Below are 52660 nucleotides of genomic sequence, written 5' to 3'. Positions count from 1 at the left end.
ACCGACGCCACGCCATCAGCCGCAAGGGCCTCCGGCGCCAGCAGGGAGAGCTGCACCTGCAGGCTGGCCAACCGCAACCCCCGCCGGGCCAGCCGCCCATGCACCTGACGCAACCGGCGTGGGCCCAGGTTGGACACCCCCAGGCTGCCCACCCGGCCCTGTTCGAGCAGATCCGCCAGGCCCTCCAGCAGGGCCCCCTCTTGCCAGGGGGCGTAGCGGGCCGTGCTCCAGTGCAGCTGAACCCGGTCGAGATGGCCCCCCAACCGGCGCCGGGAGGCTTCGAAGGCCCCCGCGAATCCACGGCGGCCCAGGCGCCAGGGGAAGGGCGCCAGTTTGGTGGCCACGGTGAGTCCCTGGCGCCGGGCCGGCGGCAGGTCGGCAACGAAGCCGCCCAGGAGCGACTCGCTGCGGCCGCCGAAGCGACCGGTGCCGTAGGAATCCGCCGTGTCGAACAGGCTCAGCCCCAGGTCCACCGCCCGGCGGAAACAGGCGGCCAGCTCCTCGTCCTGGGCCGGGTCGTAGCCCCAGAGGAACTGGTTGCCCCAGGCCCAGGTGCCCACCCCGATCCCGGGGGCACCTGACGGCCCGGGCGAGAACAGGGGGGTGGCAGGGTCGGCCAAGGCGATCGCGACACTCTCACGCTGTTGCCATGATCGAATCAAACCGTCCCCAGGGGGCCTGTGATGACCACCCATCCCGGCAGCCGGCCGCCCCTGCCCACCGCCGCAGCCAACGCCCCCATCCCGTTAGCCGCCGGCAGCGCGCCAACCGCGCCCGCCCCCGAGCCAGTGCTGTGCGGCCATTGCGGCCGCACAGCCAGCAACGGCATCAGCTGCCAGGGGATCTGCGTTGCCGACTCGGGCTATTGAAGCGGTGGCTTGACCGGAGATGGCCCTCGGGCCTGCTGCTGCTGGCCCTCACTGGTCCGTGGGCGCCCCTGGTGGGCCAGGAGCTGCGGGGTGAGGATTTCGGCCGCTGGGAAGGGGACCTGCGGCGCTGCCGCATCGCCAGCACGTCCCGCCAGGCCTCGCAGCAGCAGACGAGCAGCTGCAGGGTGCTGCGCCTGGATCAGCAGATGGAGGGACTGCTCACGGTCCGGTTTCTGCAACCAGCCGGCAGCGGCACCTTCCTTGATCGGCAGCTGGTCTTTGCCGGGGTGCTGGAGGAAGGCACCAGGGGCATGCCATGCCAGGCCAGCCGCTGCGAGCCGCGCTGGCCCCTGCGGCTGCGGGTGAGTGCCGTGGGCCAGGCGGGTTTCGGCGAGGCAACGGCAGCCCTGGGGCTGACCAGGGCCCAGCTCGCCAGCGGCCACTGCCAGTTGGACGGCCGTGCCTTCCGCTGCGCGGCCGTCGGCTCGCAAGGGGAGCAGTGGCACGCAGAAGCCGCTCTCTAAAAGGACCTGCCGGCTGGCGGGGGAGAAATGACGATCGGCAACGAACGCCACAGACAACCCTGACCTTCTTCAGGTTCTCTTTATTATTCGTTCGTTCGGGTGACGGTCATGCCCCAGTCCACATCGCTGCTGGCCCTGGTGGGCGTCGTCGGGTTCGCCCTGATCTCCTTGCTCCTGGGCGTCCTTCCCTGAGCCGTCGCGAGTGGCCGAAGGGACGGCGCCGCTAGGGTGCCGCCACCCACCATCCTGCATGTCGACCAAGGACGCCTTCACACGGATCTATCAGCGCGACACATGGGGGGGAGGCTCAGGTCAGGGGTCCAGACCTGAGTTCAACGGCGAGTACATCGCCACCCTGCAGCGCTTTATGCGGCTCAATGACATCCACAGCGTCGTCGATTTCGGCTGTGGCGACTGGCAGTTCTCCCGGCTGATCCATTGGGGCGACATCACCTACACCGGGATTGACATCGTCGACTCCGTGGTGGCAGCCAACAGTGACCTCCACGCCAGCGACTCGATTCACTTCCAGCTCTTCGAGGATCTGGCCAGCCTGCCGCCCGCCGATCTGATTCTGGTGAAGGATGTGCTGCAACACCTTCCCAACCACTTGGTGCGGGAGTACCTCGACCATTTCAAGGCCCACTACCGCTGGCTGATCATCACCAACGACGATTTGCCCCACTCGGAGCTCAACCGGGATATCGACGCAGGAGCTTGGCGGCCGCTGCGGCTGGACCTGCCTCCCTTTGAGGAGCATTGCTCCACCCTGGCGCAATGGGTGGTGCTCACCGAAGCATCGATGAACCTGCACAGGAAACGGGCGGAATTGATCCTGGGAGCAGGAGCACGCCAGCCGCAGCGAAGGCCTGGAACTCAGCAGGAATGAATCCTGACCAAGCTGTCATCCTGCCGAGAGATCTGCCGAGAAGTCTGCTGGGATCTTGTCACCAGTTGCCGACCCTTTTAAGGGCGGTGTAGTACTCGATGATGGCATCTTCGAGAATCGCCGTGGGCGTGGAAGGAAGTTGGATTCTTTCGCGATAGGCCTGGATCTTTTCAATCATCGCCAGGCAATCTTTGCTGAGCAGCGCCACGAACGGATCCGGCTCTTCCGTGGAATTGGCTCCCACCTCAGTCCTCCTTGGCAAGTCCGTCGCAGTCTGCCACCGTTGGCCTGCCGTTGGGCCGTGACTCCTGCGCAGGGGGGCGAGCAGGAGAACGTCGGTTGTTGCAGAGGCGGCACCCAGATTCGAACTGGGGATAAAGGATTTGCAATCCTCTGCCTTACCACTTGGCCATGCCGCCTGCCGGGGAGCAAACTCCCCGCAGCGGATCGTATCAGCCATGGCATGTCCACCCCCCGTCTGCTGGTTCTGAGCAACGGCCACGGGGAGGATCTGATCGCCCTGCGGCTGATCGAGGCCCTGCGGCACCAGGCCCCCGACCTGGAGGTGCAGGTGTTGCCCCTGGTGGGGATGGGCCAGGCCTATGCCGGTGCCGAAGCGGCCGGTGAGCTGCAGCGGGTCGGTCCGCGGCAGCCGCTGCCCAGCGGCGGCTTCAGCAACCAGAGCCTGCGGGGACTGCTGAATGATCTGGCCGCAGGGCTGCCGCTGCTGAGCTGGCGTCAGTGGCGGATCGTGCGGCGCTGGGGAAGGCAGGGTCTGCCGATCCTGGCGGTGGGCGACCTGCTGCCCCTGCTGCTGGCCTGGGCGGGCGGTGGTCCGTACGGCTTCCTGGGCACCCCGAAGAGCGACCACACCTGGGCCTCGCCCGCCCCGGCCGGGTGGGGCCACTCCCCCCTGGCCGATGGTTACCACCGGGCCAAGGGCAGCGAATGGGATCCCTGGGAGTGGGCCCTGATGGGCCACCGCCGCTGCCGGCTGGTGGCGGTGCGCGATCGCCTCACCGCCCGGGGACTGCGGCGCCATGGGGTGAAGGCCGTCGCCCCGGGCAACCCGATGATGGATGGCTTCGCCGCCCCTGGGCCCTTGCCGGCCTGGCTGCAGGGGCGGCGCCGTCTGCTGCTGCTGCCGGGCAGCCGCCTGCCCGAGGCCCTGGGCAACCTGCGCGGCCTGCTCGCCGCCCTGCCGCCCGCGTCCGGGACCGGGACCGGGCCGATCAGCGTGCTGCTGGCCACCGGCTCCCGCCCCAGCGATGCCGAGCTGGCCGCCCCCCTGGCTGCGGCTGGATTCACCCCGGCGGCGGCGCCGCCGGGGTCCGGTGCCTCGACCCTCTGGCGGCGAGGCGGGCTGGAGCTGCTGGTGGGTCCGGGCCGGTTCGCGGCCTGGGCGCCGCTGGCGGAGCTGGGGCTGGCCACCGCCGGCACCGCCACCGAGCAGCTGGTCGGTCTGGGGGTGCCGGCCCTGTCGCTGCCGGGACCCGGCCCCCAGTTCAAGGCCGGCTTCGCTCGCCGCCAGAGCCGGCTGCTGGGGGGAGCCGTGCAGCCGTGCCAGGACAGCGGGGAGCTGCGGCGGCGGCTGATCGCCTTGCTGAACGACGACGGCGAGCGGGCCCGACTGGGCCAGATCGGTCGGCGGCGCATGGGACCAGCCGGTGGCAGCGCGCGGCTAGCGACCCTGATCCTTGAGCGGCTGCTGCCGGGGTAGGGGGATGATGGGCTCGACCGACCCCTCGTCCCCCGCACCGATGCCCGGCATCCCCGACCGCAGCTTCAACGCCGCCTGCGGTCATCTGGCCACCCAGCTGGGCATCAGCCTGGCGGCGGCCCGCCGGCGGGTGGAGATCCTGGCGGCCAAAGAGGGCCTGCGGGACACGGCCGCCAAGCTGGCCCTAGCGGAACGCCTGCTGGAGGAAACCAGGGCCAGCAGCCTCGACCGGGGCCAGCTGTTCGACGGCCAGCTGCGCTCGGTGGGCGAGGACGACCTGTTCATGATCGAGGACTGAGCGGCCCGGCTTGCCGCACCAGCGCTGCCGGACTCAGTGCTCGAAGACCTGGTTGAACCGCTGCCGGTCGAGGGCGGCGAACACCGGCACGCAGGCGAAACAGCGGCGGGCCAGCTCCCAGCGCTCCTCCCGGCGCAGCATCACCTCCAGCCGGTCGCGGGCGGCCAGCAGCCAGCGCACGTCGCCGGCGGCGTAGGCCAGCTGGGTGTCGCTGAGCTCCTCCACCCGGCCCCAGTCGGAACTCTGGGCCTGCTTGTCGAGCTCCACCCCCACCAGTTCGTTGACCACATCCTTGAGGCCGTGGCGCGGGGCGTAGGTGCGGGCCAGGCGGCTGCCGACCTTGGTGCAGAAGATGGGGTCCACGGCAATGCCGAGGTTCTCCGCCAACGCCGCCACATCGAAGCGGGCGAAGTGGAACACCTTCTCGATCGCCGGGTTCTCGCAGAGGGCCTTCAGCCGCGGTGCCTCCGTCTGCCCCCGTGCCAGGCGGATGCAGCAGACGTTGTCGTGGTCATCGCAGATCTGCACCAGGCAGAGGCGGTCGCGCCCATGGATCAGACCCATGGCCTCGGTGTCGATGGCCAGGGCCCGGGCCGATCCGTAGAGCTCCTGCCAGGTGGCGTCGAGGTCATGGTCGAAGACGGCGAAACGGGCCGCCGGTCCGGGGCTGGCGCTGACGCTGGAAGGGGTCTGGGCCATTGTCGGGCATGGACTTTGGCGCCATCGTGGCCCAGCACGGACGCCGGCCAGCCAGTCGGGCCAGAATGGACGCCGCCAAGGCTCCGCCCCCATGCCCACCCTGGGTTCCACCCTCCTGCTCACCCTGCTGATGGCCGTCGGCCTGGTCTTCTTCCTGAGGGCCGCCAGCAAGGACCGCACCACGGTGGTGGACGTCCACTCCCCCCAGCCGCCGGTGCAGGTGCTCGAGGGCCTCTCCAACTGGCTCACCGCCAGGGGCTGGCAGACCGAAACCGGCGACCCCGAGCGCCAGCTGCTGCGCTTCCGCGGCCAGGTCCGCTCCAGCCTGCCCCTCGCCCTGCTGCTCTCGCTGCTGGGCAGCGTGGGGGCCGCCTGCCTGGGCCTGGTGCTGCGCCAGGTGCTCCCCGCCCTCGGCTGGTGGCCCCTGCTGCTGGCCCTTGCCGGTCCGATGGCGGGTGTCGTCTACAGCCGGAGGGCGGCCCGGCCCGAGAGCCTGGAGCTGCGCCTGATGGACGGGGACAGCAGCGGCGGCAGCAGCCTGCGCCTGCGCGCCCACCGTGACGAACTGATCGCCATCGAGCGGGAGCTGGGGGCCGCCCTCCAGCTGGCCAGCGACGGCTCCCTGCTCTCCTCCCCGATCTGAGCCGATGGGTTCCCGTTCTCTCGCCTGGTTGGTGGGTCCAGCCCTTCTGGTCCTCGGCCTTGCCCCCCTGGCGACACCCGCCCGTGGCTCCGAGGCCACGGCGTTGGGCGGCCAGCTCGGGACATCAGCCCCGGCACTGACCGGCAGCGATCCGATGACCGGCCCCCGCAGCCGGCTGCCCCGCGACTGGATCGGCCTCCGCCCCGTCGAATCGGACACCCCCATCCTGGTACTGGCCGGCCATGCCGATTCCCAGGGGATCGCGGGGTCCGGCACCAGCGGCGAGGCGGTGGCCGCCGGGGCACCACCGATGTATCCCGGCATCAGCGACGAGCTCTACTGGAACATGGTCATCGCCGAGGCGGTGGTGGCCCTGGGCCAGCAGCGGGGGCTGCGCATCAGCTCCTACCGCCCCCCCTTCCGCACGATCAGTGACGGCGACCACCCCAGCACCAACTGGAGCGTCGGGCGGCAGCACGCCGCCAGCGGCGGCTACGCCCTGGAGATCCACTTCGATGCCTGGGGACCCGACGGTGTCGGATCAGGGTTGATCCCGCCGCTGCACCGGCCCTTCGGCCGCCTCGACGAAAGCCTGGCCGAGGCCTTCGGTGGCTATCCGATGGCGTTCCGTGGCGGCCTGGGCGGACCCAGGCGTGGCATCGCCCTGCTTGAGGTGGGCAAGCTGGAGGGCCGGCTGGAGCGCTCCCTGCGCAACCCCGCCACCCGCCCCGACACGGTGATGGCCATCGCCAGCCGGATCGTCACAGCCCTCGAAGTCGGCCTGGGCCGCAGCCCCACCACCACCGCCCAGCCGCTCACCCCACAGCCTGGTGGGGTCGGCAGCGCTCCTCCAGGGAAGGGTCTTCAAGCCAGTTCTGGGGACAAGTGAACAGGTCGGTCAGCAGGGCCTCCCGGCTGCCTTCAGCGGCCGTGTAGCCGTACTCCCAGCGCACCAGGGGCGGCAGCGACATCAGGATCGATTCGGTGCGGCCGTTGGTCTGCAGGCCGAAGATCGTGCCCCGGTCGAACACCAGGTTGAACTCCACGTAGCGGCCGCGGCGGTAGAGCTGGAACTGACGCTCCACCTCGCCCCAGGGCAGCCCATGGCGGCGCTCCACGATCGGCACGTAGCTCGGCAGGAAGGCGTTGCCGCAGGCCGAGGCCAGGGCGAACAACTGCTCCCAGTCCTGGTGCAGGGGGCCGACGGCGGTGCTCGCCGCCGCCGCCGGCCCCTCGGGGTCGCCCCCCTTGTAGAGCACTCCGGCGGGGTCCTGGTAGTCGTAGAAGATGCCGCCCACGCCGCGGGTCTCGCCGCGGTGCTTCAGGAAGAAGTATTCATCGCACCAGGGCTTGAACACCTTGTAGTAGGCGGGATCCACCCCATCACAGGCTCCCTTGAGGGTGCGATGGAAGTGGCGGGCATCCTCCAGAAAGGGGTAGTAGGGGGTGAGGTCGGCGCCGCCGCCGAACCACCACACCGGCCCGGCCTCGAAGTAGCGGTAGTTGAGGTGCACCGTGGGCACGTAGGGGTTGCGGGGGTGCAGCACCATCGAGGTGCCGGTGGCGAACCAGCGGTGGCCCTCCGCCTCGGGGCGCTGGGACAGGATCGAGGGGGGCAGGCGCTCGCCCTCCACCTCGGAGAAGTTGACGCCGCCCTGCTCGAACACCCGGCCGTCCTTCATCACCCGGGAGCGGCCACCGCCGCCCTCCGGCCGCTCCCAGCTCTGTTCCTCGAAGCCACCCTCGCCGTCGAGGCTCGCCAGGCCGGCGCAGATCGAATCCTGCAGGCCCATCAGCAGGGCCTTGGCACGGCTGCGGGAATCGGCAGGTGGCATCTCCATGGAACGGCAGCGCGGCGGACGCGGAACATCCGCACACCTTTTCAGCCCGTCGGGGGGTCCCACAAGGGTTCGAGAGCCTCTGTCACGGGCTGAGGAAGTTCCTGGAGGCCGCCACCGGGGTGCCTCCGCCGGCCCAACCGCCCCGGGGCACGGCCCCTAGGATCCCGTCTCATCACTCCCGAGACGTCGACGAATGGCCAGCGCCGACACCCTCCTTCAGGCCCTGCAGCCGCTCCGCGATGCCGGCAGCGGCCGCAGCCTGGTGGAACTGGGCTGGATCAGCGACCTGCGTCACCAGGGCAGCCGGGCGGTGTTTCGCCTCGCCCTGCCCGGCTTCGCCGCCAGCCAGCGGGAACGCATCGCCGCCGAGGCCCGCAGCGCCCTGCTGGCCGTGGAGGGGATCAACGACGTCCAGATCGAACTGGCCCAGCCCGCCGCCGCTCCCTCGTCGGGGCCGATCGGTGCCGCCGGCCACGGCCCCGGAGGGGGCCAGCTGCCGGAACGGCAGGGCATCCCCGGCGTGCGCCAGGTGATCGCCGTCAGCAGCGGCAAAGGCGGCGTCGGCAAGAGCACCGTGGCGGTGAACCTGGCCTGTGCCCTGGCCGCCTCGGGGCTGCGGGTGGGCCTGCTCGACGCCGACATCTACGGCCCCAATGCCCCCACCATGCTCGGCGTGGCCGACCGCAGCCCCCAGGTGTCGGGCAGCGGCAACGACCAGGTGCTGGAACCGATCGAGAGCTGCGGCATCGTCATGGTGTCCATGGGCCTGCTCATCCAGGAGAACCAGCCGGTGGTCTGGCGCGGCCCGATGCTCAACGGAATCATTCGCCAGTTCCTTTATCAGGTGAACTGGGGCCAGCGCGACGTGCTCATCGTGGACCTGCCCCCCGGCACCGGCGACGCCCAGCTCACCCTGGCCCAGGCCGTGCCCATGGCCGGCGTGGTGATCGTCACCACGCCCCAGCAGGTGTCGCTGCAGGATGCCCGCCGCGGCCTGGCGATGTTCCTGCAGATGGGAGTGCCGGTGCTGGGGGTGGTGGAAAACATGACCGCCTTCATCCCCCCCGATCTGCCGGATCGCCGCTATGCCCTGTTCGGCAGTGGCGGCGGCCGGCTGCTGGCCGACGAGGCGGATGTCCCCCTGCTGGCCCAGCTGCCGATGGAGATGCCCGTGCTCGAGGGCGGAGAGCGGGGCCTGCCGGTGGTGCTGTCGGCACCCACCTCCGCCAGCGGCCGCGCCTTCACCGAGCTGGCCGAGCGGCTGAGCGCCAGCTGCGCCCTCAGCCCGGCCCTCGCCTGAAGCGATGGCGGTTCTCAGCCCCCGGCGCGGTGGGTTCGCCGCCAAGGGGGCGAAACGACGTGGCCTCGGCTTCGATCCGATCCTGTGGGGCATCCCGATCGCCCTGATCGTGCTGGCGGGGATCCTGATCGCCAGCACCCAGCGCCAGCAGGCCACCACCGACTGGTACCAGCACTGGATCATTGCCGGGGTGGGCATAGTGGTGGCCGTGTTGCTGTCCCGCGTGCCCCTGGAGCGGATCGCCCGGTTCCAGTGGCCGATCTACATCCTGATGGTGGCGAGTCTGATCGCGGTGCGGATCATCGGGGTCAGTGCCCTCGGGGCCCAGAGCTGGATCAACATCGGCGGCTTCTACGTGCAACCGTCGGAGTTCGCCAAGGTGGCGGCGATCCTGCTGCTGGCGGGCGTGCTCTCGAAACACCCGGTGGAACGGCCGATCGATCTGCTGCGGCCCGTGGGGATGATCAGCGTGCCCTGGCTGCTGGTGTTCGTGCAGCCCGATCTGGGCTCATCGCTGGTCTTCGGTGCGGTGCTGCTGGTGATGCTGTTCTGGTCGGGCATGCCCGCCACCTGGCTGCTGCTGCTGCTCTCACCACTGTTCACGGCGATCATGGCCGGCACCGTGCCCTGGCTGCTGCTGGGCTGGATCCCCCTGATGGGGTGGGTGGCTTGGCGCTCCCTGCCCTGGAAAAGGATCGGGCTCGCCCTGGTGCTGGCCGTCCAGGGACTGTTCGCCGTGGGGACGCCCTGGCTGTGGGAGCACGGACTGCGGCCCCACCAGCGGGCGCGGCTCACCCTGTTCCTCGATCCGGCCCAGGATCCCCTCGGCGGCGGTTACCACCTGCTGCAGAGCAAGGTCGGGATCGGCTCCGGCCAGCTGTGGGGCACCGGCCTGATGAACGGGTCGCTCACCAAGCTGCGCTTCATCCCTGAGCAGCACACCGATTTCATCTTCAGTGCCCTGGGGGAGGAAACCGGGTTCATCGGCTCGATGCTGGTGGTGGTGGGCTTCGTGGTGCTGATCTGGCGCCTGCTGCAGATCGCCGGCCGGGCTGGCAGCGACTACGAATCGCTCGTGGTGGTGGGGATCGGCGCCATGCTGATGTTCCAGGTGGTGGTGAACGTCAACATGACCATCGGTCTCGGACCCATCACCGGCATTCCCCTGCCCTTCCTGAGCTACGGCCGTTCGGCTATGCTAGTCAACTGCATCAGTCTCGGGCTCTGCGCCTCCGTGGCCAGGCACAGCCGCAGCCTGCGGCGATGGTGGTGAGCCTGGGGGAACTGCGTTCACTGCTGGCAGACGGCGTGCCGGCGGGGCGGGGGGACGAGGACAGCGTCAGGCGTCAGTGGTGGGCCGCCCTGGCCACCGTGCAGGAGGATCTGCTCGGGGTCGCCCCTCCCCAGCCCGGCGTCTGGCTGGCGGCGCCCCTGCCGGCCCTCTATGAACCCGCCCTGCTGGAGTGGCTCGACGGCTGGGTCTGGACACCGGCGGAGGTGGGCAACCTGATGCCATCGGGGCTGCCGCTGCTGCCCGGCCTGCCGCCCCCCCCGGGAACCGCCCCCCGGGGCACAGCCGGCCGCCCGGGGGGCTTCCAGCGCCTCAGCCTGCGCGAAGCGGACGGCACCGATCCTCTGCTGGTGCTGATCACGCCGGTGCTGCAGGTGGCCCTGGCCCTCGATGGCCCCCCGCAGGCGCGCCGGCTGGTGGTGCGCTTTGAAGCCTCGATCCTGTCGGCCGCCCTGGAACTGCTCGATCGCCGCCTGGCCGAGGACGATCCGGCCGCCGGCCTGGGGCTGCGCCGCCGGCTGCAGCTGCTGGGTCCGCTCCGCAACGCCCCCGATCTGGGCACCCGCTTCTGGCCCCTGCTGGCCCAGCGGCTGGCGGCGATGGCGCCCAGCGTCACCCTGCAGCCGCTGGTGCACGGGGAGAAACGCAGCGAGGGCAACGGCAACGATGCCGTGAGCAGTGAACTGGCCCTGCTCGAAGCCCTCACCCATGAGGTGCGCACCCCCCTGGCCACGATCCGCACCCTGATCCGCTCCCTGCTGCGCCGCACCGACCTGCCCGCGGTGGTGCGCCAGCGGCTGGAGCAGATCGATGGCGAGTGCAGCGAACAGATCGACCGCTTCGGACTGATCTTCCTGGCGGCGGAACTGCAGCGCCAGCCCGGCAGCGGCCAGCCCCTGAGCGACAGCGAACTGGCCCGGACGGACCTGAGCCGGCTGCTGCTTCAGCTGGAGGGGCTGTGGCAGCGCCAGCTGGGCCGGCGCGATCTCAAGCTGGTGCTCGAGATCGCCGCCGACCTGCCACCGGTGATGAGCGATCCCAGCCGGCTCGAAACCATGCTCGGTGGGCTGATGGACCGGTTCAGCCGCAGCCTGCCCAGTGGCAGCGAGGTGCGGCTGCGGCTGCTGCCGGCGGGGTCGCGGTTGAAACTGCAGCTCAGCAGCGACGACCCCGAGAGCCGGGAAGACGATGGGCTGGCGGCCGCCGTGCCGATGCCGGTGGGGCCGGTGCTGAGCTGGAACCCCGAGACCGGCAGCCTGCAGCTCAGCCGCCAGGCCACCCAGCGGCTCTTCCACCGCCTAGGGGGCCGGCTCACCGAGCGGGGCGGCAGCAACCTGACCGTGTTCTTCCCGGCCGCCGAGCGCAGCGGCTGAGGGGATGGGGGCCGGGTTTGTTGACGGGTGTGAAGAGTCCGCCGGGAGCGCCGGGAAGGCGAAAAACACGGTGCTAGTTTCCGCCTGAAACGGTCTGCAAGTCATGCCTGATACGGCCCTCCACGGTCAACTTCCGAAGTCCATCGGCAGCACCGGTGGCTTGCTGAACTCGGCCGAAACCGAGGAGAAGTACGCCATCACCTGGAGCAGCTCCAAGGCCCAGGCGTTCGAACTCCCCACCGGCGGTGCCGCGGAGATGAACGAGGGCGACAACCTCATGTACTTCGCCCGCAAGGAGCAGTGCCTGGCCCTCGGCACCCAACTGCGCACCAAGTTCAAGCCCCGGATCGAGGACTACAAGATCTACCGGATCTACCCCGGCGGCGACACCGAATTCCTGCATCCCAAGGACGGCGTCTTCCCCGAGAAGTGCAACGAAGGCCGCGCCATGGTGGGCCACACCCCCCGCAGCATCGGCGCCAACCCCAACCCCGCCAGCCTCAAGTTCAGCGGCAAGGAAACATACGAAGCCTGAGCCCCACCGGCCAGCACCTATAACGGCGGGGCCGAGAGCCCCGTTTTTTTTGCCTGCCTGTCGCCGTGATGCCCGGTTCTGATCGCAGCGCCTTCCTCGCCCGGATCGCCGGTGGGGAAGCAGGTGCTGACTTGGCCGTCAATTTTCATCCCCTCTGGAAGCGCTGGCCCGCCGACCTGGAAACGCCCCTGACCACCTGGCTGAAGGTGGGGGCGGGCGGGAGCCATGGCGTGCTGCTGGAATCGGTGGAGGGAGGTGAACAGCTGGGCCGCTGGAGCTTCGTCGTCAGCGACCCGCTCTGGACCCTCACTTGCCGTGGCGACCGTGGCGAGCGGTGCTGGCGGGATGGCCGCAGCGAACAGCTCCAGGGCAATCCCTTCACCCTGCTGCGGGACGCCCTGGCACCGCTGCGCCCCGGCCCGGTGGAGGGCCTGCCCAAGGTGGCCCAGCTGTTCGGCTTCTGGGGCTACGAGCTGATCCAGTGGATCGAACCCAGCGTGCCGGTGCACGGCGCCGCCGAGGGGGCCCCACCCGATGGCTGCTGGATGCTGGCCGACAGCCTGCTGGTGTTCGACCAGGTGAAGCGCCAGATCACGGCCGTGGCCTACGTGGATCTCTCCGCAGGGGCCGATCCCGGCGAGGCCTACGACCGGGCGGCGGCGCGCATCGAGGCCCTTGAGGCCCGCATGCACGCCCCGTTGCCGGCGCACGTGAAACCGCTGGCCTGGCACGAGGCGAGTGGCGCCGAGCTGGCCACCAGCAGCAACCGCAGCCAGGCCGACTTCCAAGCCGCCGTTGCCACGGCGGCCGAACACATCGCCGCCGGCGACGTGTTCCAGCTGGTGCTGAGCCAGCGGCTGGAAACCCGGGTGAGCCACGACCCCTTCGAGCTTTACCGCAGCCTGCGGATGGTGAATCCCTCGCCCTACATGGCGTTCTTCAATTTCGGCGACTGGCATCTGATCGGCTCCAGCCCCGAAGTGATGGTGAAGGCGGAGCCCTGCGCCGAAGGGGTGAAGGCCTCCTTGCGGCCCATTGCCGGCACCCGCCCCCGCGGCGAGGATGCCCGCCGGGATGCGGCCCTGGCCGATGAACTGCTGACCGATCCCAAGGAGCGGGCGGAGCACGTGATGCTGGTCGACCTGGGCCGCAACGACCTGGGCCGGGTCTGCCGCGCCGGAACGGTGCAGGTCACCGAGCTGATGGTGATCGAGAAGTACTCCCACGTGATGCACATCGTCAGCGAGGTGGAAGGGCTGCTGACCGAGGATCACGACATCTGGGATCTGCTGATGGCGTCCTTCCCGGCGGGCACCGTGAGCGGGGCCCCCAAGATCCGCGCCATGCAGTTGATCCATGCCCTCGAGCCGGATGCCCGCGGGCCCTACTCGGGGGTCTACGGGGCCGTGGATCTGGCCGGGGCGCTGAACACGGCGATCACGATCCGCACCATGGTGGTGCGGCCCCACCCCGACGGCGGCTGGCGGGTGCAGGTCCAGGCCGGGGCCGGCATCGTGGCCGATTCCCGGCCGGAGGCGGAGTACCAGGAAACCCGCAACAAGGCGCGCGGGATGCTCAAGGCCCTCGCCTGCCTGGAACCGGCCGTGGCCGCTGCGGCGGACGCCACGCCATGAGCACGCCCCTGCTGCTCAAGGGCTTCGAAGTGGAGATGTACACCGGCCGGGCCGATGGCACGGTGGTGGGCTGCTCAGCCGAAGCGGCCGCCGCGCTGGCGGGCTTCATGACCGAACCGGACCAGCGCAACCTGGAGTACGTCACCCCGCCCGAGGCCTCCTACACCGCCCAGCTGGAGCTGCTGCTGGAACCGCGGCGTCGCCTACGCCGCTGGCTCCAGCCCCGCCAGCTCACCCTGCTGCCCGGCAGCACCCTGAGCCTGGGGGACAGCCGCCGCTTCGAGCGCTCCGACCCCGACAACCCTTACCACGCCTATATCGAGGCCACCTACGGCACCCGGGTCGTGACCGCCAGCGTCCACATCAACCTGGGGCTGACGGACATGGACGCCCTGTTCGCCGGCCTGCGTCTGTTGCGCTGTGAGGCCTCCCTGCTGCTCGCCCTCAGCGCCAGCTCCCCCTTCCTCGACGGGGAGGTCACCGGAGCCCATTCCCAGCGCTGGCTGCAGTTCCCGATCACGCCGCCTCTGGTGCCCCTGTTCCGGGACCACCGCCACTACATCCACTGGATGGAGCAGCAGCTGGCCGCCGGGGCGATGCGCAACGTGCGTCACCTGTGGACGTCGGTGCGCCCCAACGGCGACGACCGGCCCCATGGCCTCAACCGCCTGGAGATCCGCATCTGCGACCTGATCGACGACCCGCTGCTGCTGCTGGCCGTCACCGCCTTCACCGAACTGCGCCTGCAGCAACTGCTGCGGGATCCCCAGGGGCAGGATCCCCTGGCCGCCAGCCGGTTCGGGGCCGCTGAACTGGAGGCCTTGGCCGATGCCAACGACCGGGCGGCGGCCCGCACCAGCCTCGAGGCCCGGCTGGTGCACTGGCGCACCGGACAGACCCTGGAGGCCCGCGCCTGGATCGCCGCCGAACTGGAGACCATGGCCCCCCTGGCGGCGGAGCTGGGGCTGGAGCGCTGGCTGGCCCCGCTCCACGGGCTGCTCGCCACGGGCAACCAGGCGATGCGTTGGCTCGCCCGTGAGCGGCGCGGCGAAAGCATCGGTGCCATCATCGGCAACGATGCCGTGGCTCTCGAGGCACGGGAGAAGGCGCTGGACGCATGGCTGGCGACAGAAGCCGCCCAGGTTCCTGGAGGATCATGAACAGCACCCCCGCGCCCACCGCCCCCATGCGGCTCCACCTGACCGAACCCTCGGTCGTTCCCGCCGAGGCCTCCCCCGGGGTGATCCGGCTGCTCACCGAGCGGCTGGAACTCGTGGAGGATCTCTGGCAGACGGTGCTGCGCAGCGAATGCCCCCCCGAGCAGGTGGAACGCCTGCTCCGGCTCAAGGAACTGAGCGGTCCGATGGCGCCGGGTCTCGATCCGGAGGCCTCCTCCGCCGTCGACACCGACGGCATCGTGGCGCTGATCAAGGCGATGGATCTGGCCGAGGGCATCGCCGCCGCCCGGGCCTTTTCCCTGTACTTCCAGCTCGTCAACATCCTCGAGCAGCACATCGAGGAAGACAGCTACCTCGAGAGCATCAAACGGGCCCCCACCCCCGCCAGCAACGACCCCTTCCTGCCGGCCCTGGCCAGCCAGAGCGACCCCGCCACCTTCCGCCAGCTGTTCGAGCGCCTGCGGGCCCTGAACGTGCCGCCGGGCCAGCTCGAGAACCTGCTGCGGGAGCTCGACATCCGGCTGGTGTTCACCGCCCACCCCACCGAGATCGTGCGCCACACCGTGCGGCACAAGCAGCGGCGGGTGGCGGCCCTGATCCAGAAGCTGCAGGTGAATGGCCAGGGCAATCCGGACGACAACGACCGGCTGCGCCAGCAGCTGGAGGAGGAGATCCGGCTGTGGTGGCGCACCGATGAACTGCACCAGTTCAAGCCCTCGGTGATCGATGAGGTCGACTACGCCCTGCACTACTTCCAGCAGGTGCTCTTCGATGCCCTGCCCCAGCTGCGCCAGCGCATCCGCGCCGCCCTGGCGGCCAGCTACCCCGACGTGCAGCCGCCCCGGGATGCCTTCTGCACCTTCGGCTCCTGGGTGGGCTCCGACCGGGACGGCAACCCCTCGGTGACCCCTGATGTCACCTGGCGAACAGCCTGCTTCCAGCGCCAGATGATGCTCGCCCGTTACATCCAGGCGGTGTCCATCCTGCGCGACCAGCTCAGCATTTCGATGCAGTGGAGCCAGGTGAGCACCGCCCTGCTGGAATCCCTGGAGATGGACCGGCTGCGCTTCCCCGAGATCTACGAGGAACGGGCCGCCCGCTACCGGCTGGAGCCCTACCGGCTCAAGCTGAGCTACACCCTCGAGCGGCTGCGGCTCACCCAGCAGCGCAACCAGCAACTGGCTGAGGCGGGCTGGGAATCACCCTGCGACGGCTCCTCCGGCCACGAAGCCGGCCTCACCAGCCTGATGGAGCCGGCCCCGCCCCAGGAGCTGCATTACGCCTCGGTGGAGGAGTTCCGCACCGACCTGGAGCTGGTCAAGGAGAGCCTCGATGCCACCGGCCTGAGCTGCGAAGCCCTGCAGGACCTGATCAGCCAGGTGCACATCTTCGCCTTTGCCCTGGCCAGCCTCGATATCCGCCAGGAGAGCACCCGCCACAGCGACGCCATCGACGAACTCAGCCGCTATCTGCTGCTGCCGGTGCCCTACGGGGAGATGGACGAGGAGCAGCGGGTGGAGTGGCTGCTGACCGAGCTCAAGACCCGCCGCCCGCTGCTGCCACCGGCGGCCCGCTGGAGCGCCCCCACGGCCGAGACCTTCGCCGTGTTCCGGATGCTGCAGCGGCTGCAGCAGGAATTCGGACGGCGCATCTGCCGCACCTACGTGATCTCCATGAGTCACACGGTGTCCGACCTGCTGGAGGTGGTGCTGCTGGCCAAGGAGGCGGGGCTGGTGGATCCGATGGCCCAGAAGTCGTCCCTGCTGGTGATCCCCCTGTTCGAGACGGTCGAAGACCTGCAGGGGGCCCCGGCGGTGATGGGACGCCTGTTCGCCGACCCCTTCTACCGCCAGCTGCTGATCAGCAACAGCGACGGCGAGCAGCCCCTGCAGGAGGTGATGCTGGGCTACTCCGACAGCAACAAGGATTCCGGCTTCCTTTCCAGCAACTGGGAAATCCACCGGGCCCAGATCGCGCTGCAGTCACTGGCCGATGCCCACGATGTGGCCCTGCGCATCTTCCACGGCCGCGGCGGCTCGGTGGGACGGGGTGGCGGCCCCGCCTACCAGGCGATCCTGGCCCAGCCCAGCGGCACCCTCAAGGGGCGCATCAAGATCACCGAGCAGGGGGAAGTGCTGGCCTCCAAGTACTCCCTGCCCGAACTGGCCCTCTACAACCTGGAAACGGTCACCACCGCCGTGCTGCAGAACAGCATGGTGAGCACCCCGGTGGACGACACCCCCACCTGGAACGTGCTGATGGAGCGGCTCGCCGCCCGCTCCCGCGACCATTACCGGGCCCTGGTGCACGACAACCCCGACCTGGTGGCCTTCTTCCAGCAGGTGACGCCGATCGAGGAGATCAGCAAGCTGCAGATCTCCAGCCGGCCGGCGCGGCGCAAGAGCGGCGCCAAGGATCTCTCCAGCCTGCGGGCCATCCCGTGGGTGTTCGGCTGGACCCAGAGCCGCTTCCTGCTGCCCAGCTGGTACGGCGTGGGCACGGCCCTGCAGGCCGAGCTCGACGCCGACGGTGAGCAGATGGAGCTGCTGCAGCTGCTTTACCAGCGCTGGCCGTTCTTCCGCATGCTGATCTCCAAGGTGGAGATGACCCTCTCCAAGGTCGACCTCGAGCTGGCCGGCCATTACGTCACCTCCCTGGGACGTCCCCAGAACAAGCAGGTGTTCGAGCAGATCTTTGCGTCGATCGCCAGCGAATTCGCCCTCACCCATTCCCTGGTGCTGCGGATCAGCAACCACAGCCGGCTCCTCGACGGGGACCCGGCCCTGCAGCTGTCGGTCGACCTGCGCAACCGCACGATCATTCCCCTGGGCTACCTGCAGGTGGCGCTGCTGCGGCGGCTGCGGGAGCAGAAGCGCCAACCGCCGATGAGCGAGGGGCCGGGCGACGGCCCCGGTGGCGGCGACGGCCGCACCTACAGCCGCAGTGAACTGCTGCGCGGTGCCCTGCTTACCATCAACGGCATCGCCGCAGGCATGCGCAACACGGGCTGATTCCCTGAACTCTCTGTTGATCCCCTTCCGCAGCCAGCCTTCGACCCCACGCCTGCGGGAGGGTTACGCCCTGCTCCATCAGCACGCCCCCGAACCGGCCGGCCTGAACCGTCTGCTCGAGGCCTGCGGCGATTCCCCCCGCAGCCCGGACCGCTGGCAGCGGGTGCTGGCCCGCAGCGCCTGGCATCTGGTGGTGCTTGACCCGGGCGGGCAGCTGGTGGGTTTCGTGCGCGCCACCAGCGATCTGGCCCTCAATGCCAACCTCTGGGACCTGGTGGCCGATCCGGCCGACCCCTGCCGGGACGAGGTGATCGGGGCCCTGGTTCAGGCCGCCCTGGCCCGCCTGCGGCGGGAACTGAGCGGCTGCAGCATCTCCCTGTCGGCCCCACCCGAGGCCCTCAAAGCCCTCTCCCGGGCGGGGTTCGTGGTGGATCCCGGCGGCATCCGGGCCATGGGCCTCGACCTGAGGAACCACGCCGAAGGGTGAACGGGACGGGGCTGACGAGCATGGAGGGACTCGAACCCCCGACATTCAGAACCGGAATCTGACGCTCTATCCAACTGAGCTACATGCCCTGCCACGGCGGTGGGGATCCACAGGACCCTTTCCCTCCGATGGCGGTACCTTAGCGGCTGACCGCCCCAGAACCATCCGGCTGCACCGCCTGGACCTCCGGCATTTCCGCAACATCGACGGCCTGCAGCTGACGTTGGAGGCGCCTCGGCTGCTCGTGATCGGCAGCAATGGCCAGGGCAAGTCGAACCTGCTGGAAGGCGTGGAACTGCTCACCAGCCTGCGTTCGCACCGCTGCAGCCTCGACCGGGACCTGATCGGCCACGGCCACGCCTCCTGTCGCCTGGCGGCCCTCACCGACGAGACCGACAGCCTGCAGCTGGAGCTGCGCCGCAGTGGCGGCCGCCAGGCGTTCCGCAACGGCAAACGGCTGGAGCGGCAGCACGACCTGATCGGCCCCCTGCGCTGCGTCGGCTTCAGCGCCCTCGATCTCGATCTGGTGCGAGGGGAGCCCGCCCTGCGGCGCCAGTGGCTCGACCGGGTGGTGCTGCAGCTCGAACCCGTCTATGGCGCCCTGCTGAGCCGCTACGGCCGGCTGCTGCGGCAGCGCAGCCAGCTGCTGCGCCGGGGCCTGGCGGCCGGTCAGCGGCAGGAGCTGCTGGACGCCTTCGATGAGCAGATGGCCCTGGTCGGCGCCCGCCTGCACCGCCGGCGCCAGCGGGCCCTGCGGCGCCTGGAGCCGCTGGCGGTGGCCTGGCAGCAGCGCATCGGCGGGGCCGCCGAACCGCTCCAACTCGACTACATCAGCGGCACCCTGGTGGACGGCGCCAGCGACGAGGAGGGACCCTGGCGCCAGGCCCTGGCGGAACAGCTGCGCCAGCAGCGGCCCGAGGAGGAACGGCTGGGCCAGTGCCAGGTGGGTCCGCACCGGGACGAGGTGGCGCTGCTGATCGGCGGCCAGGCCGCACGGCGCTATGGCTCCGCCGGCCAGCAGCGCACCCTGGTGCTGGCCCTGAAGCTGGGGGAGCTGGACCTGGTGGGCCAGGTGGTGGGTCAGCCGCCGCTGCTGCTGCTCGACGATGTGCTGGCCGAGCTTGACCCGGGGCGCCAGCAGCTGCTGCTGGAGGCGGTGGGTGACGGCCACCAGTGCCTGGTGAGCGCCACCCATCTGGAGGCCTTCAGCAGCGGCTGGCGGGCCCGGAGCCAGGTGGTGGAACTGCGCAGCGGCGCCCTGGTGGCCTGAGGCCCGATCTCCCTGTCGCCGCAGGCGACCTGACGAATCACTGCAAAGCGCTTCTGGCACGTATGGTGAGACCTGTTTGATCGGATTCGATGAACCAAACCCTTTCCAGCCTGCATCCCAACCCGGGATGGAAGCCCGCCGCCTCCCCCATCCACGCCATTGCACGCCCCGTCTCCCCCCCAGGCGACACCACCGACGCGGTAGGGAAACACTGCATCCTCGAGCTCTACGACTGCGATTGCGCAAGGCTCGACGACGAAGCTTTCCTCAGGGACACCATCACGACAGCAGCCAAACGCGCTGGTGCCACCCTGCTCAACCTGATCACCCACCGCTTCGAACCCCAGGGCGTCACGGGCCTGGCGTTGCTGGCGGAGTCCCACATCTCCATCCACACCTGGCCCGAATCGGGCTATGCGGCCGTGGATGTGTTCACCTGCGGTGACCACACCATGCCCGAGAAGGCCTGTCAGGTCCTGTGGGAGGAGCTGGGCTCCGGCCGGCACAAGCTCACCAGCTTCCGCCGCGAGACGCCCGAGGCCCTGATCGACAGCCAGAGGGAACCCCTCCTGGCCAGCGCCTGAGCGCGGGGCAGGGCACAACCGGGGGAGTGTCGGTCAGTCCCGGCGCCCCCCCAGGGAGCGATTCAGCTTGCCGCTCACCAGCCCCTCCAGATCCAGGGCCACGGCGGTGAAACCAAGGGCCCTGAAGGCCTCCACCAGCTGGGGGCGCAGCTCACCCTGCGCCAGACACTCCAGCGCCGCCGGTAAACCGGCGGCGGGGATTTCAATGCGCGCCGTCTCCCCCTGGCTGCGGACCCGCAGTTCGGGGAATCCACGCTGACGCAACCAGTCCTCGGCCGCGGCCACCCGGGCCAGCCGGGGAGCGTCAATCGGCTCGCCGTAGGGGAAACGGGAAGCCAGGCAGGGCTGGGCCGGCTTGTCCCACCAGGGCAGGCCCAGGGCCCGGGACAGTTGGCGCACCCCCGCCTTGTCGATGCCGACCTCGGCCAGGGGCGAGCGCACACCGAATTCGCGGGCGGCACGGATGCCGGGCCGGTGATCGCCCAGGTCGTCGAGGTTGACCCCGTCCAGCACCTGGGCCCCCTCGGCGGCGGCGGCGATCGGGGCCAGCAGACGATGCAACTCCCGCTTGCAGGCATAGCAGCGGTCCTCCGGGTTGCTGGTGTAGCTGGGGTCCGCCAGCTCTGCGGTGGGCAGCTCACGGTGGCGCAGGCCCAGCCAGCGGGCCTGGTCGCTGGCCTCCCGGCGCAGGTGGGGCGCCAGGGCCGGTGAAACACCGGTGATCGCCAGGGCCCTCTCCCCCAGCCGGTCGCCGGCCAGGGCAGCCACCAGGGCGCTGTCGACGCCGCCGGAGTAGGCCACCACCACCTGCGGGAAGGCGTCGAGCTGCCGGCAGAGCGCCTCCAGTCCCCGCTCCAGGGGGGCGGGCAGGGCTTCGAGCAGGTGGAGGCGACCGGGGTTGGGCATGGCGTAGATCCTGGCAAGGCTGGGTAGCATCCGGATCAGCACCCCCCACCCATGCCCCCCGCCGCCCGCAGCACCCAGACCCCCCAGCGCGGCACCGGGCGGGGCATCGGCATCCGTACGGCCGCCGGCAGCGACGAGCGCGCCCATGGCCAGCTGCACGTCTACGACGGGGAAGGCAAGGGCAAGAGCCAGGCGGCCCTGGGGGTGGTGCTGCGCACCATCGGGCTGGGCATCTGCGAGCAGAAGCGCACCCGGGTGCTGCTGCTGCGGTTCCTCAAGGGTCCCGGCCGCGCCTACGACGAAGACAGCGCCATCGAAGCCCTGCAGCAGGGCTTTCCCCACCTGATCGACCAGGTGCGCACCGGCCGGGGTGATTACTTCAGCGCCGCGGAAGCCACCCGCTTCGACCACCAGGAAGCCCAGCGGGGCTGGGACATCGCTAAAGGGGCGATTGCCAGCAACCTCTATTCGGTGGTGGTGCTCGACGAACTCAACCCCGTGCTCAACCTGGGCCTGCTCGACACCGAGGAGGTGGTGCGGACCCTGGCCACCAAGCCGGCGGGCATGGAAATGATCTGCACCGGCCGGGGCGCCCCGCGGCAGCTGGTGCAGCTCGCCGACCTGCACTCGGAGATGCGGGCCCACAGCGGGCCCCAGCAGGGGCTTGAAGGCCTGGAGATCTATACCGGAGAGGGCAAGGGAAAATCCACCAGCGCCCTGGGCAAGGGCCTGCAGGCCATCGGCCGGGGCATCAGCCAGGACAAGAGCCACCGGGTGCTGATCCTGCAGTGGCTCAAGGGCGGGGCGGGCTACACCGAGGACGCGGCCATCGCCGCCCTGCGGGAGAGCTACCCCCATCTGGTGGATCACCTGCGCTCGGGCCGCGACGCCATCGTCTGGCGCGGCCAGCAGCAGCCGATCGATTACGTGGAGGCGGAACGGGCCTGGGAGATCGCCCGGGCCGCGATCGCCAGCGGCCTCTACAAGACCGTGATCCTCGACGAACTCAACCCCACCGTGGATCTGGAACTGCTGCCGGTGGAGCCGATCGTCCAGACCCTGCTGCGCAAGCCCACCGAGACCGAAGTGATCATCACGGGGCGCTGCAAGAGCCGGCCGGCCTACTTCGATCTGGCCAGCGTCCACTCCGAGATGGTGTGCCACAAGCACTACGCCGAGCGGGGCGTGGATCTCAAACGCGGCGTCGACTACTGAACCTGCCGCTCAGGGGGCTGCCGATCAGGGCTGCCCGGATCCATCCACCTGATCGAGGCCGAGGGCGTCGTCCTCAAGCATCTCCACCTCCTCCGAGGCGATGAAGCGCCCCAGCAGCAGGCCCACCAGCAGGGCCACGTAGAGGGTGCTGGCGACACTGAGGAGGATCACGAAGCGCTCCCCCACGGCATTGGCCGGCAGCACATCGCCATAGCCGACGCCGGCGATGGTCACGAAGCTGAAGTAAGTGAGCCGGTCGAGCAGCAACTGGTTGCTGGCGGCCGCCCCGAGGCTGAAGCTGCCGGGCACGAGCACCTGGGTGGCCGTGGCGAGCACCCCGCCGGTGAGGCCCAGATGCAGGTAGCCCGCGGCGGCGCCGGCCATCACCTGCACATTGACCCGGGGCACCCTGGCCAGCAGGCGCACCAGCCGCATGGAGGTGGCCAGGAAGAACAGGCTCAGCAGCACCATCTCCACGGCGCGGAACACACCGCCGGGCCAGGTGCCCATGAGCACCGGCACCCAGAGCCCAAGGCCGCCCACCATCCCGACCCAGCGGAAGATCTCCTGGCGCAGCCGGGCGTAGGACACCCCGGCGATCACCGGCAGGGTGAGGATCGACTGCAGGATCAGCAGATTGAAAACCAGGGCCAGGAGAAGGTTGGCCGGCCAGCCCCGCGTCGCCGTGATGGGCATCACCAGGATCGGCAGCAGGGCCGAGAGCAGCAGCGGCACGAAGCGCTTCTCGAGGGCGATCAGGCGCCGGGCTTCCTGACGCCGCCGCTCCAGCCAGCGCCTTCTGGCCGGGGTGAGGGGCTCAGTAGCGAGGGACGTCAGGATCCACCTCCTGGCTCCAGGCGTCGATGCCACCCTGCACGTTCACCCCCTCGATGCCGTGGCGGCCGAGGGCGATCAGGGCCTTGGCGGAACGGCCGCCGAGCTTGCAGTGGACATAGAGCCGCTTGCCGTTGGCCAGGCGGCGCACCTCCTCGATCGCCTCGCCGCTCTCGATGCGATCAAGGGGCACCAGCACGGCGCCGGGGATCACCGCGATCTCGGCTTCCGGTGGATTGCGCACGTCGAGCAGGAGCAGATCGTCGTGCGGGCCGTCGAGCAGGGTCTTGAGTTCGGACACAGTGATGGTGGCCACGCTGCCCGCCTCCTCCTGGCCGGGGGCCGAACCGCCCACGCCGCAGAACTCCTGGTAATCGATCAGCGCCTCGATCACGGGGCGCTCCGGATTGGGGCGCAGCTTCAGCTCCCGGAAGCTCATCTTGAGGGCATCGAAGAGCAGCAGGCGGCCGCTGAGGCTGGTGCCGATGCCGGTGATCAGCTTGACCGTTTCGGTGGCCTGGATCACGCCGATGATTCCGGGCAGCACCCCCACCACACCCCCTTCGGCGCAAGAGGGAACCATCCCCGGCGGCGGCGGTTCGGGGAAGAGATCCCGGTAGTTGGGGCCCCCCTCGAAGTTGAAGACCGTGGCCTGGCCCTCGAAGCGGAAGATGGAGCCGTAGACGTTCGGCTTGCCCAGCAGCACGCAGGCGTCGTTGACCAGGTAGCGGGTGGGGAAATTGTCGGTGCCGTCGCAGACGATGTCGTAGCCGGCAATGATCTCGAGGGCGTTCTCGCTGGTGAGGGCCGTTTCGTAGAGATCCACCTGGCAGTGGGGATTGATCTCGTGGATCCGGGCTTTGGCCGATTCGATCTTGGGCTTGCCCACCCAGCTGGTGCCATGGATCACCTGGCGCTGCAGGTTGCTGTGGTCCACCACGTCGAAATCGACGATGCCGAGCCGGCCCACACCCGCGGCGGCCAGATACAGCAGCAGGGGCGACCCGAGTCCGCCGGTGCCGACGCAGAGCACCGAGGCCGCCTTGAGCCGCTTCTGCCCCTCCATGCCGATCTCCGGCAGGATCAGGTGGCGGGAGAAGCGCACCACCTCATCGGGGCTGAGCTGGACGGCGCTGGTGTCGGGAGGAAGCATGGCGGTGGAGACCCACGACGCACTAATCGACCATTCTCCACGCCAACCGCCGCGGGCCGCCCTGCTCCGGCAACCACCAGCAGGCCAGGGAACGGGGCTCCACCTCGGTGGCCGCCGACGGGGCGGGGCCATCGGCCTGGCCCAGGATGAGCATCAACGTAGGAGCGAAGGCCAGCGAGCGATCCAGTGCCGAAGGCACGGGCTCTGAGAGCGGATGGCTGTGGGCGGATCCCAGCACCGTCAGCCCCTGGGAGCGGGCCCACTTCTGGGCCAGCAACTGCTCGCGCGGATCGAGGGCGAAGCGGCGGCGGCGCTCGGCGGCAGGCTCCCAGACGTTGAGGCAGGGCCAGACGCGCCGGACGCACCAGGGATCCCGGCTTCCTAGCAGCAGGGCACAGCCCTCGTCGGGGGCGGCCGCCTCCAGGACGGCTTCCAGCAGCGTCAGCGCCTGACGACCGATGCCAAGTTCCGCTGGCGTCTGTTGGTTCACACCGGTACGTTATGCATCATTCCGTCAGGGGACCTCTCCTTCCATGATCGACAGCACGACCGAGGTGAAGGAGACCACCCAGGACGACACCACCCCCAGCAGCGCCGCCGAGGTGGATTTCACTGAGCGCTACAGCGAGGTGATCGGCAAGGTCAACGAAACCCTCGACAAGGTGGACTGGAGCCAGGTGGGCCGCATCGGCAAAGCCTCCGGCGTGCTGCTGGCCGTGATCGTGGCCCAGATCCTGATCAAGGGCGTGCTGGACACCATCAACCTGCTGCCGATCGTGCCGGGCCTGCTGGAGCTGCTCGGACTCGTGGTGGTGGGCAACTGGAGCTGGCACAACCTCACCACGGGTGAGAAGCGCTCGTCCGTGATGGCAAAAATCCAGACCCTGCGCAAGGAATACCTGAGCTGACGCCCCAGCAGCATCACCCCCTCTCCCGGTCCGCCCCTGGGGCCAGGAGGGCATCGATGCGGGCCTGGGATTGGCCCAGGTAGCTGCCGCCGAAGAGGTTGGCGTGGTTGAGCAGGTGATAGAGGTTGTACAGATCGCGGCGGAAGCGGTGGCCTGACGGCAAGGGCCAGGCCGCTTCATAGCCAGCGAAGAACGCCTCCGGAAAGCCACCGAACAGCCGCGCCATGGCCAGGTCCACCTCCCGGTCACCCCGGTAGACCGCCGGATCGAAGATCGCCCCCTGGCCGCTGGTGGTGATGGCGGCGTTGCCGCTCCAGAGATCACCGTGCACCAGGCAGGGATCGGGATGGTGGTTGTGCAGCCACTGACCGGCGCGCTCCAACAGCGATTGGGCCTGCCGCAGGGGGGTACCGCTGCGGGCCAAGTGCTCCAGCTGGGGGGCCAGGCGCCGCTCCACGAAGAACCGCCCCCAGATCCCCTCCCAGCCGTTGCGCTGGGGAAAGGCCCCGATGACGTTGTCGCGGGGCCAGCCGAAGGCCGTCCCGACCCGATCCTCCGCCGTGCAGGGGAGCGTGAGGCTGTGCCGGTGCAGGCCCGCCAGGGCGGCCCCCAGGCGGCGCCACTGCGGCCCATGGGCAGCGGATCGGCCGCTCTCCAGATCGAGCCAGGGGAGCACCAGCACGGACGAGGCTCCCGCCACGCCGCAGGCCAGGGGAACGGGCACGAGCGGCCCCGCCCCGCCGGCCGCCACCGCTAGGGCCTGGAGACCCTCGGCTTCGGTTTCCAGGAGCGGCAACGAGTCGGCCCCGTTGGTCTTGGCGAACAGCCGGCGGCCATCGGCCAGTTCCAGACGCCAGGAGCTGTGGATGCAGCCGCCTGCCAGGGGACGCCGATCCACGAGCTCGACCCCCAGTCGCTCGTTCACCCAGGAGGCAAGGTTATCGGCGGCGACCATGGCCTCTGTCCGCGGCATGAAGGGAGCCTCGCAGAGCGCCCGTGGAATCCCTCAAGTGCCTGCCTGCCAGGCCCCATCCACGCCTGCAGCGCCGGCCCTGCCACCATCCAGATTGCAGCTGTTCGACAGCGTTGAACCCCAGCGACAGGCCCAGGGCGGATGTGGTGGTGGTGGGCGCCGGCATCGCCGGCCTGACGGCGGCCGCACTGCTGGCGAAGCAAGGACTCCAGGTGGAGCTGCTCGAAGCCCATCGCCAGAGCGGCGGCTGTGCCGGCACCTTCCGTCGCGGGCCCTACGTGTTCGACGTGGGGGCCACCCAGGTGGCGGGGCTGGAGGCAGGGGGTGCGGGCCACCCCGCCGGCATCCACGCGCGGCTGTTCCACCATCTGGGGGTGGAACAGCCGGCGGCCGTGCCGCTGGACCCCGGCTGCGTGGTGGATCTGGGCGATGGCCGTCCACCGGTATCGATCTGGCGCGACCCGGAGCGCTGGCGCCAGGAACGGCTGAGGCAGTTCCCCGGCAGTGGCCGCTTCTGGGCCCTCTGCGATGCCGTCCACCGGGCCAACTGGGCTTTCGCCTCGCAGGATCCGGTGCTGCCGCCCCGCTCCTGGTGGGATCTGGGTCAGCTGCTGGGGGCGGTGGGGCCAGGCACGCTGGCCAGCGGCCTGCTCACCACCGCCACGGTGGCCGACCTGCAGCGCATCACAGGCTGCGCCGCCGATGGCCGATTACGGCGCTTCCTCGACCTGCAACTGAAGCTCTATTCCCAGGAGCCCGCCGATCGCACGGCCGCGCTGTACGGGGCCACCGTGCTGGCGATGGTGCAGGAACCGCTGGGGCTCTGGCACCTGGAGGGCTCGATGCAGTCCCTCAGCGACAGCCTCGAGCAGGCCCTGGCACAGCAGGGCGGTCGCTTGCGGCTGCGGCACCGCGTCGATCGGCTGGAGCCGCCTGGCCGGCCGGGCGAGCACTGGCAGATCAAGGGCCGGCGCCTGACGGCTCGCACCGGCGACTCCGGTGCCCCGGAGGCGAACTTCACCCTGGCGGCCGACGAGGTGGTGGTCAGCCTGCCCCCCCAGACCCTGCCGGCCCTGCTGGGGGCCGCCCTGCCGGCCGGCTATCGCCGCCGCCTCGAGACCCTGCACGAACCCAGCGGGGCCCAGGTGTTCTACGGGGCCGTCGAACGGCACAAGCTGCCGCCGGGGTGCCCCAGCCATCTGCAGCTGGCGGCCAAAGAACCGGGCTCCCTGTTCGTCTCGGTGAGCCAGGAGGGGGATGGCCGGGCTCCCGCCGGGCGGGCCACGGTGATCGCCAGCCTGTTCACCCCGGCCCGTCCCTGGTTCGGCATGGAGGAGGCCGCCTATCAGGCCCGCAAGCAGCGGGCGATGGCCGCGATCCAGGTCGGCCTGGAGCCGTTGCTGGGGGTGGGGCCCGCCAACTGGCTGCACGGGGAGCTGGCCACCCCCCGGGGCTTTGCCGGCTGGACCGGCCGGCCCTGGGGCTACGTGGGCGGCCTGGGCCAGCACCCCAGCCGCTTCGGCCCCTTCGGCCTGGCCAGCCGCACCCCCATGCCGGGCCTGTGGCTCTGCGGCGATGCCATCCACCCCGGCGAAGGCACCGCCGGGGTGAGCCTTTCGGCCCTGATGGCCTGCCGCCAGCTTCTGGCCCGGAGGGGGGTGGACCTGCGGCCCTGACCCCCCCGGGCGCTGACTCAGTTGACGCTGACGCGCACCACCCGGCCACCGAGACGCTGCACCCGCTGCAGGGCCTCATTCATGCGGCTGTAGGGCACCCGCATCACGTAGGCACCGCTGCGCACCACGGCGTTGTTCACCAGCCCGGTGGCGGTGATGGTGGCCACCCGGCCACTGGAGCCGCTGGTGCCACGCACGCCGGCCGACACCACCAGGGCCTCCGCCCGGTGGCCACGGGAGGCATCGCTGGGCTGGCCGTTCCGGGGGACCGGGCCATCCACGCTGGCGCCCCCCTGGCCCAGGTTGGCCTGGAAGAAGGATTCACCGCTGAAGCGAGGACGCCTGACCGACACCGTCACCGCCCGGTCCTGGTGCAGGGCCCTGCCCAGCTTGAAGCGGGTGCCGGCGCTGTCACCCTTCACCGAGGCGGCCGCTCCACCGGCCAACTGCATCAGCCAGGAGAACTGCTGACCCTGGTGGCCGGCGGAATAGTCCCAGCCGTGGAGGTAGGGCACCACATCGGAGCCGAAGCGCTCCTGGTACTCGGGGCTGTCGATGTAGGAATCGATCTCGGCGTCGTAGCCCTGCTCCTGCAGGATCGTGAAGTGATGCAGCATCTCGGCCTTGTTGTGGGGAGCACGGCCCAGGAGATGCTTGTGGTTGAGCTCAATGAAGCGGTAGGGATTGCAGGATTCGAAGAAACGGGCGCGATAGAGTCCGCTTTTCGCGAGGGTGCGTACGAATTCCTGCACGGTGAGATAGCCGTTTCTGAACAGGGATTCGGCACCGGCAAGGCGCTCGTTCTGCATCACATACTGCTGGCCCAGCACCTGCTGATACACCAGCCGGATGATGCCATCACGATCCTGCGGCGATGCCTTCGACCAGTTCTCCTTGTTGCGATCATCCGCGAAACGCTCGATGCCAAGGGAAGGGGCTTGGACCAGGGCCATGGGAAAAACAACGCAAAGGGCAGAGGGAAGAACATCGCCATGGGCAGGGGAGCTGGCGGCTTCTGGCGGAAACCGGTGCAGACGCACGACAGAATCGTTTTCTCCGGAAGGGCTGCCCGTCGACGATGTCAAGCCGCGAGTCTTACCCGATTCGGAGCGAAGAAACCAAGATCGTTACAGCGCTAAGCGCCTGGCGAAAGATCCATACATTCCTTCACCACGAAGAATTGAGAAAAGCGAAGAAAAGCTCAGGAGACCAGCCGCCCGTTGGCGCCGGCGAGGCGATTCCGCTGGCGAAGGGGGCGCTGGGCACCCCCACGGGCCAGGCCTGGGCTGGGAAGGCTCGGCAGCTGCAGGGGAGCTCCCGGGCTGGTGGCGTCCTGACAGAGGCTTTCCCAGACGGTCTCAAGGGCGTCCAGCTCGTCGGCCGGAGACCACCCCAGCGCCGCCGAGCCTGGCTCGCCAGTGAGCACCTCAGACGATTGGGTCGGCGGACCCTGAAGCCTGGACGGAGACTGACGCCTGGGCTGCCGAAGCTCGATCAATTCTTCACCTCCCAACAACCTGGTGACCACATCTACGGCATCCCACCCCCCGTCCAGAGGCAAGGCAACACATGCTGACGGAAGAAATTATGAAGACTGTGCCATCATGTACATAAGGGGCACTGGAGAACAGCCAAGCTTTCCCAGGTCTGGCGCCGGGGATGGATGGGGGTGAAGCTCCAGCGCAGGCGATTAGCAAGAACTGCCTGCCGATGGACGTGAAGCCTGATTGTCATCAGCAGCCTGACAAGTCAGGCCCGTTTCATCTGATCAGGGCTGGCGAGTCGTGCATGGTATGCATACGGAAGATCGCCCAACCTATCCATCAAGGCTCTATTCGTCACTCGGCAGCAGCACCAGGGTGTGCAGCCGGTCGGTGCCAAGATCATGGGTGAGGATCCACACCTGCAGGCCCTGGCCGAGGTCGAAGACGCTGCGCAGCGAACCCTGCTGGCGGTAGGCCGCGATGGTGTTGTCCCGGGCATCGCGGGCATCCACCACGCCCCAGTCGCCGCGGCGGTGGCGGGCCACCAGGCGCTGCAGCGTTTCACGATCCACCCACTCGCGCACCTCGGGACTGACGTCCACCGGGCCGATCGCGAGGCGGGCTGCCATGGAGGTTCCTTCGCTCTGATCGACCTTACGGGGAAATCCGCTGGGGGTCCTGGCCGGTAGTCCAACCATCCACCGCGTTTCGGCCAATGCGACTGTCGCCGCGCCTCACCACAGCCAGCGCCCTCTCGGCCCTGGCCGTCAGCCTGCTGGCATTGCCGCTGATCGCGGCGGGCCTTCTGCCCCGCCTGGGGGCCTCCAGCGCCGCGGCGGCCAGCCTGCCCGATCCCGCCACCGGGCTCACCCTGGCGGCCGGTCCGCCCGCCACGGCGGTCCTGGCCGGCGGTTGTTTCTGGGGCATGGAGGCGGTGTTCGAGCACCTCAACGGCGTCACCGAGGTGGTGAACGGCTACACCGGCGGCAGCCCGGCCACCGCCGCCTACGACCGCGTGAGTGGCGGCGACACCGGCCACGCCGAGGGCATCCGCATCACCTACGACCCGGCCCGGGTGAGCTACGGCCAGCTACTGCAGGTGTTCTTCGCCGTCGCCCACGACCCCACCCAGCTGAACCGCCAGGGTCCGGATGTGGGCTCCCAGTACCGCTCGGCGATCGTCCCCACCGACCCGGAGCAGCGCCGGGTGGCCACGGCTTACATCGCCCAGCTGAACCGCGCCGGCGCCCTGCCGCGGCCGATCGTCACCACGGTGGAGGACTGGCGCGGCTTCACCCCCGCCGAGGCCTACCACCAGGACTTCGTCGCCCGCAACCCCGCCCATCCCTACGTCGTGTTCCACGACCAGCCGAAGGTGGCCCGGTTGAAGACGCAGTTTCCGGAGCTGACCCGCTAGGCGGGTGCACCCTCAGCGCAGGTGGTCGAGGGCGCCGCGGCCGTGCAGATCAGCCAGGGCGTCGTAGCCGCCGATGGGCTGGCCATCGATGAACACCTGGGGCATGGAGCCGCGGCCGCTGCGTTCAGCGACCTGCTGACGGACGTCCTCGTCGTCGGCCAGCTGCACCACGTGGGGGATGCCGAGGGTGCGCAGCATGCGCAGGGCCCGGGCCGAAAAGGGGCAGCCGCTGCGCACGGCGATCGCCACCCGCGGCTGGGCGGGGGCGGCCGCCGCGGCCGCTGGCTCCGGGGGCGCGGCCGTGGGCAGGAAGCCCACCAGCAGGTCGGCGCCCCTGAGCACCAGGCTGCCGTGTTCGAGGTGGCCGCCCCACACCTGGCACTCGCCATCGGACAGGCTCAGGTGCAGGTGCACCCCCTGGGGCGCCACGGTGCCCTGCAGGGTGATGATCTCCAGGTGACCCTGAAGCACGGTGGGCTCGTCCTGGCCCGGGCACTGGAAGGCCGCCTGGGAGAGGTCGCCCACCACCCCCAGCACGAACCCGGAGGCGCCTGCCTGGGTCCCCAGCTGCTCGAGGCTGGCGCGCAGATCACTGCCCGCTCCGAGATGCAACGGCAGGGGATGCATGGCGGGAGCAGGCGTCGAGGGGGTCAAGGTAAGTCTTGGCCCGCCGGCGCCAGCGGACCGAACCGGCAGCGCAGCAGCGCCAGGGCCTCATCGGGCAGACCCAGGAACCGGTCGAGAAACGGATCGCCACTGGGGGCGATGGTGGCCACCCCCACCAGCTGCGCCTGGCCATCGCCGTCGAGGGGCTGGCCCGTGGCCTGGTGGCGGCGACCCTGCACCGGACCGGTGCTGAGCGTCGTGTCGACGATCAGATCCGGTGCCCGATAGAGGGAGCCGATGGCGAAGCGGAAGCGGGCGCAGAAGCGCAGCGCCATCGCGCCGGTGGCGCCATCGAGGCTGCCGTCGAACCGTTGGGGGTGGATCGTGATCACCAGCCCCGGGGGCAACGGCAGACCCAGGAACCGGGTGGTGCGCCAGTGGAGCGGAGGGATGTGCAAGACGTCGGGGTCGAAGCGGAGCCGCTGCGAACCGGTGCTGTCCCCGTCGCTGAGCCTCCCCACGCCCCCGCCGCCACGGGCGTCGTAGCGGAAGCGCGGATAGGCACCGATCACCAGGCCGCAGCCCGCCAGGGTCTGGAGCGTCAGGTCAGGCATCGAGCTGGACCTCCGCCTGGGTGGGGTAGGGGATCGCGATCCCTTCAGCGGCGAACAGGGCCAGCAGGGCGCGGTTGAGGCGGGCCACCTCATCCTTGAACGCCGCGTAGGTGGGCTGGGAGGAGCGGTAGTCGTAGGTGAAGTCGTAGCTGAAGTCGCTGATGGCCATCAGGCGACAGGCCCGGAAGGTGGCCAGGGGTTCGGCCTCGAACAGGGAGGCGATCAGGTCCGGGATGCGTTGCAGTTGCTCCTGGGTGGTGTCGTAGGCCACGCCGATCACCATGCGGGAGCGGATCACCTGATCCAGGAGCTGCCGCAACCGCAGCAGGATCGCTTCCCGCAGGGTGAGGTAATCGGTCCAGTTGGGGGCATGAATCTGCCCGCAACAGCGCAGCAGCAACTCCCCATCGCCAGGGGCCTGGTCGAGGAACACCTGGGCGGCGGACAGACCCGGCAGCTCGGTGAGGTGCAGGCGGCCGTAATGCACCAGGTCGTCCAGCTGGTCGGGGGTGAGCTCGGGCGGCAGGGGCAGGTGCAGCTCGAAGACATGCTGCACCGCATCCTGCGCCTGATCCGAGCGCAGGGAATAGTTGACGATCGTCTCCTCATCGACGACCGAATTGGGGATCGTGACGCGACTTTCATGGGTCTGCAGCTCCAGGGAGCGCAGGCCGATCTTGGTGACATAGCCCAGATTGCTGCCGATGCGGCAGAACTCCCCCACCCGCAGCGGACGGTCGGTCTGGATCGACAGACCGGCGAACAGGTTGCCCAGCAGCTTGGAAGCCCCGAGGCCGATGGCCAGGCCGGGCACGGCGGAGAAGGCCAGCACGGTGGAGCCCGGCAGGCCCAGCAGGATCAGCAGCCGGTACATCAGGGAGACGCCGATGATGGCCCCCAGCACCCGGCAGACCGGCATCACCAGATTGCTGACGCGGCTCAGCTGCAGGGCGTTGCGCCGGCCGCGCAGAATCGTGACCCATTCCGCCAAGCTGCGGCCGAGGGCCTCCATCAGGAAGAAGCTGAACAAGCCCGCCCAGCAGAAGTAGAGCGTGTAGAGCAGGTACATCAGCACCTGCAGGGGCAGGCCGGTGACGTTGACGTAGTGGTCCAGCAGCAGTTCCACCAGCCGGGTGATGGGCAGGGCCACCACCGCCAGCAGCACCCGGTGCCAGGCGATGTTGTCGACGCGCCAGATCGCCAGGGGTGTGGGTGGTTGGCTGGCGGCCCGTTCGGTCATCCGGTAAGTGGCCAGCAGGGCCAGCACCAGCCGGAACTGAACGAGGGCGAAGGCCGTCAGGGCCAACAGGCCCAACACGATCTGGAACAGGGTCTGGTCCCAGAGATGGGCCTCCAGCACGCGGCGACGGAAGCCAGCGGGAATGCTCAGATACCACTTGGGCGGCAGGATGTGGCCGGGCCTGAGGCTGAAGCCGTCATAGATCGCTGGCGTCAGCAGGCTGGATTCGCCCGTGGAAGACGCCCGCTGATTCTTGATCTCTTCGTAAAGGCTGGGGATCTGGGCCACCGTGAAGGCGGAGAACCGGTAGCCACGATCCCGGCCCCCTTCTGTCCCCTCATCCGTGAGGGTGATGGAGGTGCCGGGGATGGTCCAGCTGGCGCTGGGGTTCACCCGTCCATCGTTCAGGGCCTTCATCCCGGCCGCATCAGGAATCTCGAAAGGCTTGCGGCTGTGGGTGAAGACGTAATCGAGAATCACCTTGAGCTTGAGGGCATATTCATCTGCGAAATCCGCCCGGATGCTCTGGGGAATCTCTGAGACATCCAGGGCCTTCACCGCCTCCTCGAAGTAGCTGTTGATCAGCGCCAGTTCGTGACGCAAGGCGCTGGACAACAACAGCCCGGGGGTCGCCTCAGCCTTGGCCTCGATCCGTGCGATATCGCGGCTCACCTGGGCCATCACCACATAGAAGTTGAGCAGGGTGGCCCGCGGGCTGTCCCCCACCACCTGGTTGAGGGGCGCATCCGTCCATTGCTGCTTCAGATCCAGCAGCTGGCCGTGGAAGGGTTGGCTCTCCAGGGGCACGTAGGTGTTGAGGCCCGTGGAGGACGGCGGAGGCACCTGAGCAGCTGACAGCGCTGCCGTTGACAGGCCCATCAGCGGCAGCAGACAGGCGGTCAGGAAGGCCAGCAGCAGTCGGATCAGACGGGGCACCCGGAAGCCACGGCACATGTCCCGAATGATGGCGGCTCAGCCCGCCGGCAACACCTGGCGGTAACCGTTCGCCTCGCACACCCGCAGGGGGGTGGCGAACAGGGCGCTGAGGGGGGCATCCCGCAGCAACTGGGCCGCGGGGCCGTCGCCCACCACCTTCCCCTCGCGCAGCAGCACGCAACGGCTGATCTCGGGCAGGATCGTCTCGATCTGGTGGGTCACCAGCAGCAGGGTGGTGCCGGCGCGGGCCAGCTCGCGCAGGATCGCCAGCAACTGGTGTTTCGCCTTCAGGTCGAGCCCGTTGGTGGGTTCATCCAGCACCAGCACCTCGGGCCCGTGCACCAGGGCGCGGGCCAGCAGCAGGCGCCGCCGCTGCCCGTCGGAGAGCTGGCCGTAGGGGCGCTCTGCCAGGTCGGCCAGCCCCAACTGCGCCATCAACGCCGCCGCGCGCCGATGCTGGGCGGTGGAAGCCACCTGGCTGCGGCCGATGCCCACCGAGCCGAAGAAGCCGGAGAGCACCACATCGGCGGCAGGCGCCCGGCCCCCGTAGGCGGCCTGCAGATCCTGGGACACCAGGCCGATGCGGCCGCGCAGTTCCCAGAGGTTCACCGTTTCGCTGCCGAAGATCCGCAGGGAGGAGCCCGGCTTGACCACGGGGTAGAGCTCGCGGCTGAGCAGCTTCACCAGCGAGCTCTTGCCGGAGCCGTTGGGGCCCAGCACCACGGTGTGCTCGCCGCGGTGCAGGCGCAGGGAGAGATCGTCGAACACCCGGCGCGGGCCCAGCCAGGTCTCGACGGCCTCCAGCTCCAGGTAGGCCGATGCAGGGGCGCTCACGCCGGTGTCAGGGGCTGGGCCTCCGTTGCGGCCTCCTGGCCGGCGGGGCGGCCCCAGCCGAGCTTGCGTTCCAGGTTCTGGATGATCTTGCCGGCCAGATCCAGGCCGGTGGCCGCTTCGATCCCCTCAAGACCGGGACTGGAGTTCACCTCCAGCAGCAGGGGCCCGCGGTGGGAGCGGAGGATGTCGACGCCGGCCACGTCGAGCCCGAGGGCCTTGCAGGCCTTGATGGCCATCTGTTTCTCGGGGGCATCGAGTTGCACCATCCGGGCCGATCCCCCCTGGTGCAGGTTGGCCCGGAACTCCCCCTCGGCGGCCCGGCGCTCGATCGCGGCCACCACCTTGCCGCCGACGACGAAGCAGCGCAGATCCGTGCCCCCGGCCTCCTTGATGAACTCCTGCACCAGCAGGTTGGCGTCGAGGCTCTGGAGGGCATTGATGACGCTTTCCGCCGCCTTCTGGGTTTCGGCCAGGACGACGCCCTTGCCCTGGGCACCTTCCAGCAGCTTCACAATCAGGGGAGCGCCGCCCACCATCCGGATCAGGTCCACGGTGTCGAGCGGGGAATCGGCGAATCCGGTGACCGGGGTGTTGAGCCCGGCGCGGACGAACTCCTGGGAAGCGAAGAGCTTGTCGCGGGAGACGGTGATCGCCTGGGCACTGTTGAGGGACGGCACCCCCATCGATTCGAACTGCCGGGTCACGGCACAGCCGTAGAAGGTGACGCTGGGACGGATGCGCGGGATGACGGCATCGACCGTGCCGAGCACGTCGCCGCCGCGGTAGTGGACCTCGGGGTTGCGGGGGTCCAGGCGGATGTAGCACTGGCGGATGTTGAGGAACTGCATGTGGTGGCCCCGTTCCTCGCCGGCCTCGATCAGGCGACGGTTGCTGTAGAGATCGGGGTTGCTGGCCAGCAACACGATCCGCAGGCCGTCGTCACGCTTGCGGGCATGGGAATAGAGGGCCCGGCTCTCCTCATCGCTGAGGCTGCGCAGATGGTGGCGGCCCTCCGGATCCACCAGGATCCGGCCCACCATGGCCTGACGGCCGAGCAGCATCCGGTAGCCCATGGCATCGCGGTTGGCCAGCGTGAGTTCCACCTCCCAGCTCTGTTCACCCAGCACCAGGCGCTCCCGGATCACGTAGCGGCTCTCCGGGACGCCGCTGGTGTTGCGCACGTCCCGCTTGGCCACCACGGGGGCCTCATGGCGCACCACCAGCGCCCGGTCCCCCTGGAGCGGGTGCACCTCGAAGCTCACCCAGGGCTGCCCATCGCGGTCGAAGGCCACGATGTTGGTGGCGTGGAGGGCGGAGGTGGCGGCGCCGGAATCGACGCGGGCCTTGATCGCCGGCAGCCCGGCGTCCGGGAAGCTGCACCACTCCTCACTGCCCACGATGATCTTGCCGTCGACGCTGTCCATGGATCCGGGGCGGGTGGCGTGGGACGAGCCCCCATGCTCGCCGGGCTCTCTGCCGTTGTCGACGGGGGCCGGTGCTGGCCCTGCTGGAGCAGGAGGGGAAGCGGGCCCTGCCCCTGAGCTGGCCGCCCTGGCAATCCGGGGCTGGCGGATGTCGATCGCCCGCTAGGAGCCGGTGCGCTTCTTCGCCTGGCCCTGGGGCGTGCCCTCCAGAGGCGCCGGAGTGGGTGGGGCGGATGCCGCGCAGAGCTCGTCCACGAGGCGCAAGTAAGCGGCGGGATCCCGGCGGGCCATGACCCGGGCTTCCGCTTCCCGCTGCCAGCGGCCTTCGCCGTAGAGCCGGGCCAGGTCGTGCCGGTCGCGTCGGCTCAGGCCCCGCCGCAGTTCCTCCTCGCCCAGGTGGGGCCGTCCCCGCAGACAGCGGGACTGGACCGCGTGCCAGCCCTCGTGCAGCAGGGTGTCGTTGAGGTTGCCGCGGGGGCAGACCACGATCCGCCGGCTCTCGCGCAGGTAGAGCCCGTACAGGCCCCGCTCGGCACAGCGGGGATGGCTGCCGAGCACGCTGAAGCTGCGCTGCTCGAAGGCCTCCACCAGGCGCTGGTACGACCAGTTGTCCGCCCGGGCGGCCCGCGTCAACGGTTCCGGCAGCCCCACGGCCACCAGCAGGAGCACGGCGAGATGGAGCCACCTCCGGGCGGGCCGGCACCGGGTCATGGGACAGGCGATGGTCTGCTCATGGCCACTGAAGGTACCCGGCCGGAGCAGCAGGATGGGGTGCGATCCGCCCGAGCGCCCCAGCCATGCACGCCCCCTCCGCCCTGCCCGATGATGGTCGGCTGGCTGCGCTGCAGCAGGAGTTCGAGCACGACGCCAGCTTCAGCCAGGTGTTCGTGGTGCTCACGGTGGGGGCCACCCTGATCGCCAGCCTGGGCCTGCTGGCCAACAGCCCCGGGGTGGTGATCGGCGCCATGGTGGTCGCCCCGTGGATCATGCCGTTGCAGGCGATGGCCTTCGAGATCCTGCGGGGGCGGCTGCCGATGTTCCTGCGGGCCCTGCGCACCCTGCTGCTGGGGGTGGTGATCTGCGTCCTGCTGGCGATGGCGGTGGGCCACCTGGTGGCCTTCCCCAGCTTCGGCAGCGAGGTGATGAACCGCACCAGTCCCAACCTGCTGGATCTGGGCGTGGCCCTGGTGGCCGGGGCGGTGGCGATGTACGCCAAGTTGCGCAAGGACGCGATCTCGGCCCTGGCCGGCCTGGCCATTGCCGTGGCCCTGGTGCCGCCGATGTGCGTGGTGGGGATCCTGCTGGCCTCCTCCCACTGGATGCAGGCCTACGGGGCGCTGCTGCTGTTCGCCACCAACCTGCTGGGGATCATGGTGGGGGCGATGGCGTCGCTCGGAACGCTGGAGACGGTGTATCGGCGGCGGCTGTTCCACAGCCGCCTGGGCCTCACCAGCGTGGTGCTCACCGCCCTGCTGGTGATCCCCCTGGGCAGCAGCTTCTTCCGCCTGGTGAACCAGACCCGGCAGGAGAACAAGGCCCAGCAGTTGGAGGTGGCCATTGAGCAGCGGTTGCGCAGCAGCACCATCACCCTCGGTCGCGATCCCGCCATCGACATGGTGGGCCTGAGCATCGACTGGCAGCAGAACCCTCCGCTGATCAGGGCCCGGGTGCGCGTGACCGATCCGTCCCTGCCCACGGCCACCCAGGTGGCCGCCGTGCAGGAGTTCATCAACAAAAGCCAGGCACCGCTGCGCTTCCGGCTGGTGATGCAACGCACGGCCGTGGACCTGATCGGCCCGGAAACCGCACCGAATCCTGCTGCTCTGGAGGTGCTGCCGCCGCCGGCCCTGCCGCCCCTGCCGCGCGCACCGGAGGCGGAGGAGGGGCTGGAGACAACGCCATAGCTGGAGATAAAGCGCTCCTTTCCCGCTGTTGCCTATGTCACTTTTTGGACCTCTCTTAACCCAAGGCCTGCGCAACGTCGCCTAGATGCATGGCATTCCGTGTCGTGAAGCCAGTGACTCTCCGCCTCCCTTCAACCATCACCCCTCTGCGCCGTGCCTGCCTGCCGCTGGGGCTGGCCGCTCTGACGCTCAGCATCAGCGCCTGCGCCGGTGGTCGCCGGTTGCCTTCGCTCAACGGCGCTGGGGCCAGTTTCCCAGCCCCGGCCTACCAGCGCTGGTCCGCCGACTACAAGACCGCCAAGGGCTACCTGGTGAACTACCAGTCGGTGGGCTCCGGCCAGGGGGTGCGCTCGTTCCTGGCGGGCTCGGTCGATTTCGGCGCCACCGACGAACAGCTCAGCGCTGCGAATTTCAAGGAGGGCATGGCCGGCAAGCGGGGCGCCGTGCAGATTCCAATGCTGGGCGGCACGATCAGCCCGGCCTACAACAATCCCGACTGCCCCGGCCTCAAGCTGACCCAGGCCCAGCTCGCCGGCATCTTCCTCGGCAAGATCACCAACTGGAGCGCCCTGGGCTGTCCGGCCAGGCCCCTCACCGTGGCGCACCGATCCGATGGCGCCGGCACCACCTTCAACTTCACCAATTCGCTCGCCTGCTTCTCGCCGGAATGGAAGAAGAGGGTGGGCGTCGGCAAGGCGGTGCAATGGCCCGTGGGCCTGGGCGCCAGGGGGAACGAGGGGGTGGCCGGCCTGATCCAGAACACCCCCGGCTCGCTCGGCTATGTGAACCAGGCCTTCCTGCGTGGGGCGGTGAAGCCTGCGGCACTGCAGAACAAGGACGGAAAGTTCGTCCTTCCGGATGCGACAACAGGGGCGGCAGCTTTGAACAACATCGTCCTCGATGAGCGTCTGGGTGGGGAAGACTGCAACCCCAAAGGGGCCGAAAGCTACCCGATCGTGGCCTTCACCTGGATCCTGGCTTACCAGAGCGGACAGGGGGCTGAGAAGGCGGAAGCCATGCGCACCTTCCTGCTCTGGTCGCTGGAGGAAGCTCCCCAGCAGCAGGCGGCGAAGCTCGGCTTCGTTCCCCTCAGCGGCGACGTGCTGAAGCGGGCCCGGGAAGAGGTTGCCAAGATCAAGGACTGATCCCGCCGGGGTGACAGCCGAGACTGGCCCCGGTTCGGTTCGCCGTGATGACTGCGAGTTCCAGGGATCCTGCGGTCGAGCCGATGCGCCGATCCCTGCTGCGGCGCGTCTGGTTCTTCGGCCGGGTGAGCTTGCTGCTGCTGGGCATCGAAGCCTGCCGGGTGCTGGTGCACCGGCAGCACTGGGAGGTGCTGACCCCCAATCCCCTGTTCTCCGCCCTGGTGGCCTCGGAGGTGTTCCTGCTGGGCTTCCTGCTCAATGGGGTACTGACCGATTACAAGGAAGGCGAGAAGCTGCCGGGTGACCTGGCCGCCGCCCTGGAGTGCCTCGCCCTGGAGGTGCAGGGCCTGCCGTTGCTGCAGCCGGGCGCAGAGGTGACCGGGAGCCTGGCGCTGCTGGCGAACTTCAGCGAAGCGCTGCTGGCCTGGATGCAGGAGGCCGGGCCGACCCTGGAGCTGCTGGAGCAGCTCAACGACCTGCAGCTGGCCATCGAGAAACTGGGCTGCCTGTATCCGGCACCGCTGCAGGCGCGCCTGCTGGTGGAGCTGGCCCACATCCGCCGCGGCGTGCAGCGCATCGACGTGATTCGCAGCACCACATTCGTTCCGTCCGTCTATGGCATGGCCTACATCGGCACGGCGGTTCTCACCGTCGGGCTGGTGCTTTCCCGTATCGAACCCTTCGCCGAATCCCTCTTCTTCATCGGCGTGATCTCCTTTCTGCTGATCAAGCTGCTGCTGCTGATCACCGATCTCGACAACCCCTTCGGGGCCTCCCAGGCGCTGTCGGTGGAAAACGTCTCGCTGCTGCCTGTTGCCGATGCGGTGATGCGGCTGCAGCGAATGGCGGAGCCAGGCCCAACGGGCTAATCAATTAGCGTTGATGCAACCAGCCGGGCCAATCCCATGGACGAGGAAAGGGCCGTGCTGGCCAGGCTGTCGCTGCTCGACCGCTACCTGCCGCTCTGGATCCTGCTGGCGATGGCCGGCGGCCTGCTGCTGGGCCGCTTCTTTCCGGCCATCCAGGGCTGGCTCGATGCCGTGCGCATCGGCAACACCTCGCTGCCGATCGCCCTGGGGCTGCTGCTGATGATGTACCCGGTGCTGGCCAAGGTGCACTACGAGGACCTGGGCCGGGCGGCGCGGGATCGGCGCCTGCTGCGGCTGTCGTTGCTGCTGGTCTGGGGGTTGGGGCCGGCGCTGATGTTCGCCCTGGCCTGGCTGTTCCTGCCCACCCAGCCGGAGTTCCGCACCGGGCTGATCCTGATCGGCCTGGCCCCCTGCATCGCCATGGTGCTGATCTGGATCGATCTGGCCCAGGGCGACCGGGAGGCGGCGGCCCTGCTGGTGGCGATCAATTCGATCATCCAGGTGCTGGCCTACGCCCTGCTGGGTGGCTTCTACCTGAAGATCCTGCCCGGCTGGCTGGGGCTGGCCACCCAGGACGTGGCCTTTTCGATGGCGGAGATCGCCGCGGCGGTGCTGGTGTTCCTGGGGCTGCCGCTGGCCGCGGGCTACCTCAGCCGCCGCATCGGTCTGCACCTCAAAGGCCCCCGCTGGTATGAGCAGCGCTTCATCCCGTTCATCAGCCCGTTCGCGCTCTACGGCCTGCTGTTCACGATCGTGGTGATGTTCGCCCTGCAGGGCCAGGCGATCACCTCCGATCCGCTCACGGTGGCCGCCGTGGCCCTGCCGTTGGTGCTCTACTTCGCGATCATGTGGGGCGTGGCCTTCGCGGTGGGCCGCCGCAACGGGCTCGGCTACCCCAAAACCGCCACCCTGGCGTTCACCGCCGCCGGCAACAACTTCGAGCTGGCCATCGCCGTCAGCATCAGCGTCTGGGGGGTCAGCTCCCGCCAGGCGTTGGCTGGGGTGATCGGGCCATTGATCGAGGTGCCGGTGCTGGTGGCGCTGGTCTACGTGTCGCTGTGGTTGCGCCACCGCTTCCAGGCTCGTGCCAGCGGCTGAGCACCCGGCCCAGGATCAGGTGGCGAGGAGTTTCCAGGCGGACAACAGCAGCACCACGCCGATCCGCTGCCGCAGCAGAACGGCCGGCAGGGCGATGTAGCCGGAGTCCCCGGCGTGGCCCAGCGAGGCATAGAGAAAGGCCACCGCCGCCAGGGCGATCAGCAGGGGCATAGGAGGATGGCCCCGATCCCGGGCACCGGGCAGGGACGCTGCGATGAAGTTCAAGGACTACTACGCCAGCCTGGGGGTGGAGCGCAGCGCCAGCGCCGAGGAGATCAAAAAGGCCTACCGAAAACTGGCCCGCCAGTACCACCCCGATGTGGCCAAGGAGGAGGGGGCCGAGGAGCGGTTCAAGGAGATCAGCGAGGCCTATCAGACGCTTTCGGATCCGGAGAAGCGCCAGGCCTACGACGACCTCGGCCGCCACGGCCCCGGCGAGGACTTCAACCCCTCACCGGAATGGGACAGCCGCTTCTCGCGCGGCGGCAGCCAGCAGGAGGTGGACCTGGCCGATCTGTTCGAGCGGATGGGCTTCGGCGGTGGCGGCTTCGGTGGCTTCGGTGGCGGCACCGGCGGCCCCCGGCGGCCGGGGGCGGACTTCCCGATCCGCGGCCAGGACGTGGAGGTGGCCACCGAGCTCAGCCTGGAGCAGGCCGCCCGGGGGACGGAGGTGTCGTTCTCGCTCAGCGTTCCGGTGCTGGGGGCCGATGGCCGGGTGCAGAAGCAGAGCCGCAGCGGCCGGATACGGGTGCCCCGCGGCGTGGTGGAGGGGGAGCGGCTGCGAGTGCCGGGCAAGGGGGGCGACGGCATCGCCGGCGGTGCCCCCGGCGATCTCTATCTGGAGGTGCGGCTGGCGCCCCATCCGCGCTTCCGGGCGGTCGGCCACGACCTCTACCTGGAGCTGCCGATCGCCCCCTGGGAGGCGGCCCTGGGGGCCGAGATCAGCGTGCCCAGCCTCGATGGGCCGGTGGCGGTGAACCTGAAGCCGGGGATGCGCAGCGGCCAGAAGCTGCGGCTGGCCGGCAAGGGCCTGCCCCACCGGCGCGACGGGGCGGGCGATCTCTACGGTGTGATTCAGATCGTGCTGCCCGAAAAGATCGGCGAACGGGAGCAGGAGCTGTACCGCGACCTCGCCGAAGCCTCCGCCTTTAGCCCCCGCCACCACCTCGAAGGACCTTCCACCGATGGCTGACGACCTGCTGATTCCCGACGACGACGAGGGGTGCACCGTGGCCCTCGAGGAGTTGCTGGCCGCCTCGGGCCTCGGCCACGAGGAAGTGATCGAACTGGTGCAGTTCGGGGTGTTCCGCTGCGCCCAGCACGCGCCGGTGTGGACCTTCCACGTCCATACGGTGAGCCTGGCCCGCCGCGCCGCCCGCCTGCGCGACGACTTCGGCCTCAACGTGTCCGGGATGGCCCTGGCCCTCACCTACCTGGAGCGGATCGAGGCCCTCGAGGGTCGGCTGCGGGAGCTGGAATCGCAGTTGCCGCGGTGAGGTTTCAGCTGGCGGAGTCGTCGTCGATCTCGCCACAGCGCTTCAGAACGGTGGTGATCACGGCTGGAGCGATGCGGAAATCGCTGCGATGCAGTTCCGCAAACACGGCCCGGGCCGAAGGGATCAGGCCCCGCAGACGGGCCAGGCCGATCAGGGGGCTGGCGTCGCTGATGACGATTGCAGCCACTGCTCCAGGGTGTCGAGATCTGCGCGGGTTTCGGCTTCCGTCAGGCGGATCGCCGCGATGCCGAGTCGCGAGAGATGGACGATGAAGGTGGCGGTGTCCATGTCGGCCACGCGGGCGGCCCTGGCCAGGGAGAGCTCGCCTTCGCGGAAGAGGGCCGTGGCCAGGGCTGGCCTGACGCCCGGCGCCTGCAGGAGACCTTGCTGGTCGAGGCCCATCAGCAGCGCGTCGGGGTGGTCGCGGTTGAGCACCACGACCATGTCCGTCTTTGCCTGGCGCAGGGCCTCAGACGGATTGTTCTTGAGGCCGCTGACGCTCACGGCACGCATGGCCATCGCTGCAGGGAAGAACGGATAGGACGATCCTATGGCCTTTAGCCGGGGGCTTCAGTCAGGGGCCGCTTGTTGCGCCCCGCTAGAGCCCCACCTTGCGGCGACCCAAGACCATGCCGGCGGCATAGCCGATCGCCGGCAGCAGCAGGCCTGGGTTGAGGGGGATCTGCACCAGCAGAACGATCCCCACCAGCCAGGGCACCAGCAGCAGGCAGCCGAAGGCCAGCTGGCTGAAGCGGGAGCGGCGCGCCAGGCGGCCCGAGCCCTGCACCAGGCGGGGGACGCCCTTGCCCAGGCCGTAGCCCAGCAGCACGGTCAGAACGGTGAGCAGGATCGCGCCCATGGCGGGGAGGCAAGCTCTCGGATTCTGCCGCCACAGGCGTCCAGGCCTGCCATGCTGGCGGAGAGTCTGACGAGTGGGTGTTAAAAGCATGAAAGTCACCGTCGAGCTTTCAGACAGTGAGATGGGCGAAATCCTGGCTCTCACGGGAGAGCGCAAGAAAGGTCCCGCCATCCGCCGCCTGATGGAGGAGGCCCTGCAGCAGCGGCGCCGCGCCCAGGTGGCCCAGCGCTTCCTCAGCGGCGAATGGGGTGTGGAGCTGGAGAGCTTCGAGGCCGACCAGGAGCGCGATCGCCAACAGGCGCAGGCGATCGATCCATGACGCTGCTGCTCGACACCAGCCTGTGGATCGACTTCACCCGCGCCCGCAGTCCGAGCCACCTGAAACAGTTCATCGCCCCCTTCGTCCTGGACCCCCAGGCCCACCTGGCCGAGCCGGTGCGCTTTGAGCTGTTGCGCTCCGCCCGGCCGGAAGAGGCCCGGCTGCTGGAGGCGCAGTTCGCCACCCTGCCCTCACTGCCCACGCCAGCGGATCTGTGGCAGCAGGCGATCGCTCTGGGCCAGGCCTGCCGCCAGATCGGCCGCACTGTGCTGAGCCTTGATCTGCTGGTGGCCGCCGTGGCGCTGCACCATGACGCGGTACTGGTCAGCTTCGATGCCGACTTCGACGCCATCGCCTCGGTGAGCGAGCTGCGCCTGAACCGTCTGGTGCGCCCCTACTCGCAGACAGGCACATAGGGCACCGCGAGCGTGGCGATCGCGCTCTTTTCGGCAAACGCACCGAGCACCTGCTTGCCGCCCCGATTCACCGTGACGAACCGTCCGGCGAACGTTTCGTCGTAGACCGAGGTGGCGGAGAGGCCGGCGGCGCGGGCGCGCTTGAGCAAATCGGCCACGGTGCCGCCGGGAATGGCGACGCCAAACGACGTCCGCACGCCTGCGGAAAAGGCGAAGACCCGCAACGTGCCCTGGTCGAATTCGACCGTGCCGACGATTCCTGCCGGCGCCTTGGGCCCCTTGAGCCTGTAGACGACGAGCGCCGGCCCGGCGAGCTCACAACCGGGGCCCGGATCGGAGAGCCAGCCGGTGGCGACGGCTTCGGCTCGGCCCATGCCGAGACGCAACGGGCCGATCCCGTCGAGGCGGAGCACCGGGGTTGATGGGCGACTTTCAGCCGACACCGATCCGGCCGCCACCAGCAGGAAGGCCCCCACGGCCCCAAGCCGTGCAGCGCGACGCAGCGTGTGGCCGATCCGGCGTGTCATGGTCTGACTGTATGGGCACCAGCTCCGACCCCCGCCTGATCGACGGCCCCGCCAACGCGCCGGCCACCGTGCTGCTGGCCCATGGGGCCGGGGCACCGATGGACAGCCCGTTCATGGCGGCGATCGCCGGCGGACTGGCCGCGGCGGGCTGGCGGGTGGTGCGCTTCGAGTTCGGCTACATGGCCCGGATGCGCGAGACGGGCCGCCGCCAGGGGCCCGAGCGGATGCCGGTGCTGCAGGAGGCCTTCCGCCAGCAGGTGCAGCTGGAGACGGGCGAGCGCCCGCAGCGGCCGCTGTTCATCGGCGGCAAGTCGATGGGCGGGCGGGTGGCCAGCCTGCTGGTGGATGACCTGGCCGCCAGCGATGGGGTGCGGGGCTGCCTGTGCCTGGGCTATCCCTTCCATCCGCCCGGCAAGCCGCTGCAGCTGCGCACCGAGCGCCTGGCCGCCCTGCGCACACCCACTCTGATCCTTCAGGGGGAACGGGACACGTTCGGGCGGCGGGAGGAGGTGGAGACCTACTCCCTTTCGCCAGCGGTGCAGGTGCTATGGATCCCGAGCGGGGACCACAGCTTCAAGCCCACCCGGCGTTCGGGACTCAGCGAGGCGGAGAACTGGGCGACGGCGGTGGCGTGGGGTGATGGGTTTGTGCGGGGGGTGCTGGGGGGGTGAGTTCTGGGCGCCAGGAAGGGAGGCTGCACCGCTGAAGTCTGTAAGCAGATCTTTCCCTGCGCGACCCGCATCTTGGAGCAGGCGAACGGATCGATCGCCACAGGTACAACCCCATCAACGGGTGTTCTCTGTGTCAGGAAGGCTGTCGTAGAAGACCCCTCCAACATTGAACTTGGGTGTGGTGGTGACGTATTCCGTCGTGAGGGTACTCGGGTCGAACTCGATCACTGTGCGCACCTTGTCAAGCCATTGAACCCGGTAGGCCTTGGTCACGGTGAGGGTGGCGATCCAGGGTCCGTCGACCGTATCGTTCAGTTCGAAAGGGCCGCCACCTGGGTGCATCTCATAGAGCTTGACAACGCCATGGGCGAGGACCCGCTGCGGATCGCAAGGCCAGTACCCTGTTCGACCAGCAAGAATGATCTCGGAGACGCGTGAATGGCCAACGGGACTGAAGCGAAGATGGGTCGCCATTGAAGTGAGTTAGACAGTAGTTCTTGAGGACTTTAGTCAGTCTGGGGTTGAATCAGTTCTTACCTGAAAGCAGCCTCTCGAGCAGACTGATCATTCGTTCTTCCAGCTGATCGATACGCCGCAACAGCCGCGCTTCCGTTTGTGCCAAAGCTTCCTCGCTGACGCCGCCACGGCCAGCTCCCGCTACCGACAGCGAGCGTGCAGGGGCGGGCCAAGAGCCATTCGCGAATACGGAGCTGAGATGGTCCCAGGTTTTCTTCTTGGTGGGAGCTGGTCCCAGGGCGGCCTCCAGATGGGCATGGGCCGCTGCGGCCGTGCGGAAGCGGGCCTTGAGGGCCGCCGGATGGCATTGGTCCTTCGGTAGCAAGGGCTGGGGTGACCCACCCAATGCACCGATAGCCTCCGCCGGTGCCATCTCCTCCACCAGCTGGCGGATCGCGGCGTTCTGGTCCCCCACGGTGCGGAACAGATCGGCGTCGCCCTTGGCCATCCGCGCCATCAGCTCGCCGAAGCGATCGCTCAGTTCCCCCATCAGCCCTCTCTTCCTCCTCGCAGCAGGCGGCGCATGCGCTCGATCAGCCGTGTGATGCTGAAGATGCTCCAGTAGCCGGCCTCATCCTTGGCGGCATCAAGCTCTTGCAACAGCCCATCAAGGGCCTGTTGCTTGTCTTCGAAGGCCTCCAACTCCCGATGCATGTCCTGGGCGATGCGGAGGGCCTCCGCCTTCTCCTGGCCCAGGGCCATCAGCCGGCCCTCATAGCTGCGCAGGGTCTCCAGAAACCGTTCGCGCGCCACCGTGAGCTCCCTGGAGCGGCGTTGCAGCTGGGCCCTCGAGCGGGTGAGGGAGGCGTGGCTGTTGCGCATCGCCTGGTAATGGTGCTCGATCTGCTCCCGGCTCAGGGCGCTGAGATCGGCGGGAAAATCCCGGGTGGAGCGGATGCCTTTGCACTCCAGTGCGGCCTGAGCGACAGCAGGCGCCACCGGTATCGATTCACTTTCCGGCACCAGGAGGCTCAGCTCCCCTTGCTCGCTGTTGGTCATCGGATCAGAGACGCGACCTCCAGCACAGCACCGGAGATAGATAGTTGGGGAGAACAGGCCTTGGGCCGGTCATGAATCGATTCACAGTTCTCCGAGCGCGACGCCGGGATGGACCCGTCGGCCAGCCAGCTCAGCGGCCAGCCGGCGACGGCGGAAGCCCGCGGTCAAGATTATTGGCGTTTATGCCAGGGCCATAATTTCAGCCGAGACATGCATCCCTGTCAGAGCCCCCGGCTGTCGGACCCACGCGCACCGGACCAGCGCCGGCCCTCCTAGAGGAGCCGCCTGGCGGCCTAGTCCCTGAGCCAGCCCCGGGCGCTCACCAGCAGCAGCGCTTCCTGCACCGCCTCCACGCAGCGATGGGCCCGGCGCTTCACGTCGTCCTGGCTTTGCGCACGCATCACGTAGGCCTGCATCGCCTCTGGCGTTTCGATCACGGCCAGCAGGCCCTGGGTGCGGGTGCCGATGGCGGGATCGACCAGCAGGCGGGTGATCAGGTTGTCTTCCCAGAGCCGCTGGCCACCGGAGCCAGGCGAGAACAGCTGCTCCTGCAGCACCCCCAGGCACCCCTGCCGGAAGGCCTCAAGCTGGCCGGGCCGGAAACGGCGGCTGTTGGGCAGGCCCGCCGCCGACGCCGAGGGCGCCCCGACGCCGTGCTCCACGCTCCAGCTCAGCCCGGTGCCGGGCAGTCCCACGGTGGTGCGGGGGCCACCGGCGCGGGCGACTGGGATGTTGAAGGACGCCCCGCGGCCCCCCAGGGAGATGGAGCTGAGGCCGCTCTTGCCGAAATTGAGGCGCAGGGGGCCGAGGCGGGCGCTGCGGCGGAAGCGGAAGGGCATGGGATATGGATCGGTTGAGAGGTCAGAGTCAGGCAGATCGTGGCGGCTTCCGAATGTCCGTGATGAGGTGATTCCGCCGTGAAGACACCCCACGGCGACCACGGCTCGTTCAAACTGTTCCAAACAGAATTCCGGGGCAAGTGGATGCCAGCGGCTGCCTGGTCCTTCGCATGGATGGATCCCGATTTCAGGTCAAGGGGCTCGACAATGGCTCGCTGGAGGTCGGATCCTGGCGGGAAGACCGGAACCCTGGGGTGTCGATCCTCGCCCATTCCGAAGCCATGCTGAAGCCGTTGCCCCAGTGGCTGGAGGTGTTGTGAGCACCAACTTCGCCCAGCTGCGCGAGTACGACGATCAGCTGTTCCGGCTGGGGGTCTTGGCGGAGCGCTATTTCCCCGAGGATCCCAATACGGCGCTGATCAAGCTGCGGCAGCTGGGAGAACGGCTGGCCCAGCAGGTGGCGTCCCGTTTTGGGGTGTTCACGAGCGCCCAGGAGTCGCAACTGGCCTTGATTCGCCGGTTGGAGTTCGATGGCCTGATCGAGCGTGAGGTGGCAGCTCTCTTCCATGACCTGCGCACGACAGGAAATGACGCCACCCATGGGCTCTATGGCGACCATGCCAGCGCCCTGAGCACCCTCAAGATCGCCTGGCAATTGGGTGTGTGGTTTCATCGCACCTTCTCGGACCCCGAGTTCCGCAGTGGGCCCTTTCGGCCTCCTCAGCCCCCGGCCGATGAAAGCGAGGAACTTCGTGCGGAGCTGGCCGCTCTCCAGAGTGCGCTCGATGCCTTCCGCGCCGAAGGAGGAGCGGTGGCTGAGCAGCTCAGCGCCACGGAGGCCCAGCTGCAACAGGCCCTCGACGAGCAACAGCAATGGGAACAGTTGGCCGAAGCGGCCGAGGCGAATAAGGTTGACCTCGCGACTCAACTGCAAGCCCTACAGAACGCCGCCGCCCGGCAACCGGCAGCGGTGTCGGCGGGATTGCTACAGGCAGCAAAGAAGGCCGCTGGTTCGATCGAACTGGATGAGGCTGCCACCCGCCAGCTGATCGATGAGCAGTTGCGGCAAGCGGGCTGGGAGGCGGACACGCAGACCCTTCGCTATGGGAAAGGAGCCCGGCCGCAAAAAAACCGCAACCTGGCCATCGCCGAATGGCCCACCAGCAGCGGTCCTGCTGATTATGTGTTGTTCGTTGGCCTGACCCCGGTTGCGGCCGTGGAGGCCAAGCGGGCCAACACTGATGTGGCAGGCAAGGTGCCCCAAGCTGAGAGCTATTGCCGAGACTTCCAACCAAGCGCCGAAACAGAGCTGAGGAGCACTGGTTGGGGGCCAGAGGCTGAATACAGCATCCCCTTCGCCTTCTCCAGCAATGGCCGGCCCTTCCTCAACCAACTGCGCACCAAGAGCGGCATCTGGTTCCGCGATCTGCGCCGCAGTGACAATCTCGCCGGACCCCTCGAACGCTGGTATTCACCCGAAGGTCTCAAGGCGCTGGCGCGCCAGGACGTGGACCTGGCCCATCAGCAACTGCGGCGGGAGTCGTTCAGCTTTGGCTTTCCGCTGCGGCCCTACCAGAGGCGCGCCATCGAAGCCACTGAAGCGGCGATTGCAGCAGGCCAACGGGAGATCATGCTCGCCATGGCCACCGGCACGGGCAAAACCAAAACCTGCGTGGCCCTGATCTATCGGCTGCTCAAAACCGGGCGATTCCGGCGCGTGCTGTTTCTGGTGGACCGCTCGGAACTCGGCACCCAGGCCGCCGATGCCTTCAAGGAAACGCGGATGGAAAGCCTGCAGAGCTTCGCTGCCATCTACGGCATCAAGGAACTGGGCGAGCGCGAAGTTGAGAGCGATACAAGGGTGCACATCGCCACCGTGCAGGCCATGGTGCAGCGTCTGCTGCTCGGCAGCGAGGAAGACAAGCCCACGGTGGACACCTATGACCTGATCGTGGTGGATGAATGCCACCGGGGCTATCTGCTGGATCGGGAGCTGAGTGAGCTTGAGCTTCGTTTCCGGGATTTCAACGACTACGTGTCGAAGTACCGGCGGGTGCTCGAGATGTTTGATGCCGTCAAGATCGGTCTCACGGCCACGCCGGCATTGCACACGGTGATGATCTTTGGGAAACCGGTGTTCGTGTACAGCTACCGCGAGGCGGTGGTGGATGGCTTCCTGGTGGACCACGAGCCGCCACAACCGAACTCTCCAGCGAAGGCATTGCATGGGCTGCTGGCGAGGAAGTTAAATTTTACGATCCAACCACCACACAGATTGATAAGTTCACAACGCCGGATGAGTTGCGTTTTGAAGTGGAGGCCTTCAACCGCAAGGTGATCACGGAGTCTTTCAACCGGGTGGTTTGCGATGCGCTCGCCGATGAGCTGGATCCGTTTTCCCTTTACAAAACCATGATCTTCTGCGTTAGCGACGCCCATGCCAATCTGGTGGTGATGCTGCTCAAAGAGGCCTTCCAGGCTCGCTACGGAAGCGTGCCCGATGATGCGGTTGCCAAGATCACCGGTGACAGTGATAAGCCAAAGCAACTGATCCGCCGCTACAAAAATGAACAATTCCCCAATATCGCCGTCACGGTGGATCTGCTCAGCACCGGTGTGGATGTGCCCGCGATTTGCAACATCGTGTTCCTGCGGCGCATGAACAGCAGGATTCTGTACGACCAGATGATCGGCCGCGCCACCCGCCTTTGTGATGCGATCGACAAGACCCACTTCCGCATCTTTGATGCCGTTCGGATCTACGAGGCGCTGAAGAACTTCACGGACATGAAGCCGGTGGTGGTGAACCCGAATATCAGCTTCAGCCAGCTGTTCCAAGAACTGGAAACCACGGAGGGCGAGGAGAGCGAGCTGGTGCGTCAACAGCTGATTGCCAAGCTGCGGCGCAAGCAACATCGATTGAGCGAGAACCACGCAGCCCAGTTCCGCTTGCTCACCGGCGAGGAACCCCCCGATTTCATCAACCGCCTGCAGCAGCTGCCGATTCAGGAAGCCAGCCGCTGGTTAGGAACCATCCACGGCTTGGCTGAGTTGTTGGATCAGCAATGGGATGGGCCCGCCGAACCCCAGTTCCTCTCCGAGCACGACGACTCCCTGCGCTCGATTGAGCGGGGCTATGGCGAGGCCACCCGCCCGGAGGACTATCTGGATGGCTTCTCCGCTTTTGTGCGCGACCCCGGCAATGACCTGCCAGCCCTCACCACTGTGCTGCAGCGGCCCTGGGAACTCACCCGTAAGGATCTGCGGGAGCTCAGGCTTGCTCTCGATCAGTGGGGTTACAACGAGGCCACCCTGGCCACCGCCTGGCGCGAAACCACCAACCAGGACATGGCCGCCTCGATCATGGGCTACATCCGCCAGGCGGCCCTTGGCGATGCGCTGGTTCCTTATGAGCAGCGGGTGGAGAAGGCCCTGCAGCGGATCCTGGCCACCCGCAGCTGGACCACACCCCAACGCCAGTGGCTGCAACGCATTGCCAACCAGACCAAGGCGATCACGATCGTGGATCGCGAAGCCCTTGACGACGACGCCCTGTACTTCCGCCGCGAGGGGGGCGGCTGGCAGCGGCTCGATCGGATGTTCGCCGGTGAGCTAGATGGCGTGCTGCGTGAGTTCAAGCGTGAGGTGTGGGCGGCGTGAAGCCAGTGGCTGGCTACGGTGAGTTGATGGGACTGATTCGCGGCACCTTCTCGCTGAGCAACCCCACCCGGCCCGATTTGGCGCCGCTGGAGGTGTCGGCCCTGGTGGACACTGGGGCGGTGCACCTGTGCATCCCGGAGCACCTGGCAATCCAGCTGAGCCTGTCGGAACTGGAGCGCCGCGAGGTGGTGCTGGCCGATGGCCACCGGCGCACGGTGCCCTACGTGGGCCCGGTGGAGGTGCGCTTCCGCAACCGCCGCTGCTTCACCGGCGCGATGGTGCTGGGCAATGAGGTGCTGCTGGGGGCGATCCCGATGGAGGACATGGACCTGGTGCTGCGGCCGCAGCTGCAGAGCGTGGATGTGAACCCGGAGAGCCCCAACATCCCCGTGAGCGTGGCGAAGTGACGCCCTACACCTAAACAGTGATGCCCACACCCACCCACGACATCGTTGCCAAGCTCTGGAACCTCTGCAATGTGCTGAAGGACGACGGGGTGACGTATCACCAGTACGTGAGCGAGCTCACCTATCTGTTGTTCCTGAAGATGGCCAAGGAAACTGCTCAGGAGCAGGGGATTCCGCCGGAATGGCGCTGGGATGTCCTTGAGTCCCTGTCGGGCCTCAGCCAGTTCAACCACTACAAGGAGCTGCTTCTGAAGCTGGGCAGCTCATCACAGAGCACAGGAGAGAATGACGACTCTAAAAAGGAGAGTTCCGAGGGCAACAAAGAGGGAGTGACACAAGATGACCGCAGCGAAGAAGGGGCTGAAGAAGAACAAGTCAATCCTGTCTCGCCAATTGTGACAGAGATTTATGCCAACGCCAGCACCTTCATCAAAAAACCAACGTATGTGTTCAGGGGTCGGGACGTCCCCCGCGGGACTGCATTTCTGACAGCTCATCGCTGAGCGATCAAGAAGCAGTGCTCTGTGCTGCTGATTCAGGGATCGGGCAGCAGTGTCGGCATCACCCCA

Annotated in this window: 61 protein-coding genes, 2 tRNA genes and 1 pseudogene (1 of these 64 cut by a window edge); 35 read left to right on the top strand and 29 right to left on the bottom strand. The window is 68.6% G+C overall.

The genetic code is table 11. The annotated features are described in order from the left end of the window. Window positions 1-620 carry the 5' portion of an aldo/keto reductase gene (locus tag KBZ12_RS12525; RefSeq protein ID WP_254958313.1) on the bottom strand. The gene continues 382 nt to the left of window position 1, outside the view, so 620 of the gene's 1002 nt are visible here — the first part of the coding sequence; it begins with the start codon at window positions 618-620; its stop codon lies beyond the left edge, outside the window. A 63-nt stretch (window positions 621-683) separates the two neighbouring features. On the opposite strand from KBZ12_RS12525, the gene KBZ12_RS12520 reads away from it, so the two are divergent. The 3 genes from KBZ12_RS12520 (at window position 684) to KBZ12_RS12510 (ending at window position 2282) form a co-directional block, all read left to right on the top strand. Further along, window positions 684-869, top strand: coding sequence for a hypothetical protein (locus tag KBZ12_RS12520; RefSeq protein ID WP_254958312.1), 186 nt, complete (start codon window positions 684-686; stop codon window positions 867-869). Then, entirely contained in the window at window positions 866-1393 is a 528-nt protein-coding gene (locus tag KBZ12_RS12515) for a hypothetical protein (RefSeq protein ID WP_254958311.1), read from the top strand. The genes KBZ12_RS12520 and KBZ12_RS12515 overlap by 4 nt, the downstream gene beginning before the upstream one ends. 250 nt (window positions 1394-1643) lie before the next feature. Continuing rightward, window positions 1644-2282: a trans-aconitate 2-methyltransferase gene (locus KBZ12_RS12510; RefSeq protein ID WP_254958310.1), complete on the top strand. Its 639-nt coding sequence runs from the start codon at window positions 1644-1646 to the stop codon at window positions 2280-2282. Between the two features lie 58 nt (window positions 2283-2340). Here the strand turns inward: KBZ12_RS12510 and KBZ12_RS12505 are convergent, their stop codons facing one another. Next, window positions 2341-2526 carry a hypothetical protein gene (locus KBZ12_RS12505; RefSeq protein ID WP_254958309.1) on the bottom strand — a complete coding sequence of 62 codons (186 nt, stop codon included), beginning with the start codon at window positions 2524-2526 and terminating at the stop codon, window positions 2341-2343. Window positions 2527-2630: 104 nt separating this feature from the next. Further along, window positions 2631-2701: transfer RNA gene (locus KBZ12_RS12500), tRNA-Cys, on the bottom strand. A gap of 44 nt (window positions 2702-2745) precedes the next feature. Here KBZ12_RS12500 and KBZ12_RS12495 point away from each other — a divergent pair. Then, window positions 2746-4002: a lipid-A-disaccharide synthase-related protein gene (locus KBZ12_RS12495; protein ID WP_254958308.1), complete on the top strand. Its 1257-nt coding sequence runs from the start codon at window positions 2746-2748 to the stop codon at window positions 4000-4002. Between the two features lie 40 nt (window positions 4003-4042). Continuing rightward, window positions 4043-4300, top strand: a complete 258-nt coding sequence (locus tag KBZ12_RS12490) for a hypothetical protein (protein ID WP_254958307.1) — start codon at window positions 4043-4045, stop codon at window positions 4298-4300. 33 nt (window positions 4301-4333) lie between these two features. On the opposite strand, the gene KBZ12_RS12485 is transcribed toward KBZ12_RS12490, so the two are convergent. After that, on the bottom strand, window positions 4334-4999 hold the full coding sequence (locus KBZ12_RS12485; protein WP_254958306.1) for a ribonuclease D: 666 nt from the start codon (window positions 4997-4999) through the stop codon (window positions 4334-4336). Window positions 5000-5090: 91 nt separating this feature from the next. Between KBZ12_RS12485 and KBZ12_RS12480 the strand changes: the two genes are divergently transcribed. Both KBZ12_RS12480 and KBZ12_RS12475 read left to right on the top strand, forming a co-directional pair. Further along, the gene (locus tag KBZ12_RS12480) at window positions 5091-5642 is read left to right on the top strand and encodes a cofactor assembly of complex C subunit B (protein ID WP_254958305.1); all 552 of its coding nucleotides are present in this window, start codon (window positions 5091-5093) and stop codon (window positions 5640-5642) included. 4 nt (window positions 5643-5646) lie between these two features. Beyond that, window positions 5647-6531: a dehydrogenase gene (locus KBZ12_RS12475; protein ID WP_254958304.1), complete on the top strand. Its 885-nt coding sequence runs from the start codon at window positions 5647-5649 to the stop codon at window positions 6529-6531. On the opposite strand, the gene hemF is transcribed toward KBZ12_RS12475, so the two are convergent. After that, on the bottom strand, window positions 6458-7483 hold the full coding sequence (gene hemF, locus KBZ12_RS12470; RefSeq protein ID WP_254958303.1) for an oxygen-dependent coproporphyrinogen oxidase: 1026 nt from the start codon (window positions 7481-7483) through the stop codon (window positions 6458-6460). The genes KBZ12_RS12475 and hemF overlap by 74 nt on opposite strands. A 193-nt stretch (window positions 7484-7676) precedes the next feature. On the opposite strand from hemF, the gene KBZ12_RS12465 reads away from it, so the two are divergent. The 8 genes from KBZ12_RS12465 to KBZ12_RS12430 all read left to right on the top strand — a co-directional run bounded on the left by KBZ12_RS12465 (window position 7677) and on the right by KBZ12_RS12430 (window position 18292). Continuing rightward, window positions 7677-8783 (top strand): Mrp/NBP35 family ATP-binding protein, encoded by a 1107-nt coding sequence (locus KBZ12_RS12465; protein WP_254958302.1) that lies wholly within the window; start codon window positions 7677-7679, stop codon window positions 8781-8783. A 4-nt stretch (window positions 8784-8787) separates the two neighbouring features. Beyond that, window positions 8788-10056, top strand: coding sequence for a rod shape-determining protein RodA (gene rodA / locus KBZ12_RS12460; protein ID WP_254958301.1), 1269 nt, complete (start codon window positions 8788-8790; stop codon window positions 10054-10056). Next, a complete protein-coding gene (locus tag KBZ12_RS12455; protein ID WP_254958300.1) occupies window positions 10047-11447 on the top strand; it encodes a sensor histidine kinase KdpD in 1401 nt (466 codons plus the stop codon). The genes rodA and KBZ12_RS12455 overlap by 10 nt, the downstream gene beginning before the upstream one ends. Window positions 11448-11550: 103 nt before the next feature. Continuing rightward, window positions 11551-11982 carry a photosystem I reaction center subunit II PsaD gene (locus KBZ12_RS12450; protein WP_254958299.1) on the top strand — a complete coding sequence of 144 codons (432 nt, stop codon included), beginning with the start codon at window positions 11551-11553 and terminating at the stop codon, window positions 11980-11982. A gap of 68 nt (window positions 11983-12050) precedes the next feature. Beyond that, on the top strand, window positions 12051-13616 hold the full coding sequence (locus tag KBZ12_RS12445) for an anthranilate synthase component I family protein (protein ID WP_254958298.1): 1566 nt from the start codon (window positions 12051-12053) through the stop codon (window positions 13614-13616). Continuing rightward, window positions 13613-14776, top strand: coding sequence for a glutamate--cysteine ligase (gene gshA, locus KBZ12_RS12440; RefSeq protein ID WP_254958297.1), 1164 nt, complete (start codon window positions 13613-13615; stop codon window positions 14774-14776). The genes KBZ12_RS12445 and gshA overlap by 4 nt, the downstream gene beginning before the upstream one ends. Window positions 14777-14802: 26 nt before the next feature. Continuing rightward, on the top strand, window positions 14803-17805 hold the full coding sequence (ppc, locus tag KBZ12_RS12435; RefSeq protein WP_254958355.1) for a phosphoenolpyruvate carboxylase: 3003 nt from the start codon (window positions 14803-14805) through the stop codon (window positions 17803-17805). 16 nt (window positions 17806-17821) lie between these two features. Next, window positions 17822-18292, top strand: a complete 471-nt coding sequence (locus tag KBZ12_RS12430) for a GNAT family N-acetyltransferase (protein ID WP_254958296.1) — start codon at window positions 17822-17824, stop codon at window positions 18290-18292. Window positions 18293-18307: 15 nt separating this feature from the next. Here the strand turns inward: KBZ12_RS12430 and KBZ12_RS12425 are convergent. Next, window positions 18308-18381: transfer RNA gene (locus KBZ12_RS12425), tRNA-Arg, on the bottom strand. 89 nt (window positions 18382-18470) lie between these two features. On the opposite strand from KBZ12_RS12425, the gene recF reads away from it, so the two are divergent. Together recF and speD are read left to right on the top strand one after the other, a co-directional pair. Continuing rightward, window positions 18471-19562, top strand: coding sequence for a DNA replication/repair protein RecF (gene recF, locus KBZ12_RS12420; protein WP_254958354.1), 1092 nt, complete (start codon window positions 18471-18473; stop codon window positions 19560-19562). 89 nt (window positions 19563-19651) lie between these two features. Next, window positions 19652-20146: an adenosylmethionine decarboxylase gene (gene speD / locus KBZ12_RS12415; RefSeq protein WP_254958295.1), complete on the top strand. Its 495-nt coding sequence runs from the start codon at window positions 19652-19654 to the stop codon at window positions 20144-20146. Between the two features lie 33 nt (window positions 20147-20179). On the opposite strand, the gene larE is transcribed toward speD, so the two are convergent. Continuing rightward, window positions 20180-21052 (bottom strand): ATP-dependent sacrificial sulfur transferase LarE, encoded by an 873-nt coding sequence (gene larE / locus KBZ12_RS12410; RefSeq protein ID WP_254958294.1) that lies wholly within the window; start codon window positions 21050-21052, stop codon window positions 20180-20182. 51 nt (window positions 21053-21103) lie between these two features. Between larE and KBZ12_RS12405 the strand changes: the two genes are divergently transcribed. Continuing rightward, window positions 21104-22267, top strand: coding sequence for a cob(I)yrinic acid a,c-diamide adenosyltransferase (locus KBZ12_RS12405; protein ID WP_254958293.1), 1164 nt, complete (start codon window positions 21104-21106; stop codon window positions 22265-22267). Window positions 22268-22291: 24 nt separating this feature from the next. Here the strand turns inward: KBZ12_RS12405 and KBZ12_RS18545 are convergent, their stop codons facing one another. From KBZ12_RS18545 to KBZ12_RS12390, 3 genes are read right to left on the bottom strand one after another with little or no spacing between them, the layout of a single operon-like run. Further along, on the bottom strand, window positions 22292-23137 hold the full coding sequence (locus KBZ12_RS18545; RefSeq protein ID WP_254958292.1) for an ion channel: 846 nt from the start codon (window positions 23135-23137) through the stop codon (window positions 22292-22294). Continuing rightward, window positions 23085-24254 carry a molybdopterin-synthase adenylyltransferase MoeB gene (gene moeB, locus KBZ12_RS12395; protein ID WP_254958291.1) on the bottom strand — a complete coding sequence of 390 codons (1170 nt, stop codon included), beginning with the start codon at window positions 24252-24254 and terminating at the stop codon, window positions 23085-23087. The genes KBZ12_RS18545 and moeB overlap by 53 nt, the downstream gene beginning before the upstream one ends. A 22-nt stretch (window positions 24255-24276) precedes the next feature. Beyond that, on the bottom strand, window positions 24277-24744 hold the full coding sequence (locus tag KBZ12_RS12390; protein WP_254958290.1) for a M67 family metallopeptidase: 468 nt from the start codon (window positions 24742-24744) through the stop codon (window positions 24277-24279). 43 nt (window positions 24745-24787) lie between these two features. Between KBZ12_RS12390 and KBZ12_RS12385 the strand changes: the two genes are divergently transcribed. Continuing rightward, window positions 24788-25162 carry a CAAD domain-containing protein gene (locus KBZ12_RS12385; RefSeq protein ID WP_254958289.1) on the top strand — a complete coding sequence of 125 codons (375 nt, stop codon included), beginning with the start codon at window positions 24788-24790 and terminating at the stop codon, window positions 25160-25162. 13 nt (window positions 25163-25175) lie between these two features. Here KBZ12_RS12385 and KBZ12_RS12380 read toward each other — a convergent pair whose 3' ends face one another. Continuing rightward, window positions 25176-26117 carry a fructosamine kinase family protein gene (locus tag KBZ12_RS12380; RefSeq protein WP_254958288.1) on the bottom strand — a complete coding sequence of 314 codons (942 nt, stop codon included), beginning with the start codon at window positions 26115-26117 and terminating at the stop codon, window positions 25176-25178. Between the two features lie 131 nt (window positions 26118-26248). Between KBZ12_RS12380 and crtD the strand changes: the two genes are divergently transcribed. Beyond that, entirely contained in the window at window positions 26249-27811 is a 1563-nt protein-coding gene (gene crtD, locus KBZ12_RS12375; protein WP_254958287.1) for a C-3',4' desaturase CrtD, read from the top strand. A gap of 17 nt (window positions 27812-27828) precedes the next feature. Here crtD and KBZ12_RS12370 read toward each other — a convergent pair whose 3' ends face one another. Beyond that, the gene (locus KBZ12_RS12370; RefSeq protein WP_254958286.1) at window positions 27829-28764 is read right to left on the bottom strand and encodes a phycobilisome rod-core linker polypeptide; all 936 of its coding nucleotides are present in this window, start codon (window positions 28762-28764) and stop codon (window positions 27829-27831) included. Between the two features lie 878 nt (window positions 28765-29642). After that, window positions 29643-29924: a hypothetical protein gene (locus tag KBZ12_RS12365; protein WP_216910622.1), complete on the bottom strand. Its 282-nt coding sequence runs from the start codon at window positions 29922-29924 to the stop codon at window positions 29643-29645. Between the two features lie 86 nt (window positions 29925-30010). Between KBZ12_RS12365 and msrA the strand changes: the two genes are divergently transcribed. Next, window positions 30011-30712, top strand: a complete 702-nt coding sequence (gene msrA / locus KBZ12_RS12360; RefSeq protein ID WP_254958285.1) for a peptide-methionine (S)-S-oxide reductase MsrA — start codon at window positions 30011-30013, stop codon at window positions 30710-30712. 12 nt (window positions 30713-30724) lie between these two features. Here msrA and KBZ12_RS12355 read toward each other — a convergent pair whose 3' ends face one another. From KBZ12_RS12355 to KBZ12_RS12330, 7 genes and pseudogenes are all read right to left on the bottom strand, one after another. Next, window positions 30725-31339 carry a PCC domain-containing protein gene (locus KBZ12_RS12355; protein WP_254958284.1) on the bottom strand — a complete coding sequence of 205 codons (615 nt, stop codon included), beginning with the start codon at window positions 31337-31339 and terminating at the stop codon, window positions 30725-30727. Window positions 31340-31362: 23 nt separating this feature from the next. Next, window positions 31363-31932: a hypothetical protein gene (locus KBZ12_RS12350; protein WP_254958283.1), complete on the bottom strand. Its 570-nt coding sequence runs from the start codon at window positions 31930-31932 to the stop codon at window positions 31363-31365. Beyond that, a complete protein-coding gene (locus tag KBZ12_RS12345) occupies window positions 31925-34126 on the bottom strand; it encodes a mechanosensitive ion channel family protein (protein WP_254958282.1) in 2202 nt (733 codons plus the stop codon). Before KBZ12_RS12345 ends, KBZ12_RS12350 begins: the two co-directional genes overlap by 8 nt. Window positions 34127-34144: 18 nt before the next feature. Beyond that, window positions 34145-34942: an ABC transporter ATP-binding protein gene (locus KBZ12_RS12340; RefSeq protein WP_254958281.1), complete on the bottom strand. Its 798-nt coding sequence runs from the start codon at window positions 34940-34942 to the stop codon at window positions 34145-34147. Further along, window positions 34939-35874, bottom strand: coding sequence for a 30S ribosomal protein S6--L-glutamate ligase (gene rimK / locus KBZ12_RS12335; protein ID WP_396101180.1), 936 nt, complete (start codon window positions 35872-35874; stop codon window positions 34939-34941). Before rimK ends, KBZ12_RS12340 begins: the two co-directional genes overlap by 4 nt. A gap of 90 nt (window positions 35875-35964) precedes the next feature. Next, window positions 35965-36366, bottom strand: a pseudogene (locus tag KBZ12_RS18695) (ATP-dependent zinc protease); the annotation flags it as partial. Between the two features lie 162 nt (window positions 36367-36528). Continuing rightward, complete coding sequence (locus tag KBZ12_RS12330) at window positions 36529-37077, bottom strand: hypothetical protein (RefSeq protein ID WP_254958279.1); 549 nt, start codon at window positions 37075-37077, stop codon at window positions 36529-36531. Between the two features lie 86 nt (window positions 37078-37163). On the opposite strand from KBZ12_RS12330, the gene KBZ12_RS12325 reads away from it, so the two are divergent. The 4 genes from KBZ12_RS12325 to arsB all read left to right on the top strand — a co-directional run bounded on the left by KBZ12_RS12325 (window position 37164) and on the right by arsB (window position 41382). After that, window positions 37164-38270, top strand: a complete 1107-nt coding sequence (locus tag KBZ12_RS12325; RefSeq protein WP_254958278.1) for a DUF389 domain-containing protein — start codon at window positions 37164-37166, stop codon at window positions 38268-38270. Between the two features lie 113 nt (window positions 38271-38383). Next, complete coding sequence (gene pstS / locus KBZ12_RS12320) at window positions 38384-39415, top strand: phosphate ABC transporter substrate-binding protein PstS (RefSeq protein ID WP_254958277.1); 1032 nt, start codon at window positions 38384-38386, stop codon at window positions 39413-39415. 83 nt (window positions 39416-39498) lie between these two features. Further along, complete coding sequence (locus KBZ12_RS12315) at window positions 39499-40284, top strand: hypothetical protein (RefSeq protein WP_254958276.1); 786 nt, start codon at window positions 39499-39501, stop codon at window positions 40282-40284. Window positions 40285-40320: 36 nt separating this feature from the next. Further along, window positions 40321-41382, top strand: a complete 1062-nt coding sequence (gene arsB, locus KBZ12_RS12310; protein ID WP_254958275.1) for an ACR3 family arsenite efflux transporter — start codon at window positions 40321-40323, stop codon at window positions 41380-41382. A 15-nt stretch (window positions 41383-41397) separates the two neighbouring features. On the opposite strand, the gene KBZ12_RS12305 is transcribed toward arsB, so the two are convergent. Then, window positions 41398-41607, bottom strand: a complete 210-nt coding sequence (locus KBZ12_RS12305; RefSeq protein ID WP_254958274.1) for a hypothetical protein — start codon at window positions 41605-41607, stop codon at window positions 41398-41400. Between KBZ12_RS12305 and KBZ12_RS12300 the strand changes: the two genes are divergently transcribed. Both KBZ12_RS12300 and KBZ12_RS12295 read left to right on the top strand, forming a co-directional pair. Continuing rightward, window positions 41597-42574 (top strand): DnaJ C-terminal domain-containing protein, encoded by a 978-nt coding sequence (locus KBZ12_RS12300; protein WP_254958273.1) that lies wholly within the window; start codon window positions 41597-41599, stop codon window positions 42572-42574. The two genes, KBZ12_RS12305 and KBZ12_RS12300, sit on opposite strands and share 11 nt — an antisense overlap. Then, window positions 42567-42878 carry a chaperone modulator CbpM gene (locus KBZ12_RS12295; RefSeq protein WP_015109294.1) on the top strand — a complete coding sequence of 104 codons (312 nt, stop codon included), beginning with the start codon at window positions 42567-42569 and terminating at the stop codon, window positions 42876-42878. The genes KBZ12_RS12300 and KBZ12_RS12295 overlap by 8 nt, the downstream gene beginning before the upstream one ends. A gap of 4 nt (window positions 42879-42882) precedes the next feature. Here KBZ12_RS12295 and KBZ12_RS12290 read toward each other — a convergent pair whose 3' ends face one another. The 3 genes from KBZ12_RS12290 to KBZ12_RS12280 form a co-directional block, all read right to left on the bottom strand. After that, a complete protein-coding gene (locus KBZ12_RS12290) occupies window positions 42883-43065 on the bottom strand; it encodes a DUF3368 domain-containing protein (protein ID WP_254958272.1) in 183 nt (60 codons plus the stop codon). Further along, entirely contained in the window at window positions 43029-43397 is a 369-nt protein-coding gene (locus KBZ12_RS12285; protein WP_254958271.1) for a UPF0175 family protein, read from the bottom strand. The genes KBZ12_RS12290 and KBZ12_RS12285 overlap by 37 nt, the downstream gene beginning before the upstream one ends. Before the next feature lie 79 nt (window positions 43398-43476). Then, complete coding sequence (locus tag KBZ12_RS12280; RefSeq protein WP_254958270.1) at window positions 43477-43737, bottom strand: hypothetical protein; 261 nt, start codon at window positions 43735-43737, stop codon at window positions 43477-43479. Window positions 43738-43825: 88 nt separating this feature from the next. Between KBZ12_RS12280 and KBZ12_RS12275 the strand changes: the two genes are divergently transcribed. Further along, the gene (locus tag KBZ12_RS12275; protein ID WP_254958269.1) at window positions 43826-44056 is read left to right on the top strand and encodes a hypothetical protein; all 231 of its coding nucleotides are present in this window, start codon (window positions 43826-43828) and stop codon (window positions 44054-44056) included. Next, window positions 44053-44472, top strand: a complete 420-nt coding sequence (locus tag KBZ12_RS12270) for a PIN domain nuclease (RefSeq protein ID WP_254958268.1) — start codon at window positions 44053-44055, stop codon at window positions 44470-44472. Before KBZ12_RS12275 ends, KBZ12_RS12270 begins: the two co-directional genes overlap by 4 nt. Here the strand turns inward: KBZ12_RS12270 and KBZ12_RS12265 are convergent. Further along, window positions 44451-44999, bottom strand: a complete 549-nt coding sequence (locus KBZ12_RS12265) for a hypothetical protein (RefSeq protein WP_254958267.1) — start codon at window positions 44997-44999, stop codon at window positions 44451-44453. The genes KBZ12_RS12270 and KBZ12_RS12265 overlap by 22 nt on opposite strands. Window positions 45000-45010: 11 nt before the next feature. On the opposite strand from KBZ12_RS12265, the gene KBZ12_RS12260 reads away from it, so the two are divergent. After that, a complete protein-coding gene (locus KBZ12_RS12260; protein ID WP_254958266.1) occupies window positions 45011-45670 on the top strand; it encodes an alpha/beta family hydrolase in 660 nt (219 codons plus the stop codon). A 114-nt stretch (window positions 45671-45784) separates the two neighbouring features. On the opposite strand, the gene KBZ12_RS12255 is transcribed toward KBZ12_RS12260, so the two are convergent. The 4 genes from KBZ12_RS12255 to KBZ12_RS12240 form a co-directional block, all read right to left on the bottom strand. Further along, the gene (locus KBZ12_RS12255) at window positions 45785-46144 is read right to left on the bottom strand and encodes a hypothetical protein (RefSeq protein WP_254958265.1); all 360 of its coding nucleotides are present in this window, start codon (window positions 46142-46144) and stop codon (window positions 45785-45787) included. Window positions 46145-46196: 52 nt separating this feature from the next. Then, window positions 46197-46676, bottom strand: a complete 480-nt coding sequence (locus KBZ12_RS12250; RefSeq protein WP_254958264.1) for a hypothetical protein — start codon at window positions 46674-46676, stop codon at window positions 46197-46199. Beyond that, window positions 46676-47185, bottom strand: a complete 510-nt coding sequence (locus KBZ12_RS12245; protein WP_254958263.1) for a hypothetical protein — start codon at window positions 47183-47185, stop codon at window positions 46676-46678. The genes KBZ12_RS12250 and KBZ12_RS12245 overlap by 1 nt, the downstream gene beginning before the upstream one ends. Window positions 47186-47478: 293 nt before the next feature. Next, a complete protein-coding gene (locus KBZ12_RS12240; RefSeq protein ID WP_254958262.1) occupies window positions 47479-48024 on the bottom strand; it encodes a DUF4236 domain-containing protein in 546 nt (181 codons plus the stop codon). A 140-nt stretch (window positions 48025-48164) separates the two neighbouring features. Here KBZ12_RS12240 and KBZ12_RS12235 point away from each other — a divergent pair, with 140 nt between their 5' ends. The 5 genes from KBZ12_RS12235 to KBZ12_RS12215 all read left to right on the top strand — a co-directional run bounded on the left by KBZ12_RS12235 (window position 48165) and on the right by KBZ12_RS12215 (window position 52594). Continuing rightward, a complete protein-coding gene (locus tag KBZ12_RS12235) occupies window positions 48165-48344 on the top strand; it encodes a hypothetical protein (RefSeq protein WP_254958261.1) in 180 nt (59 codons plus the stop codon). Then, window positions 48326-50362, top strand: a complete 2037-nt coding sequence (gene hsdR / locus KBZ12_RS12230) for a type I restriction-modification system endonuclease (RefSeq protein ID WP_315859425.1) — start codon at window positions 48326-48328, stop codon at window positions 50360-50362. The genes KBZ12_RS12235 and hsdR overlap by 19 nt, the downstream gene beginning before the upstream one ends. Before the next feature lie 74 nt (window positions 50363-50436). Then, window positions 50437-51684 carry a type I restriction-modification enzyme R subunit C-terminal domain-containing protein gene (locus tag KBZ12_RS12225; RefSeq protein ID WP_254958260.1) on the top strand — a complete coding sequence of 416 codons (1248 nt, stop codon included), beginning with the start codon at window positions 50437-50439 and terminating at the stop codon, window positions 51682-51684. A 26-nt stretch (window positions 51685-51710) separates the two neighbouring features. Then, window positions 51711-52091: a clan AA aspartic protease gene (locus KBZ12_RS12220; protein ID WP_254958259.1), complete on the top strand. Its 381-nt coding sequence runs from the start codon at window positions 51711-51713 to the stop codon at window positions 52089-52091. Between the two features lie 20 nt (window positions 52092-52111). Continuing rightward, window positions 52112-52594, top strand: a complete 483-nt coding sequence (locus tag KBZ12_RS12215; protein ID WP_254958258.1) for a type I restriction-modification system subunit M N-terminal domain-containing protein — start codon at window positions 52112-52114, stop codon at window positions 52592-52594. Window positions 52595-52660: the final 66 nt, after the last annotated feature.

This window comes from Cyanobium sp. Cruz CV13-4-11, assembly GCF_024346055.1.
GTDB lineage: Bacteria > Cyanobacteriota > Cyanobacteriia > PCC-6307 > Cyanobiaceae > Cyanobium.
Note: the sequence above shows the minus strand (reverse complement) of the source record. Positions and strands in the feature narration are given on the sequence as shown.

What these genes read in the sequence shown, in the direction of transcription:
- KBZ12_RS12520 (WP_254958312.1), top strand. Translation starts at nt 684, where the DNA reads ATGACCACCCATCCCGGCAGCCGGCCGCCCCTGCCCACCGCCGCAGCC.
- KBZ12_RS12510 (WP_254958310.1), top strand. Translation starts at nt 1,644, where the DNA reads ATGTCGACCAAGGACGCCTTCACACGGATCTATCAGCGCGACACATGG.
- KBZ12_RS12495 (WP_254958308.1), top strand. Translation starts at nt 2,746, where the DNA reads ATGTCCACCCCCCGTCTGCTGGTTCTGAGCAACGGCCACGGGGAGGAT.
- KBZ12_RS12490 (WP_254958307.1), top strand. Translation starts at nt 4,043, where the DNA reads ATGCCCGGCATCCCCGACCGCAGCTTCAACGCCGCCTGCGGTCATCTG.
- KBZ12_RS12485 (WP_254958306.1), bottom strand. Translation starts at nt 4,999, where the DNA reads ATGGCCCAGACCCCTTCCAGCGTCAGCGCCAGCCCCGGACCGGCGGCC.
- KBZ12_RS12480 (WP_254958305.1), top strand. Translation starts at nt 5,091, where the DNA reads ATGCCCACCCTGGGTTCCACCCTCCTGCTCACCCTGCTGATGGCCGTC.
- KBZ12_RS12475 (WP_254958304.1), top strand. Translation starts at nt 5,647, where the DNA reads ATGGGTTCCCGTTCTCTCGCCTGGTTGGTGGGTCCAGCCCTTCTGGTC.
- hemF (WP_254958303.1), bottom strand. Translation starts at nt 7,483, where the DNA reads ATGGAGATGCCACCTGCCGATTCCCGCAGCCGTGCCAAGGCCCTGCTG.
- KBZ12_RS12465 (WP_254958302.1), top strand. Translation starts at nt 7,677, where the DNA reads ATGGCCAGCGCCGACACCCTCCTTCAGGCCCTGCAGCCGCTCCGCGAT.
- rodA (WP_254958301.1), top strand. Translation starts at nt 8,788, where the DNA reads ATGGCGGTTCTCAGCCCCCGGCGCGGTGGGTTCGCCGCCAAGGGGGCG.
- KBZ12_RS12455 (WP_254958300.1), top strand. Translation starts at nt 10,047, where the DNA reads ATGGTGGTGAGCCTGGGGGAACTGCGTTCACTGCTGGCAGACGGCGTG.
- KBZ12_RS12450 (WP_254958299.1), top strand. Translation starts at nt 11,551, where the DNA reads ATGCCTGATACGGCCCTCCACGGTCAACTTCCGAAGTCCATCGGCAGC.
- KBZ12_RS12445 (WP_254958298.1), top strand. Translation starts at nt 12,051, where the DNA reads ATGCCCGGTTCTGATCGCAGCGCCTTCCTCGCCCGGATCGCCGGTGGG.
- gshA (WP_254958297.1), top strand. Translation starts at nt 13,613, where the DNA reads ATGAGCACGCCCCTGCTGCTCAAGGGCTTCGAAGTGGAGATGTACACC.
- ppc (WP_254958355.1), top strand. Translation starts at nt 14,803, where the DNA reads ATGCGGCTCCACCTGACCGAACCCTCGGTCGTTCCCGCCGAGGCCTCC.
- speD (WP_254958295.1), top strand. Translation starts at nt 19,652, where the DNA reads ATGAACCAAACCCTTTCCAGCCTGCATCCCAACCCGGGATGGAAGCCC.
- larE (WP_254958294.1), bottom strand. Translation starts at nt 21,052, where the DNA reads ATGCCCAACCCCGGTCGCCTCCACCTGCTCGAAGCCCTGCCCGCCCCC.
- KBZ12_RS12405 (WP_254958293.1), top strand. Translation starts at nt 21,104, where the DNA reads ATGCCCCCCGCCGCCCGCAGCACCCAGACCCCCCAGCGCGGCACCGGG.
- moeB (WP_254958291.1), bottom strand. Translation starts at nt 24,254, where the DNA reads ATGCTTCCTCCCGACACCAGCGCCGTCCAGCTCAGCCCCGATGAGGTG.
- KBZ12_RS12385 (WP_254958289.1), top strand. Translation starts at nt 24,788, where the DNA reads ATGATCGACAGCACGACCGAGGTGAAGGAGACCACCCAGGACGACACC.
- KBZ12_RS12380 (WP_254958288.1), bottom strand. Translation starts at nt 26,117, where the DNA reads ATGGTCGCCGCCGATAACCTTGCCTCCTGGGTGAACGAGCGACTGGGG.
- KBZ12_RS12370 (WP_254958286.1), bottom strand. Translation starts at nt 28,764, where the DNA reads ATGGCCCTGGTCCAAGCCCCTTCCCTTGGCATCGAGCGTTTCGCGGAT.
- KBZ12_RS12365 (WP_216910622.1), bottom strand. Translation starts at nt 29,924, where the DNA reads ATGGCAGCCCGCCTCGCGATCGGCCCGGTGGACGTCAGTCCCGAGGTG.
- msrA (WP_254958285.1), top strand. Translation starts at nt 30,011, where the DNA reads ATGCGACTGTCGCCGCGCCTCACCACAGCCAGCGCCCTCTCGGCCCTG.
- KBZ12_RS12355 (WP_254958284.1), bottom strand. Translation starts at nt 31,339, where the DNA reads ATGCATCCCCTGCCGTTGCATCTCGGAGCGGGCAGTGATCTGCGCGCC.
- KBZ12_RS12350 (WP_254958283.1), bottom strand. Translation starts at nt 31,932, where the DNA reads ATGCCTGACCTGACGCTCCAGACCCTGGCGGGCTGCGGCCTGGTGATC.
- KBZ12_RS12345 (WP_254958282.1), bottom strand. Translation starts at nt 34,126, where the DNA reads ATGTGCCGTGGCTTCCGGGTGCCCCGTCTGATCCGACTGCTGCTGGCC.
- KBZ12_RS12330 (WP_254958279.1), bottom strand. Translation starts at nt 37,077, where the DNA reads ATGACCCGGTGCCGGCCCGCCCGGAGGTGGCTCCATCTCGCCGTGCTC.
- KBZ12_RS12325 (WP_254958278.1), top strand. Translation starts at nt 37,164, where the DNA reads ATGCACGCCCCCTCCGCCCTGCCCGATGATGGTCGGCTGGCTGCGCTG.
- KBZ12_RS12315 (WP_254958276.1), top strand. Translation starts at nt 39,499, where the DNA reads ATGCGCCGATCCCTGCTGCGGCGCGTCTGGTTCTTCGGCCGGGTGAGC.
- arsB (WP_254958275.1), top strand. Translation starts at nt 40,321, where the DNA reads ATGGACGAGGAAAGGGCCGTGCTGGCCAGGCTGTCGCTGCTCGACCGC.
- KBZ12_RS12300 (WP_254958273.1), top strand. Translation starts at nt 41,597, where the DNA reads ATGAAGTTCAAGGACTACTACGCCAGCCTGGGGGTGGAGCGCAGCGCC.
- KBZ12_RS12295 (WP_015109294.1), top strand. Translation starts at nt 42,567, where the DNA reads ATGGCTGACGACCTGCTGATTCCCGACGACGACGAGGGGTGCACCGTG.
- KBZ12_RS12285 (WP_254958271.1), bottom strand. Translation starts at nt 43,397, where the DNA reads ATGGCCATGCGTGCCGTGAGCGTCAGCGGCCTCAAGAACAATCCGTCT.
- KBZ12_RS12280 (WP_254958270.1), bottom strand. Translation starts at nt 43,737, where the DNA reads ATGGGCGCGATCCTGCTCACCGTTCTGACCGTGCTGCTGGGCTACGGC.
- KBZ12_RS12275 (WP_254958269.1), top strand. Translation starts at nt 43,826, where the DNA reads ATGAAAGTCACCGTCGAGCTTTCAGACAGTGAGATGGGCGAAATCCTG.
- KBZ12_RS12270 (WP_254958268.1), top strand. Translation starts at nt 44,053, where the DNA reads ATGACGCTGCTGCTCGACACCAGCCTGTGGATCGACTTCACCCGCGCC.
- KBZ12_RS12265 (WP_254958267.1), bottom strand. Translation starts at nt 44,999, where the DNA reads ATGACACGCCGGATCGGCCACACGCTGCGTCGCGCTGCACGGCTTGGG.
- KBZ12_RS12260 (WP_254958266.1), top strand. Translation starts at nt 45,011, where the DNA reads ATGGGCACCAGCTCCGACCCCCGCCTGATCGACGGCCCCGCCAACGCG.
- KBZ12_RS12255 (WP_254958265.1), bottom strand. Translation starts at nt 46,144, where the DNA reads ATGGCGACCCATCTTCGCTTCAGTCCCGTTGGCCATTCACGCGTCTCC.
- KBZ12_RS12250 (WP_254958264.1), bottom strand. Translation starts at nt 46,676, where the DNA reads ATGGGGGAACTGAGCGATCGCTTCGGCGAGCTGATGGCGCGGATGGCC.
- KBZ12_RS12245 (WP_254958263.1), bottom strand. Translation starts at nt 47,185, where the DNA reads ATGACCAACAGCGAGCAAGGGGAGCTGAGCCTCCTGGTGCCGGAAAGT.
- KBZ12_RS12240 (WP_254958262.1), bottom strand. Translation starts at nt 48,024, where the DNA reads ATGCCCTTCCGCTTCCGCCGCAGCGCCCGCCTCGGCCCCCTGCGCCTC.
- KBZ12_RS12225 (WP_254958260.1), top strand. Translation starts at nt 50,437, where the DNA reads ATGATCTTCTGCGTTAGCGACGCCCATGCCAATCTGGTGGTGATGCTG.
- KBZ12_RS12220 (WP_254958259.1), top strand. Translation starts at nt 51,711, where the DNA reads ATGGGACTGATTCGCGGCACCTTCTCGCTGAGCAACCCCACCCGGCCC.
- KBZ12_RS12215 (WP_254958258.1), top strand. Translation starts at nt 52,112, where the DNA reads ATGCCCACACCCACCCACGACATCGTTGCCAAGCTCTGGAACCTCTGC.